Here is a 56,871-nt window from a genome sequence, read left to right as displayed (position 1 = left end):
ATAATCGATCTCGCCGGCCGACAGGCGCTGGCGCGATTCCCAAACGATGGTGCCGGAGCCGGTGCGCTTGCCCTTGTGCCAGCCATTGAGCATCGGCCCGACCGACAGCGCGATCGCCGGGATGTTGACGGTGGCCGCCGCCATCAGCAGCGCCGGCGTCGTCTTGTCGCAACCGATGGTGAGCACGACGCCATCGAGCGGATAGCCGTAGAGCACTTCGACAAGGCTGAGATAGGCAAGGTTGCGGTCAAGTGCCGCGGTCGGGCGCTTGCCGGTCTCCTGGATCGGATGGCAGGGGAATTCGAAAGGAATGCCGCCCATCGAGACGATGCCTTCGCGCACACGCTTGGCGAGTTCGATATGGTGACGGTTGCAAGGCGACAGATCCGAGCCGGTCTGTGCGATGCCGATCAGCGGCTTGCCGGACATCAGTTCGGCGCGCGTCAGGCCGTAATTGAGATAGCGCTCGAGATAGAGCGCCGTCATGCCCGGATTGTCGGGATTGTCGAACCACTCCTGCGAGCGAAATTTTTTCTTGTGGGTGGGGGCGCCTGCCATCATGGTCTCCGTATTTGTAAGACAAATCGATATGGCAACGCGCGGGAGCAGGCAAGAGGGCGTGCGGTCGCAACCGGACTTTGGTGCGATAGACACGCACCAAGCCGTGCGTTACGGGTTCGGACAGTCTTGTCCGGGAGGTTTTCATGGCTTTGGTGATCGAAGGCGAGGAGCGCATTGCCGCACCGCTGCAAAAAGTGTGGGAAGCGCTGAACGATCCCGAGGTGTTGAAGGCGACCATTCCCGGCTGCCAGAGCCTGGAGATGAAGTCGCCCACCGAGATGGCGGCAACCGTGGTGGTGAAGATCGGACCGATCAAGGCGACGTTCAACGGCGAAGTGACGCTGAAGAACCTGAAGCCGCCGCACTCCTACACCATCCAGGGCGAAGGCAAGGGCGGCATTGCCGGCTTCGCCAAGGGTGGCGCCGACGTGACGCTGACGGCAGATGGACCTGACGCCACGATATTGAACTACGCGGCCAAGGCCGATGTCGGCGGCAAGATCGCACAGCTTGGCAGCCGTCTGATCGAATCGACCTCGAAGAAACTGGCTGGACAGTTTTTTTCCAGCTTTGGCGAGAAGGTCGGCGCGGCCTAGGCTGCAGCACGGCGGCGCCTGCTATTCAAACACAATACTCGGCACCGCCGCTGCCGCCGCGCCACGCTCTTCATTGACCCGGTCCCAGACCTTCGAGGCAATATCGCGGTAGATTTTCGCCTCGGCGCCGTCGGGCTTCGAGACGACAACCGGCGTGCCGGCATCCGAGCTTTCGCGAATGCCCATCTCGAGCGGCACTTCGCCAAGGAAGGTGACGCCGAGACGCTCGGCCTCGCGGCGCGCGCCGCCATGGCCAAAGATGTCGTAGCGCTTGCCGGTGTCCGGGGCGATGAAATAGCTCATGTTCTCGACGATGCCGAGCAACGGCACGTCGACCTTCTTGAACATGTTGAGGCCTTTTCGCGCGTCGATCAGGGCCAGATCCTGTGGCGTCGAGACGATGACAGCACCAGCCAGCGGCACCTGCTGGGCCATGGTCAGTTGCGCGTCGCCGGTACCGGGCGGCATGTCGACGACGAGCACGTCGAGCCGACCCCATTCGACTTCACGCAGCATCTGCGTCAGCGCCGACATCACCATCGGGCCACGCCAGATCATCGGGGTTTCCTCGTCGACGAGGAAACCCATCGACATCACCTTCAGCCCGTAATTCTCCATAGGTTTCAGGATCTTGCCGTCGACGGTCTGCGGCCGGCCGTGGATGTTGAGCAGCCTGGGCATGGAAGGGCCGTAGATATCGGCGTCGAGCACGCCGACGCGCAAGCCGTTGGCGGCGAGGCCGAGCGCGATGTTGACGGCGGTGGTCGACTTGCCGACGCCGCCCTTGCCGGAGGCAACGGCAATGATCGCCTCGATACCTGGCACGCCACGCTTGCCCGAGCTGTGCGAGGCAGGCGCGTGGGGGGCGGCGCGCGGCGCGGCGGCAGCGGGCACAGCCGGTGGAGCGGGCCTGGGTGCGGGGCGCGACGGAACCGGCGCCTCCATGCCGCCGCCCTTCTTTTCGGCCGTCAGCGCGACGACGGCGCCGGCGACACCGGGGATCGCCTTGACGACACGCTCGGCGGCAGCGCGCAGCGGCTCCATTTCCTGGGCGCGGGCGGCGGGAACGGTAATCGAGAAGAAGACCTTCCCGTCGGCGATGAAAATTTCCGAAACCATGCCGAGGTCGACGATGTTGCCGGTGAAATCCGGCCCGTTGACCGTCTTCAGACGCTCGGTGACGATTTCCTTGGTGACGGACATAGCAGTTTTTCCTTACGCAGCTTGCGCCTGAGATGCAGCTTGCACCTGAGATAATGCAGTTTCCGGACAGAACCAAGCCGTGGAGCAATGGCTGTCTTGGCGTGCCTGAAAAAGCGGCGGGTCCTGTCGGATTTCATCCGCGCCAAACGTCTTCCAGATAATCGAGCGCCGATGCGGCCAACAATCAGGTCAAGCGACAGTCGTCAAACGATCGCGGCGACCTATTTCGGTGACCAGCACGGGCCGACAACCAGGAAAGGAGACCATCATGCTCGCAAACAGCAACGCAACGGCAAATCTGGCGGTAAGCGACCTGGCAAAGGCCAAGGCTTTCTACGAGGGAACGCTTGGCCTGCAACAGGTGCACGATGAGGGCGGCGAACTGATCGTCTACAAAAGTGGCGATACCACCCTCAACGTCTATCATTCCCAATTTGCCGGAACCAACAAGGCGACAGCGGTGACCTGGATGGTTGGCGACGAGATCGGCGATATCGTCAAGGAGCTGAAGTCGAAGGGCGTCGCCTTCGAGCACTATCAGATGCCGGGCTTGACGCTGGAGGGCGATCTCCACGTCGGTTACGGAATGAAGGTCGCCTGGTTCAAGGATCCAGACGGCAACATCCTGAACCTTGTGGACAGGTAGATGTCTTCACCTCACCTCGCCAGGCCAACCGCGAGGTAGGTGAGCGCCGAAAGCAAAGCGGTGGCCGGCAAAGTGACGATCCAGGCAATGACGATATTGCCGGCAATGCCCCAGCGCACGGCCGAGACGCGACGGGCGGCGCCGACGCCGATGATGGCGCCGGTGATGGTGTGCGTGGTCGATACGGGAACGCCGAGCCAGGTAGCGGCAAACAGCGTGATCGCCCCGCCGGTTTCGGCGCAAAAACCCTGCATCGGGTTCAGCCGGGTGATCTTCGAGCCCATGGTGTGGACGATGCGCCAGCCGCCGAACAACGTACCGAGCGCCAGCGCCGTCTGACAGGTGAGCACGACCCACAGCGGCACGTAGAATTTTTCGCCGAGCATGCCTTGCGAATAGAGCAGCACGGCGATGATGCCCATGGTTTTCTGGGCGTCGTTGCCGCCGTGCCCGAGCGAATAGAGCGAGGCAGAAAAGAACTGCATGACGCGAAAGGTGCTGTCGACCGCAAACGGCGTCTGGCGCACGAAGAGCCAGGAAACGGCAAGGATCAGGACAAGAGCCAGGACAAAGCCGGTCGCCGGCGACACGACGATTGCCGCAACCGTCTTGCCAAGCCCTGTCCAGACGATGGCGCCCACGCCTGCCTTTGCCACACCGGCCCCGACCAGGCCGCCGATCAGCGCGTGCGAGCTGCTCGACGGGATGCCGGCGATCCAGGTGACGATGTTCCAGACGATGGCGCCGACGAGCGCTGCAAAGATCACCGCCGGGGTGACGATGCTGACGTCGATGATACCCTTGCCCACGGTCTCGGCAACGTGGAGGCCGAAGAACATGAAGGCGATGAAGTTGAAGAATGCCGCCCACAGCACCGCGTATTGCGGCCGCAGCACGCGGGTGGAAACGATGGTGGCGATGGAATTGGCGGCATCGTGCAGGCCATTGAGAAAGTCGAAGAACAGCGCAACGCCGACGAGGCCGACCAGTACCGGAAAGGCGATGGTTGCTTCCATCACCTAGACATTCTCAATGACGATGCCGCTGATCTCGTTGGCGACGTCCTCGAAGCGGTCCACGACCTTTTCCAGCTGGCCATAAATCTCGCTGCCGATCATATAGGCCATCGGATCGCTGCTGCCGTGCTTCCTGAAGAGATCCTTCAGCCCTTGCTCATGCAGGTCGTCGGCCCGGCTTTCGACCCGCATCACCTCTTCGGCGATGGCGTTGAGGCGCACAGTATGCGTCGCGACCTTGTTGAGCAGCGGGATCGCCTCGGCCACCAGCTTGGCGGCGGCGACGATGACGCCACCCATTTCCTGCATCAGCGGATCGAACTCCTTGCGCTCGAACAGCTTCACCGTCTTGACCGTCTTGTGCATCATGTCGATGGCATCATCCATCGACTGGATCAGGTCCTTGATGTCGCCGCGATCGAAAGGCGTGATGAAGGAGCGCCGCACCGCCAGCAGGACTTCCGCGGTGATATGGTCGGCCTCATCTTCGAGATCGATGATTTTCTGGCACCAGAGGTCGATATCCCTGCCCTGGAGAAGCTGCTCCAGCGCCTCGGCGCCGCCGACCACGGTGCGCGAATGTCGTTCAAACAGGTCGAAGAAGCGATCTTCGCGCGGCAAAAGCTTGCGGAACCAGCCCAGCATGGTCGATCTCCCAGTTTCATCCACATAGCGCCGCATTGCGCCACGGGAAACAGGTAGCCGGCTTAAAGGTGTGGATGCCGGGCAATTGTGCGTGGTGCTTGCGGTAGAGCACAATTTCCCCGACCTTGCAGCGAACGACCGGAAAGATCGCATGATCGACAAGCTGGAATTCTTCATCGCGCTCGCCAGGGAGGAGCATTTCGGCCGGGCGGCGGAGGTATGCGGTGTCACCCAACCGACGCTCTCGGCCGGCATCAAGCAGTTGGAAGGCCAGCTTGGCGTCATGCTGGTTCTGCGCGGCTCACGCTTCCAGGGGCTGACGCCGGAGGGAAAACAGGTGCTGGTGTGGGCACGCCGCATCGTCGGCGACACCAGAACCATGCGCGAGGAAATGCGCGCGGCGCGCCACGGACTTTCCGGCCGTATCCGCATCGCCGCCATCCCGACGGCGCTCGCCATGCTGCCGCGGCTGACGACGCCGTTTCGCGAAAAGCATCCCGGCGTCACCTTTTCGGTGCTATCGCGGACCTCGATCGAGGTGCTGTCGCTGCTCGGCAATTTCGACATCGATGCCGGCATCACCTATCTCGACAACGAGCCGTTGGGGCGGGTGACCAGCGTGCCGCTCTATGACGAGCGCTACCAACTGATCACCGCGATGGGGAATCCCTATTCCGACCGCGACAAAGTGACATGGGCGGAGCTCTCGAGCCTGCCGCTGTGTCTGTTGACGCCGGACATGCAGAACCGCCGCATAATCGATCAGCATCTGGCCGAAGCCGGCGTGCAGGTGCGACCGACGCTGGAATCCAATTCGATGATCGTGCTGTTTTCGCACATCCGCACCGGCAAATGGTCGTCGATCATGCCGCTCAACCTTGCGGAAACATTCGGCTTTTCCGAGCCGATCCGGGCCATTCCGATCATCGAGCCAGATGCCAGCCACACGGTCGGCCTGGTGGCGACACCGCGCGAACCGCACACACCTTTGGTCTCGGCGCTGCTGGACGAGGCAATGGCGCTGGCGGACGATTTCCACGCCAACCGTTCCGCTAGACAGAGTTAGCCAAACGGAACGATAGAAAATTTCTATCGTACAACGAAACCGCTTTATTGATTTCAGAGGTTTTCTCTGGTTTCTTAAGCACTTAGCGATAAAGCGGCACGCGCATGTCGTTGTTCCAAAACAGCTTGATGCTCTTGGCCGATATGTATGGTCGCTACGATAGGGAGGGCGCTGCATGACAATGCAGCCTGCAAGTACCGAGATTACGTCGCGCACGGCCGCGATCATCCAGGAGATGAAGGGCCTCGAAGGCCCATTGCTGCCGATCCTTCACGGCATCCAGGAAGAGTTCGGCCATGTGCCCAAGGATGCGCTGCCGGTCATCGCCGAGGCGCTGAACATTTCCAGGGCCGAGGTGCACGGCGTCGTCAGCTTTTATCATGATTACCGCAGCCACCCGGCAGGCCGCCATGTGCTGAAGCTCTGCCAGGCGGAATCCTGCCAGTCGATGGGTTCGGACGCCATCGCCGCCAAGCTGAAGCAATTGCTGGGCATCGGCTTTCATGAAACGACCCGCGATGGTTCGGTGACGCTGGAACCGGTCTATTGTCTCGGCCTGTGCGCCTGTTCGCCCGCCGCCATGCTGGATGGCGAGGTGATCGGGCGGCTCGATGACGAGAAGCTCGACGAGATCGTTGCAGAGGTGCGCTCATGATCCCGCGTATCTACATTCCCGGCGATTCCGGTGCGCTGGCGCTTGGCGCCGAAAAGGTCGCCAAGGCGATCGCCGGCGAACTCGCCGAGCGCGGCATCGAAGCCAAGATCGTGCGCAACGGGTCGCGCGGCGCCTATTTCCTCGAGCCTATGGTCGAAGTCGCGACAGCCAATGGCCGCGTCGCCTATGGGCCGGTCAAACCGTCCGACGTCAAAAGCCTGTTCGACGGCGGCTTCCTTACCGGCGGCCATCACAAGCGCTGGCTGGGCGCGCCGGACAAGATCCCCTTCCTGGCCAAGCAGACGCGGCTGACCTTCGCGCGTTGCGGCGTCACGGATCCGCTTTCGCTCGAATCCTACAAAAAACATGGCGGGTTGAACGGACTGACGAACGCGCTGGCGCTGACGCCTGCCGCCATCGTCGCCCAGGTTACCGAGTCGGGCCTGCGCGGGCGCGGCGGCGCCGGCTTCCCGACCGGCATCAAGTGGAAAACGGTGCTCGATACCGCAGGCGACCGCAAATACATCGTCTGCAACGCCGACGAGGGCGATTCAGGCACCTTCGCCGACCGCATGATCATGGAGGGCGATCCCTTCGTGCTGATCGAAGGCATGACGATCGCCGGTATAGCCACGGGCGCGACGAAGGGCTTCGTCTATGTCCGCTCGGAATATCCGCATGCGGTGGCGGTGATGAACAAGGCCGTCGAGATCGCCCGCAAGGCTGGCGTTCTTGGCGCCAGCGTGCTGGGCTCACCCTACGCTTTCGACATGGAGATCCGGGTCGGCGCCGGCGCCTATGTCTGCGGCGAGGAGACGGCGCTGCTCGATTCGCTCGAAGGCAAGCGCGGCATGGTGCGGGCAAAGCCACCGCTGCCGGCTCACAAAGGGCTGTTCGGCAAGCCGACGGTGATCAACAACGTCATCTCGCTCGCATCCGTGCCTGTCATCATGGACAAGGGTGCGGCCTACTACAAGGATTTCGGCATGGGCCGCTCGCGCGGCACGATCCCGATCCAGATCGCCGGCAATGTCAAATATGCCGGGCTGTTCGAAGCCGCTTTCGGCATGACGCTGGGCGAGATCGTCGACGAGATCGGCGGCGGCACTGCCACGGGGCGCCCGGTCAAGGCCGTGCAGGTTGGCGGGCCGCTCGGCGCCTATTTCCCGCGCGCGCTGTTCGACACGCCATTCGATTATGAAGCCTTCGCGGCCAAGGACGGGCTGATCGGCCATGCCGGCATCGTGGTGTTCGACGACACCGCCGACATGCTGAAACAGGCGCGCTTCGCCATGGAGTTCTGCGCCATCGAAAGTTGCGGCAAGTGCACGCCCTGCCGCATCGGCTCGACGCGCGGGGTCGAGACCATCGACAGAATAGTTGCGGGCATTGAACCGGAGAAAAACCTCGCTCTGGTCACCGATCTCTGCAACACGATGAAGTTCGGTTCGCTCTGCGCGCTGGGCGGCTTCACGCCCTATCCCGTGATGAGCTCGATCACCCATTTCCCCGACGACTTCAAGCCAGCGCCCGTGCGCGTGGCTGCCGAATAGGAGCTGGCAGATGAACATCAAGGCCGACTTCCCCTCCCTCGTCGAAGAGATCGACTACGGAACCCCCCAATCGAAGGCGCAGAAGCAGGTCACGCTGAACGTCGACGGGCGCAGCATCACCGTGCCGGAAGGCACCTCGATCATGCGTGCGGCCATGGAGGGCGGGGTCGAGATCCCGAAGCTTTGCGCCACCGACATGCTGGACTCCTTCGGGTCGTGCCGTGTCTGCCTTGTCGAGATCGAAGGACGTGGCGGCACGCCGGCGTCCTGCACGACGCCCGTCGGCGAAGGCATGATCGTGCGCACGCAGACCGAGCGGCTCGACGCCATTCGCCGCGGCGTCATGGAACTCTACGTCTCCGACCATCCGACCGGCTGGAACGAACAGGCCGGAACCGGCGCCAGCGAGTTCGATGCAGTGGCAAAGTCGATCGGCCTGATCGAGAACCGCTACGGCATCGAAGGTCGCAACCACGTCAAGCCGGAAGGTGGCGTGGCGCCCGGCCATGGCTCGCTGGCGGTCGACTACATCGCCCGCGATGAATCCAACCCCTATTTCACCTATGATGCCTCGCAATGCATCGTCTGCTCGCGCTGCGTGCGGGCCTGCGAAGAGGTGCAGGGCACCTTCGCGCTGACCATCGAGGGACGAGGCTTCGAATCCCGGGTTTCGGCGGGGATGCACGAGGCGTTCATCGATTCGGAATGCGTGTCCTGCGGCGCCTGCGTCCAGGCCTGTCCAACCGATGCGCTGCGTGAGAAGACGGTGCTTGCCAAGGGCCTGCCGGAGCGCTCCGCCGTCACCACCTGTGCCTATTGCGGCGTCGGCTGCTCATTCAAGGCCGAGGTGAAGGGTGACGAAGTCGTTCGCATGATGCCCTATAAGGAGGGCAAGGCGAACCACGGCCATTCCTGCGTCAAGGGCCGTTTCGCCTATGGCTATGCCACCCATAAAGACCGCATCCTGTCGCCGATGATCCGGGAAAAGGTCACCGACCCGTGGCGCGAGGTGAGTTGGGAAGAGGCGATCGCCCATACGGCCAAGGAATTCCGCCGCATCCAGTACCAGTATGGACGCACCTCGATCGGCGGCATAACCTCCTCGCGCTGCACCAATGAGGAAACTTACCTAGTCCAGAAGATGGTGCGGCAAGGTTTCCGCAACAACAATGTCGACACCTGCGCACGAGTCTGCCATTCGCCGACGGGCTACGGGCTCGGCCAGACCTATGGCACCTCCGCCGGCACGCAGGATTTCGATTCCGTCGACTTCACCGACGTCGCCGTCATCATCGGCGCCAATCCGGCTTCCGCCCACCCGGTGTTCGCCTCGCGGCTGAAGAAGCGGCTGCGCCAGGGCGCCAAGCTGATCGTGCTCGATCCGCGCCGCACCGAGATGGTCAAGTCGGCCCATATCGAAGCGGATTACCACCTGCCGCTGAAGCCCGGCACCAATGTGGCTGTGCTGACGGCGCTGGCGCATGTGATCGTCACCGAGGGCCTGTTCGACGAAGCCTTTATCCGCGAACGCTGCGACTGGACGGAGTTCCAGGATTGGGCATCGTTCGTCGCCTTGCCGGAAAACAGCCCCGAAACCGTCGGCAAATTGTCCGGCGTCGATCCCGAGCTGATCCGCGGTGCTGCGCGTCTCTACGCCACCGGCGGCAACGGCGCGATCTATTACGGCCTCGGCGTGACGGAACACAGCCAGGGTTCGACCACTGTGATGGCAATCGCCAATCTCGCCATGGCCACCGGCAATATCGGCCGGCCCGGCGTCGGCGTGAATCCGCTGCGCGGCCAGAACAATGTGCAGGGCTCGTGCGACATGGGCTCCTTCCCGCACGAACTGCCGGGATATCGCCACATCTCCGGCGAAGCCGTGCGCGATATCTATGAGACCTTGTGGGGCGTGAAGCTGGACGACGAACCCGGCCTGCGCATCCCCAACATGCTGGACGCCGCCGTTGACGGCAGTTTCAAGGGCATCTACATCCAGGGCGAAGACATTCTGCAGTCCGATCCCGACACCAAGCATGTCGCCGCCGGCCTTGCCGCGATGGAATGCGTCGTCGTGCACGACCTCTTCCTCAACGAGACGGCGAACTACGCGCATGTCTTCCTGCCGGGCTCGACCTTCCTGGAGAAGGACGGCACCTTCACCAACGCAGAGCGCCGCATCAACATGGTGCGCAAGGTTCTTGAGCCGAAGGCGCGCTACGCCGATTGGGAGGCGACGCAGGAGCTTGCCCGCGCGATCGGGCTGGACTGGAACTATCAGCATCCCTCGCAGATCATGGACGAGATCGCGATGACCACGCCGAGCTTCGCTGGCGTCTCCTTCGAGCTGCTCGACCGTGTCGGATCCGTGCAATGGCCCTGCAACGAGAAGGCGCCGCTCGGCACCCCGATCATGCATATCGACGGGTTCGTGCGCGGCAAGGGCAAGTTCATCCGGACCGAATATGTGGCGACGGACGAAAGGACGGGGCCGCGCTTCCCGCTGCTGCTCACCACCGGCCGCATCCTCAGCCAGTACAATGTCGGCGCGCAGACCAGGCGCACCGACAACAGCATGTGGCACTCGGAGGACCGGCTGGAGATCCATCCGCACGATGCCGAGAACCGCGGCTTGCGCGACGGCGACTGGGTCCGGCTGACGAGTCGCTCGGGAGAAACGACGCTGCGCGCGCTGATCACCGACCGTGTGTCGCCCGGTGTGGTCTACACGACGTTCCATCATCCGGACACGCAGGCCAACGTGATCACCACCGACTTCTCCGACTGGGCGACGAACTGTCCGGAATACAAGGTGACGGCGGTGCAGGTCGGCGCCTCCAACGGACCGTCGGAATGGCAGCGCGACTATAACGAGCAGGCCGAGCAGAGCCGCCGCATCGCGAAGCTGGAAGCGGCGGAATAGCTTTTGGGAACCTCGCTTTCGATAAAATGAAGGCGACGTTGCAATGACGGAGGAACAAAGGTGACTCGAAAGGAAGCCTACGAAATGCTCCTTCGCCTTTGTGAGAAGCAAGGCGCCGATCTGGATCGCTTCCTAAGTGATATTCAGGGACATGCTGCCAAAGAGGATTTCGAAAAGCTTCGGAGCATCGTCGGCAAGATAATGGGCAATGGGCACTACGAGGCGTTTGAAGCCATTGCGCATGATGTTCCCGAACTGACGCCTGTTTGGATGAAGCAAAGCTGATGCGTTCCCGCCGGCCTACCAGCCAGATTTCCCGTCTCGCCCATCGCGCCAGCGGCACTGCGGCGGCCAATCGCATGGTGCCGGAAGAGACGCCGGTGGCGTTCTCCTTTGCCGGCACGACGCATGCGGTGATGATGGCAAGCCCGGCCGATTTCGAGGATTTCGCGCTCGGTTTCTCGCTGACCGAAGGCATAATCGCCGCACCTGACGAGATCGAGGCGATCGAGGTCGAGGATCATGGCGCCGGCATCGACATCCAGATCCGGCTGAAAGACCGAGCCAACACCCGCTTCGAAGCGCGGCGGCGAAGGCTCGCGGGTCCGGTCGGCTGCGGGCTCTGCGGCATCGAATCGATCGAGGAAGCAATGCGCTCGGTCGACGCGGTTGGTGCTTCAAAGCTTACGCTTGATGCCGACGACATCGTCCGTTCGGTCAAGCTTCTGTCGAAAGTGCAGCCGCTGCACACCGAGACCGGCGCCGTGCACGCCGCCGGCTTCTATGTACCTGGCAAGGGCATCGTCATGGCGCGCGAAGATGTCGGCCGTCACAATGCGCTCGACAAGCTGGCCGGCGCGCTGGCCAAAGCCGGCATCGATGGCGCATCCGGTGCTGTCGTGGTGACATCCAGGGTTTCGGTTGAAATGGTGCAGAAGACGGCTTCTATCGGCTCGGCCTTCATCATCGCCGTCTCGGCCCCGACCGCACTTGCCATCCGCACGGCGCAAGAGGCTGGCATGACGCTGGTGGCGCTGGTTCGCGGCGACGATTTTGATATTTTCACCCACCCCGACCGGGTGGTTTGCGGAGTTGCCAAGCATGTCGCATGACGAAGAACACATTATGAGCACCGCCGAGAAGCTGGTGCGCATGGCAAACCAGATCGCCGATTTCTTCCATTCCAAGCCGCGCGAGGAAGGCATTGCCGGCGTCGCCGAGCACATCAACAAGTTCTGGGAGCCGAGGATGCGGCGGCAGTTCTTCGAAATGCTGGACGACGGCACCGGGAACTTCAACGAGTTGGTGGTGGCCGCCTCCGCCAGGATCAGGCGGCCGATCACGCCGGCTGCGGCCGACCTCAAACTCGGACTCGAGCCCTCCCCTGCCGATGTCGCCGCCTCGCAGGAATAGTCGCCAAGCCGCGCCGGCTATATTCTCCATCGCTAAAGTTTAGCTGCCGCAATCTGCGCTGTTCTGCTATGGTTTGACGACCAGAAATCGTCAGGCCGGGGTGGAAATCTCGTGAGGCCGATCGAGACGCGATACGCCCGTAGCGGCGATGTGCGGATCGCCTATCAGGTGGTCGGGCAGGGATCGTTCGATCTCGTCTTCGTGCCGGGTTTCATTTCCAACCTCGACCTGCACTGGGAAGACGAGGGCTATACCAGGCTCTTGAAGCGGCTTTCGGCATTCTCGCGGCTGATCCTGTTCGACAAGCGCGGCACCGGTCTTTCCGACCGCGTCGACGCGCATAACCTGCCCAGTCTCGAAACGCGGATGGACGATGTGCGCGCGGTTATGGACGCCGCCGGCAGCGGCCGTGCAGCCCTGCTCGGCTCCTCCGAAGGCGCGCCGATGGCGATGCTGTTCGCCGCCACCTATCCGGAGCGGACGCGAGCTCTGGCGCTCTATGGCGGCTATGCGCATTTCCACAAATGGGTGATGTCGCCCGAACGCCTCGACGCTTTCATCGAGATGGCGGAGACAGCCTGGGGCACCGGCGCCACGCTGCCCCATTTCGCGCCGAGCCGGATCGACGACGCGCATTTCGCCCAGTGGTGGGCACGTTTCGAACGATTGTCCGCGAGCCCGACGGCGGCGGCGGCGCAGGCGCGCATGAACGCCGACGTCGACATCCGCCATATCCTGAGCGTGATCAGCGCGCCGACGCTTGTGATACATCGCCGCAACGATGCGCGGGTCGACCCCGATGCCAGCCGCTTCCTTGCGCAAAAGATTCCCGGTGCCCGGCTCGTCGAGATTCCAGGACGCGATCATCCGATCTGGACCGGCGATGTCGATGGGGTGGCCGACCTGATAGAGGAATTCCTGACCGGCGAGCGCGCCGTGGGCGAAGTGGACCGCGTGCTGGCTGCACTTCTGGTGACACGCATCTACGACACGGCACGGCTCGGCGACCGCATGTGGAGCGAACGCAGCCAACGCTTCCAGGAAACCTGGCGGCTGCTGGTCGGGCGCCATGGTGGGCGCTCTGTGGGCCTGCATGGCGAGTTGATGATTTCGCGCTTCGACGGCCCGGCACGCGCCATTCGCTGCGCGGCAGCGCTGCGCGAGGCGGCGCAGGAAATCGGCGTGGCAAGCGCGCAAGGTGCGCATGTCGGCGAGATCGAAGTGCGCGGTCCGCCGGTCGGGATGACGGCGCGGGTGGCGATGCAACTGGCCGCCCATGCCGGCCGCGGCGACATTATCGCGTCGCGTCTGATCGCCGACCTGGCGGCTGGGTCGGGCCTGCATTTCACCGACGCCGGGCGCATCAGCGTCGACGAGTTGGAGGAGCCGCTGGCGCTGGTCCATGCGACGTCCGAACAACATCTGGAACCCGCCTGCCGGCCCAAACCCAAGGCTGCCGAGCCGGCCGCATTGACGGCGCGCGAAAGCCAGGTGGTGAGCCTCGTCGCCGACGGCAAGAGCAATGCCGCGATCGCCGCCGAATTGAGGCTGAGCGAACATACGGTCAAGCGCCATGTCGCCAACATACTGCTCAAGCTGGACCTGCCGTCGCGGGCGGCGGCGGCCGCGTTCTCGGTCAGGCACCCTGGCCCGCACGGGCCATGAGAGCCATGGCGCTTTCGGGGGAAGCGGCCAAGGGCGGGTAAGCGGTATCAGTGTTCTCCATGCAGGCCAGGCGGATGTCGCCGGAAAAGGTGCTGCGAACGGAGGAGGAAATGCTGAAGTCGAACCGGACACTCAAATTGCTTGTGATCGCTGCAAGCGTGGGCGCGTTGTTCGCCATCGCTCCGGCAGAGGCCGAGGACGCGTCCGCGGCGGCCGCCTACAAGGACATCGAGGCAACGCTCGGCTCGGTGCCGGACATGTTCAGGACGCTGCCGGATGTTGCCGTCGCCGGTGCCTGGGCCGAGATCAAGGGCGTGCAGCTCAACCCGAAGACGGCGCTTGACGGCAAGACCAAGGAACTTTTGGGCCTCGCCGTCGCGTCGCAGATCCCGTGCCAGTATTGCATCTATTTCCACACCGAGGCGGCCAAGCTCAACGGCGCCAGTGACGAGGAGATCAAGGAGGCGGTGGCGATGGCCGCCATCGTGCGCCACTGGTCGACGATGCTCAACGGCAGCCAGGTCGATCTGACGACCTTCAAGAAGCAGGCCGACGACGTGTTCGCAGCCGTCAAGGCGAAGTCGCAGTAAGAATCCCTGCCCGGCGACGAGCGCCGGGCAGCACTTCGACCATCAACCGCCCGGAAGACGGGCCAATGGAGGATGAAATGCTGACCAAGACCCAAACAGTGGATGGCGCGGCGATCAAGAAGGCCATCGAGACCCGTGACGGCAAGATGCTGTCGAGCTTCTATGCCGATGACGCGCTGGTGCGGGTAATCGACCGCAACAACCCGCCGAGCAAGCCGCGCGAGATCCGCGGACGCGCCGCGATCACCACATTCTGGGACGACATCTGCAGCCGGGCGATGACCCACAAGGTCGACACCACCATCGCCGACGGCGACAGCCTCGCCTTCACCCAGGCCTGCGCCTATCCGGACGGAACCAAGGTGTTCTGCGCGGCGATGCTGGAGCTGAAGAACGGGCGGATCGCAAGGCAGACCGTCGTGCAGGCCTGGGACGAGTAGGCAACAGCCGGTGGGTCAACCGCGGCCTGGGCCGCAAACCTGGAGGAGAAGACGATGTTCAGCGCCAGATGGCAGATCGACGCCAAGTTCGGACACAAGCAGACCGTGCTCGACCTGTTGAAGAAATGGGAACGCGAGATCGGCTCGCAGGTCGGCCTCGCCGAGCTGGAGTTCCAGATCATGACCGGTTCTATCGGCGCGCGGGAGGCGACCGTCGAGTCCCATCACCAGGTCGAAAGCCTGGCCCAGTTGGAGGCGTTCTTCGCCAAGATCGGCAAGATCGACGCGCACGCGAAATGGGGCAAGGAGATCGAGCCCTATGTCGTGTCGGGCACCAGCCTATGGAATATTTATCGCGTTGTGGAGTAGCGACTCTTCTCCCCGTAAAACGGGGAGAAGAGAAAATAGCCACGCCCGGCCCTTCGCAGGCGCAGGGCGTTCGAAGCTCGAAAAGCCAAGCAATTGGCTTTTCGTCCGCTACGCGGACCACTTCTCAACCATGCGCCACCATCACATGGCGCACGGCGGTATAATCCTCGAGCGCATAGAGCGACATGTCCTTGCCGTAGCCGGACTGCTTCAGCCCGCCATGCGGCATCTCGTTGGTCAGCATGAAGTGGGTGTTGATCCAGGTGCAGCCATATTGCAGGCGGGCGGCCGTCGCCATGGCGCGCGAGACATCCTTGGTCCATACTGAGGATGCGAGGCCGTAGTCGCTGTCATTGGCCCAGTTCACCGCCTCGTCGACCTCCGAAAAACGGGTGATGGAGACGACCGGTCCGAACACTTCGCGGCGCACGATCTCGTCCTCCTGCAGCGCGCCGGCAACGACGGTCGGCTGATAGTAGAAGCCTGAGCCCTCGCCCGGCTTGCCGCCGGTGGTGATCTCGATGTGCTTCAGTTCCGAGGCGCGCTCGACGAAGCTGGAGACGCGGTCGCGCTGGCGGCGGGAGATGAGCGGGCCGATCTCGTTTTCGGTGTCGTCAGGACGGTTGTACTTGATGGTCGAGACGGCCGAGGAGAGATCGGCGACGAGTTTGTCGTAAATCTTCTTGCCGGCGTAGATACGGCAGGCGGCGGTGCAGTCCTGGCCGGCATTGTAATAGCCGAAGGCGCGCAGCCCGTTGACCACGGCGCCAAGATCGGCGTCGTCGAAGACGATCACCGGCGCCTTGCCGCCGAGTTCGAGATGCGTGCGCTTGACCGACTTGGCAGCTGCCTGCAGCACCTTCTTGCCGGTGGCGACATCGCCGGTGATCGAGATCATGTTGACCTTGGGATGGTTGATCAGCGTGTTGCCGACGCTGTCGCCGCGGCCGAGCACGACATTGACCACGCCTTCGGGCAAGATGTCCGCAAGGATTTTCGCCAGCTTCAGCGCCGTCAGCGGTGTCTGCTCGGACGGTTTGAAGACGACGGTGTTGCCGCCGGCGATTGCCGGTGCCAGCTTCCAGGCCATCATCATCAGCGGGTAGTTCCACGGCGCGATGGAAGCGACGATGCCGATGGCGTCGCGGCGGACCATCGAAGTATGGCCGGGAATGTATTCGCCGGCGACGACGCCGGGCATCGAACGGACGGCACCGGCGAAGAAGCGGTAGCAGTCGACGATCGCCGGGATTTCGTCATTGAGCACGGCGTTGATCGGCTTGCCGCAATTGAGCGCCTCGAGCGTGGCGAATTCCTTGGCATCGGCCTCGATGCGGTCGGCGATCTTCAGCAAATAGCCCGAGCGCTGTGCCGGCGTGGTGCGCGACCACGTGACGAACGCTTGTTCGGCGGCGGTGACCGCCGCCTCAATCTGTGCCTGGCTGGCCTCGGGCAGGTTGAGGATGGTCGCCCCGGTCTTTGGATTGAGGATCGGCTCCTCGGTTTCGGTGCCCTTCTCGAATTTCGAGCCGATCAGCATATGGGTGTCCATAAGGTTTCTCCCTTAACAGGAGCGAATGGGGAGTAGCGAGTAGGGTTTGACCGTCGAAATTCCCTATTCGCTACTCCCTACTCGCTGTTTTTCATTTCCCGCTTCCGGCGATCTGGTCGCCGTCACGGGTGAGGAAATAGGCGGCAAGGATCGGCAGCAGCGTCACCAGCATGACGACCATGGCGACGACATTGGTGACCGGGCGCTGGCGCGGGCGGATCAGCTCTTCCAGCATCCAGATCGGCAGCGTCTGCTGCTGTCCGGCGGTGAAGGTGGTGACGATGACCTCGTCGAAGGACAGCGCGAAGGCCAGCATGCCGCCGGCAAGCAGTGCCGTGGCGATGTTGGGCAGCACGATATGACGGAAGGTCTGGAAACCGTCGGCGCCGAGATCCATCGATGCCTCGATCATCGATCCCGATGTGCGGCGGAAACGGGCGACGGCGTTGTTGTAGACGACAACGACGCAGAAGGTGGCGTGGCCAAGCACGATCGTCCAGAACGAGAACGGGATATCGGCCAGCGAAAAGGCCGAGCGCAGCGCGATGCCGGTGATGATGCCGGGCAGCGCGATCGGCAGGATGACCAGCAGCGAGATGGTTTCGCGGCCGAAGAATTTTGTCCGCGACACCGCCGCCGAACAGAGCGTCCCGAGGACCAAAGCAATCGCTGTCGAGATCGAGGCAACCCTGACCGATAGCGACAGCGCCTGCCAGACATCCGGCCGGTTCCAGGTGACGGCGAACCATTGCGTCGTCAGCCCTGGCGGCGGCCAGACGAAGCTCTTCTCCTCGGTGGTGAAGGCGTAGACGAAGATCAGCAGGATCGGCAGATGCAGGAACAGCAGGCCGCAGGCGGCGGCGATCTTCAGGCCGAGCGGCGCCGACTGGGAACCATCAGAGCGCATCGAAGGCCCCCATGCGCTTGGCGCCCCAGAGATAGAAGCCCATGATGACGATCGGCACCACGGTGAAGGCGGCGGCGAGCGGGATGTTGCCGGCGGTGCCTTGCTGCGAATAGACGGCTTGGCCGATGAACAGCCGCGAGGTGCCGATGATCTGCGGAATGATATAGTCGCCGAGCGTCAGCGAGAAGGTGAAGATCGAACCGGCGACGATGCCCGGCAGCGCCAGCGGGAACAGCACGTTGCGGAAGGTCTGGCCGGGCGAAGCGCCCAAATCGGACGAGGCCTCGACGAGATTGCCGGGCACGCGCTCGAGCGCCGCCTGTACCGGCAGGATCATGAACGGCAGCCAGACGTAGACGAAGACGATGAAGGTGCCGGTGAACGATACCGACAGCGAATTGCCGCCGACGATCGGCAGCGACAGCCAGGCGTCGAGCACCCACAACAAATGCAGCTTGGCGAGCAGCCAGGTGAGGATGCCTTCCTTGGCGAGGATCAGCTTCCAGGCGTAGATCTTGACCAGATAGCTCGACCACAGCGGCAGCATGATGCCGAGATAGAACAAGGCCTTCCAGCGGCCGCGCGCATAACGCGCGGCGTAGTAGGCGATGGGGAAAGCGATGACGGCCGAGGCCAGCGTGACCAGGGCCGCCATCGTCACCGTGCGCAGGATGATATCGAGATTGGCGGCCTGGAACAGGTCACCATAGGTCTTGAGCGTGAACTCACGGTTGATGAGACCGGAAAACTCGTCGATGGAGAAAAAGCTCTGCGCCAGGAGCGCAAACAGCGAGCCGATATAGACGATGCCAAGCCATAGAACCGGCGGCAGCAGCATGAGCAACAGAAGGACCTTCGGCTTGCGCCAGAAAAGATCCGACAGGGCGCCGCGCAGACCGCCGCTACCCGGCAGGATGGCGGGGGTGGGATTGGAGTCGAGCGCGGCGATTGTCATGGCGACATCGCAGTGGTTGGATCAACGACGGTGAGGCCGCGTTCCTTCACACCCCCCTCTGTCCTGCCGGACATCTCCCCCGCAAGGGGGGAGATTGGCTGTCGCCGCTGGCTTCGCCAATCTCCGACGTTACAGAACTGGCGGGACAGACAAACTGCTGATCTCCCCCCTTGCGGGGGAGATGTCCGGCAGGACAGAGGGGGGTGCTGCGCACAAACCTCCATCATGCCGGCTCGTCCATCAGATGCAGGTGCTCGCGGTTGAAAGTCAGCACGACCGCCTCGCCTTCCCCGGGCAAGGCCGCGCCGGCGGGCACGATGGCGTGCAGCCGCAGCCCGTCGGCGTCGAGCGCCAGTTTTGTCGTGGCGCCGAGATAGTTGGTCGAGACGAGGCGGGCGGACACGCCTTCACCACTTGTGCCCCCGCTGGCCGCGCGGCCGACGCGAATGGATTCAGGGCGCAGGCTGCCCCAGCGATGCTGGCCGGAATAACGCTGGACGAAATCCGGCGGCAGCACATTGGAGGAGCCGACGAAATCAGCGACGAAACGGGTCTTCGGTCGCTGGTAGATATCCTCCGGCGTGCCGACCTGCATGATCTTGCCATCGTTGAAGACGGCGACGCGGTCGGCCATCGACAGTGCTTCGCCCTGGTCGTGGGTGACGAAGACGAAGGTGATGCAGAGCGCCTTCTGCAGCGACTTCAGCTCCTCCTGCATGTTCTCGCGCAATTTGAGGTCGAGCGCGCCGAGCGGCTCGTCGAGCAGCAGCACCTTTGGCTGGTTGACCAGCGCACGGGCGAGCGCGACGCGCTGGCGCTGGCCGCCGGAAAGCTGGCCGGGGCGGCGGGCGCCATAGCCGGGCAGCCGCACCAGTGACAGCGCCTCTTCCGCCGCCTTGTGCCGCTGAGCCTTGCCGACGCCCTTGACCATCAGCCCGTAGGCGACGTTGTCGAGCACGTTCAGATGCGGGAACAGCGCATAGTCCTGAAACACGGTGTTGACGTTGCGGCGATAGGGCGGAACGCCCTCGGCGCGTTCGCCGAAGATCGAGATCGAGCCCGATGTCGGCTGCTCGAAGCCGGCGATGAGGCGCAGGCAAGTGGTCTTGCCGGAACCGGACGGCCCGAGCATGGCGAAGAATTCCCCCGGCGCGATGTCGAGATCGACCGCGTCGACGGCGCGCACGCTGCCGAAATGGCGCGAGGCTTTCTGGAAGGAGACGGCGGAGGTCATGGGCTGTCAGTCCGTTGCCGGTTTGGTGTGTTGATGTCGCGCGAGGTCCCACCTCCCCCTTGTGGGGAGGTCGCGACAAAGCCGCGGGTGGGGGTGATCTGGCGCAAGCGGCCGAGCACACCCCACCCCGACGCTATGCGTCGACCCTCCCTACAAGGGGAGGGTAAGAAAAATCACCGTCCGCCGATGACGCCGATATAGTCCGACACCCAGCGGTAGTAGGGCACGCACTGATCGTTCTGAGTGGTGCATTTCGACACCGGCGTCTTCCAGAACTTGATCTTCTCGAAATTCTCGTAGCCGTTGGTCTTGCAGCCTTCGTCGGTCAAAAGCTCGTTGCCCTTGCAGGCGGCGGGCACGACGGGCAGCGAACCGAACCAGGCCGAGACATCGCCCTGCACCTTGGGCGACAGCGAATGTTCCATCCACATATAGGCGCAGTTTGGATTGGCCGAATCGGCTTCCATCATCGTGGTGTCGGCCCAACCGGTGGCGCCCTCCTCCGGGATGGTGGACGCGACCGGCTTCTTGGCGGCGACCAGCGTGTTGACCTGATACGGCCACGAGCCGGAAGCGACGACGCCTTCGTTCTGGAAATCGTCGACCTGAATGGCGGCGTCGTGCCAATAGCGGCCGACCAGCGTGCGCTGGACGCGCAGCAGGTCGAGTGCCGCCTTGTACTGGTCCTCGTTCAGTTCGTAGGGGTCCTTGATGCCGAGTTCCGGCTTGTGGAACATCAGATAGTTGGCGGCATCCGCGATGTGGATCGGCCCGTCATAGGCTTGGACGCGGCCCTTGTTGGACTTGCCGTCAGGCAGCTTCATTTCCTCGAAGACGATGTTCCAGCTCTTGGGAGCCTCCTTGAACACGTCGGTGTTGTACATGAGGACGTTCGGACCCCACTGGTAGGGAACGCCGTAGTGGGCGCCGCCAACTGTGAACCACGGCGCGTCCTTGAGGCGCTCGTCGACGGTCTTCCAGCTCGGGATGAGATCGGTGTTGATCGGCTGCACGCGCTTGCCGGCAACGAGGCGCAGCGAGGCATCGCCCGAAGCGGTGACGAGGTCGAAGCCGCCCTCATTCATCAGCGAGACCATCTCGTCGGAGGTGTTTGCGGTCTTGACGTTGACCTTGCAGCCGGTCTCCTTCTCGAAGGAGGTCACCCAGTCATAGCCCTTGTCGGTTTCGCCGCGCTCGATATAGCCCGGCCAGGCAACGATGTTGACCTGGCCTTCGCCCTTGCCAAGTTCCTTGACCTGGGCGAAGGCCTGACCGGAAAAGGTCAGCGCGACCGTCAGAGCAGTGCACGATTTCAGGAATGAATTCATTGTCGATCTCCCATTTAGGCGCCTGACCCTGAAAGCCGGTTTCGGTCTTCGCTAGGGGTCACGCGCGGACTGAAAACTGTCAGTTCGTCCGTTGGGCTTGATGCCGCTCTGATGGCGGCTTGGTCCCTGAACCGAAAGTGCTTTGAAAATTCCGGTTTCGCAAATTCATTTATCAGAAGGGCGATATCGGTTCTTCCGATAGGTGGGCAGCCGATCTCTCAGGGACGCTGGCGGACCGTCCGTTGCGACTGGGCAAGGCCGATGAAATCGCGTGCCGCCTGCGGCAGACCGGAGCCGCGCCGCCAGACCATGCCGACCTGGACCACCGGCAAGGAGCCGGAAATATCGCGCGATTCGATGCGGTCGCCTTCCAGCGACCAGGGCCGGTAGACGAGGTCGGGCAGCAGCGCCACACCGGCGCCGGTGGCGACCAGACTGCGCACGGCCTCCACGGAACGGGTGCGGAAGGCGACATGCGGCTTGGCGCCGATCGCCGTCAGCAGCTTGCCGGTATTCTCCTCGATCTCGTCGACGGTCAGCATGATCAGTGTTTCGGAGGCAATGTCGCCAATGCTGATGATGTCGGCGCCGACAAGCGGATGACCGAGTGGCAGCCACAGCCGATAGGCCGAGACTTCGAGGATTTCCGACTGCAACGCGGTGCGGTCGCGCAGATTGGAGGTGACCATGACGGCAATGTCGAGCTTGCCGCCGATCAGGAGGTGTTCGAGATAATCGCCATTGTCCTCGATGGCCGAGACCTCGACGCCGGGATAGGCGCGGCGGTAGCGGGCGAGCAGATCCGACAGCACATAGCCGGCGACCAGCGAGGTGACGCCGAGTTGCAGCCGGCCGGCCGCCACCGCCTGCTCGCCGGAGAAAGAGCGGCGCGCGTCGGAAACGTCCGCGAGGATTTTCGTCGCGTGGCGCAGGAACTGGTGGCCCTTGTGGGTGATGTTGAGGCCACGCGGATGGCGTTCGAACAGTTCGACGCCGAGATCGCTTTCGAGCTCCTTGATCGCTTCGGTGACCGACGATTGGGAGATGGAAAGGTTCTGCGCGGCACCCGAGACCGTGCCTTGCTCGGCCACGGCGATGAAGAACTGCAGCTGGCGGATGGTGAAAGCCATGGCCCGGACTAAACACGGCGGAGGCGATGCTGGGAAGTGGCGACCGGCGAACACTTGACGGCCTCTCAAATCGTAACTAACTAAGTTACATGAAACGCAACAGCCGACTGTCCTCGATCTTGCACATTCTCGTCCACATGGCTGAGAAGCCCGAGCAGGCGCTGACCTCCGAGCAGCTTGCGACCTTCATCCACACCAATCCGGTCGTGGTCCGCCGTACCATCGCCGGACTGCGCGATGCCGGCATCGTCACCTCGTCACGCGGCCATGGCGGCGGCTGGCTGCTCGGGCGTGCGCCTGAAAACATATCGCTGGCCGAGATCAGCGTCGCCCTTGGCGAGACGCTGCTGCCGTTCAGCACCGAGCCGGAAAGCCCCGGCTGCCTCGTCGAGCAGGCGGTGATCGCCGTGCTCGACGATTTTCGCATCGCCGCCGAAAAGCTGCTGGCGGAGAAACTGAGCCGCATCACGTTGGCCGACCTGACCGCCGATTTCCGCCGCCGTTTTGACCTCATTGGAGTCTCCAGCCATGCAGTATGATCTTGCCGTCATCGGCGGCAGCTTTGCCGGCCTGTCCGCCGCCATCCAGGTGGCGCGGGCCGGACGCAAGGTGCTGGTGATCGACGCCGGCCAGCCACGCAACCGCTTTGCCGAGCATTCGCACGGCTTCCTCGGCCAGGACGGGCGCGCGCCGGGCGCGATCCTAGATGACGCAAGGCGGCAGCTGCTGGCCTATCCGACAGCCAGGGTTTTCAGCGGGCGTGCCGACAAGGCTGTTGCTGCCGGCAGCAACGGTTTCGAGATCACCACCGAGAATGATGAGACATTCGGCGCCGCACGGCTGGTGCTGGCCACCGGGGTGCGCGATATCCTGCCGGAGGTTGCCGGTCTTGCCGAGCTCTGGGGCAGAAAAGTGCTGCACTGCCCCTATTGCCACGGCTACGAAGTTTCCGGCGGGCCGCTCGGCGTGCTCGCAACCGGTCCGATGTCCATGCATCAGGCACAGCTGATCAGCGATTGGGGCGATGTCACGCTGTTCGGCAACGGCCTGTTCGAGCCTGACACAGAGCAGATGCGCGCGCTGGAGAGCCGAAAGGTGCGGTTTGAGCCCACCAGCGTTGCCGAGCTGCGGGAAGACGGCTCCGGCGGGTTGATCGTCCACCTTGACGATAGCCGAAAGGCCGGCGTCAGGGCGATGTTCACCGCGCCGCGCAACACCATGGCCAGCCCGCTGGCCGAACAGCTCGGCTGCGGTTTCACCGAAGGCCTTCTCGGTCCGGCAATCACCGTCGATGACAGGCAGCAGACGACCGTGCCCGGCGTCTACGCCGCCGGCGACGCGGCACGTTCGATGCACAACATCGCCTTTGCGGTATCGGCTGGCACCTTTGCGGGCGTCTGCGCCCACCAGTCGCTGGTGTTTGGCTAAAACCCGGCTTCCTCGTCGGCGATGCTGAGCCGCGCGCCGGCCTGCGCAAGGGCGGCGGCCAGGTCGTGCGGCGGCGAGCGGTCGGTGGCGAGTTCGGAAAAGCTGTCGAAGCCGCAGACCTGGACCAGACCAAGACGGCCGAATTTCGAGTGATCGGTGATGACCAGGGACCGCTGGCCGCGCGACAGCACCATGCGGGCGAACTCGGCCTCATCCAGATCAAAATCCATGACGCCCATCACCGCGTCGACGCCGCCGGTGGAAATGATGGCGTGGCTGACCGAAAAACGACTGACAAAATCGATTGCCGAGGCGCCGAAAGCAGCGCCGGAATCGCTGCGCAGCTCGCCGCCCGCCATATAGACCTTATTGCCGTTGATGGTGGCCAGCGTGCGGGCAATGTCCGAGGAATTGGTGACGACCGTCAGGCGTCGGTGGCCGAGCAGTTCACGCGCAAGGAACGAGGTCGTCGTTCCGGTGTCGAGCATGATCGATTCGCCGTCGCGGATGGTGGCGGCGACCATGCGGGCAATCACGCGCTTGGCGTCGGCGTTCTCACGCATGCGCCGCTCGAACGGCGCTTCGCCGATCATCGACGGCAGGCCGATGGCACCATGCATCTTGAGGACAGAGCCATCACCAGTCAGTGGCTTGACGTCGCGGCGCACTGTCTCGAGCGACACGCCCAGCCGGTCGGCCAGACTGGCGATGGTGACGGTGCCCTCTTCCTGCAGGAGACGCAGGATCTCGCCGTGTCGTTTGGACTGGGCCATCTGGTTTCCCGAACTGATGCTCCTGACCGATTCTAAGGTAATTCAAGTGCTTTTAAAGGAACTGCCTTATGCTTTCGGGCAAAATACCCAAAAAAAGTCACACCTTTTTATTGACAAGCGGGCAACCCGGGCGTGAAATCAAAGACATCAACAGGCTTCAGATCTGCGACTGGGGGCAGAGACGCAACTCAGTGGTCAGGCCGTTTGGAACGTGCCTGTACAAGGAATTTTCAGATCCGCGGGGGCGGATGCCGGGCTCAAAAACCTGGCCAAGGGGCTCGTCGGTGCGGTGCGGGATACCGATCCTGGCGTCCCGCACCGGCGAGAGTATTTACGTTTCTCCCCGCCGTCGTTGCGCTGTTCACGGCGCCTTGTCGAAGCCCAGCAAACCAGGGATGATTCCGTGACCGCCGAAGATCGCATCCGCGCCCTGCCCTGCTGGACCGGCGGCATCGAGATCGCACCGCTGCCCGGCGGTCTGAGCAACGCGAATTATGTGGTTACGGACGCGGCCGGACGACATGTCGTGCGCTTCGGCAAGGACTATCCGTTCCACCATGTCTTTCGCGAGCGCGAGGTGATGACGGCGCGGGCGGCGCATGCCGCCGGTTTCGCGCCAGCCGTCCGCCACGCCGAGCCGGGCATCCTGGTCACAGAGTTTCTCGGCGCCAAGACCTATCTCGCCGAGGACGTACGCGCCAATCTCGGCCGCGTCGCGGCTCTGATGCGCGCCTTCCACCGGGAAATGCCCAATCACGTCTCCGGCGCCGGCTTCATGTTCTGGGTGTTCCATGTCATTCGCGACTATGCGCGCACGCTTGAAGAAGGCGGCAGCCGCAAGCGCAGCGACTTGCCGCATCTGCTGACGCTGGCCGACGAACTGGAGCGCGCGCAGAAGCTGCTGCCGATCGTCTTTGGCCACAATGATCTGCTGCCGGCCAACATTCTCGATGACGGCAACAGGCTGTGGCTGATCGACTTCGAATATGCCGGTTTCAACACGGCGATGTTCGACCTCGCAGGCGCCGCCTCCAACGCCGGCATGAGCGACGAGGAATCCTTCGCCTTCCTGACAGCCTACTTCATGAAGGAGCCGGACGATGCGATCCGCCGTTCGCACGCGGCCATGCAATGCGCCTCGCTGCTGCGCGAGGCGATGTGGAGCATGGTCTCCGAGCTCTATCTGGACGCGCCGGGCATCGACTACGTCGCCTACACCGAGGAAAATCTCGTCCGGCTCGACGCGGCACTGGAAAACTACCGGACAAAATACGGGATACAGAAATCATGACATTGCCGAGCCAGGCCGCCATCGTCGTCATCGGCGGTGGCATCATCGGCTGTTCGACGGCCTATCATCTGGCGCGCGACCACAAGGCTGACGTGGTGCTGCTGGAGCAGGGCAAGCTGACCTCGGGTTCGACCTGGCACGCCGCCGGCCTTGTCGGGCAATTGCGCTCGTCGGCGTCTATCACCCGCGTGCTGAAATACTCCGTCGACCTCTACAAGGGACTGGAGGCCGAGACCGGTCTCGCCACCGGCTGGAAGATGACCGGCTGCCTCAGGCTCGCCACCAATGCCGACCGCTGGACGGAGTACAAAAGGCTGGCGACGACAGCAAAAAGCTTCGGCATGGACATGCAATTGCTGTCGCCGGACGAGGTGAAAAGAATGTGGCCGCTGCTGGAGACCGGCGATCTCGTCGGCGCCTCCTGGCTGCCGACCGACGGCCAGGCGAGCCCCTCCGACATCACGCAGTCGCTGGCCAAGGGCGCGCGCATGCATGGCGCCAAACTGCTCGAGGATGTTCGCGTCACCGGCTTCGAGATGAAGGACGGCCGCATCACGGCGGTGAAGACCAGCAAGGGCGACATCGCCTGCGACAAGGTGGTCAACTGTGCGGGCCAATGGGCGCGGCAAGTGGGGGCCATGGCCGGCATCAACGTGCCGCTTCAGCCGGTGAAGCACCAGTACATCATCACCGAGAAGATCGACGGTCTGGCGACCGACGCGCCGACCATCCGCGACCCTGACCGACGCACCTATTTCAAGGAGGAAGTCGGCGGGCTGGTGATGGGCGGCTATGAGCCGAACCCGCAGGCCTGGGCGACTGGTCTCCCCGGCGGCGACGTACCCAATGATTGGGAGTTCAGGCTGTTCGACGACGACTACGACCATTTCGAGCAGCACATGAGCCAAGCGATCGCGCGCGTGCCGGCGCTGGAAACCGTCGGCGTCAAGCAGATGATCAACGGGCCGGAGAGTTTTACGCCGGACGGCAATTTCATTCTCGGCACAGCGCCCGAATGTGCCAACATGTTCGTCGGCGCCGGCTTCAACGCCTTCGGCATTGCCTCGGGCGGCGGCGCCGGCTGGGTGCTGGCCCAATGGGTGGTCGACGGCGAAGCGCCGCTCGACCTGTGGGTGGTCGACGTCAGGCGCTTTTCCAAACTGTACCGCGACCGGCAGTGGGTCCGCGACCGCACGCTGGAGGCCTATGGGAAGCATTACACGGTCGGCTTCCCGCATGAGGAGTATGCCAGCGGGAGACCACGCATCGTCTCGCCGCTTTATGACCGGCTGAAACAGCAGCGCGCCGTATTCGGCTCGAAGCTCGGATGGGAGCGGCCGAACTGGTTCGCACCGCAAGGCGTCGAGCCGGAGGACATCTATTCGATGGGCCGGCAGAACTGGTTCGCGGCGGTCGGCGACGAACACCGGCATGTGCGTGAAAAGGTCGGCATTTTCGATCAATCGTCTTTCGCCAAATACGAGCTGACCGGGCCTGATGCGCTGAAGGCGCTGGACTGGATCTGCGCCAACGACGTCAGCAAGCCGGTCGGCCGGCTGACTTACACACAGCTTCTCAACACGCGCGGCGGTATCGAGGCTGATCTCACTGTGGCGAGGCTGGCCGAGGAGAAATTCTACATCGTCACCGGCACAGGTTTCCGCACGCATGATTTCTCATGGATCAGCGATCATATCGGCGAAGGGCTCGACGCCAGGCTTGTCGACGTCACCGAGGATTTCGGCACGCTGTCGCTGATGGGTCCTCGGGCGCGCGATGTGCTCTCGGCGGCGACCGGAGCCGACGTGTCGAATGCCGGCTTCCCGTTCGGCCATGTGCATGAGATTGCCATCGCCGGCCACACGGTTCGGGCGCTGCGCGTCACCTATGTCGGCGAACTCGGCTGGGAACTGCATGTGCCGATCGCGGCCACCGGCGAAGTCTTCGACGCGCTGCTGGCGGCAGGCGAGAAGCACGGCATCCGCCCGGTCGGCTACCGGGCACTGGAATCGCTGCGGCTGGAAAAGGGCTATCGCGCCTGGGGCTCGGACATCACGCCCAACGACACGCCGCAGGAAGCCGGGCTCGGCTGGGCGGTCAAGCTGCGCAAGAACACCGATTTCGTTGGACGGCGCGCGCTGGAGAAGACCAGCGGCGCGGCACTGAAGAAACGCTTTGCCGGCTTCACGGTCGACGACCCCGAGATCGTGCTGCTCGGCCGCGAAACCATCCTGCGCAATGGCGAACCGGTCGGTTATCTCAGCAGCGGCGGTTACGGCTACACCCTGGGCAGGAACATCGGCTACGGCTATGTGCGCAACGCCGACGGGGTGAGCGACGACTTTCTGGTCTCGGGCGACTATGAACTGGTGGTTGCGATGGAGAGTACACCGGCCAAGATCCATCTCGAGCCGATGTACGACCCGGCAGGCGCCAGGGTCAAAGCGTAGGTCAGGTCACGCGCAGTGCGAGACCGCGGCTGGGCACGGTGTCGGCTTCGCCCGGCATGGAGACGTAAGGGCGCGTTTCCTCGACGCGGGTGACGAGGCCTTGCGCCTCGATCTCGCCGACACGCGTGGCAAAGCCGGCATCCCACAGCGTGTTCTTGACCGTCAGCACGATCACGCCGCCCGGGCGGCAGATGCGGATTAGCTCGTCCAGCCCCTCGACGCCGACATGACCCGAGGTGAAGACGCCAGCCGAGATGATCCCGGCATAGGCATCATCGGCAAAGGGCAGATGACCGCCGAGCGCCAGGCAATGGAGCGCGGAATAGACGCCCTTGCGGGCCGCCTGATCCAGCATGCCTTGTGAAATATCGAGTGCCTCGACTTGCGGGTAACCAGCAATATCAAGCCATTCGCCGATGAGCCCGGTGCCGGCCCCGGCATCGAGCAGCGGTGCTGAACCGCGCGGCAGATGGCGGGCCAGCAAGGCAAGGCAGATCGTCGGATGGCGATAGCCGGCGGCCGACATGTCGGCGTCATAGGTTTCCGACCAGCGATCATAGAGTGCGGCCACCTCTTCGGGCCGCTTTGCCGCGTAGGCCGCGCCGAGCGCGCCCTGATGTTTGCTGTCCGCCACTTTTATCCGGTCCGCCAACTTTTGATCTCGCAGTGATGATAGCCAAAGCACGAAAATTGTGGAACCGTCGCTGCGACAAATAACAGCGTGGGGGCGCAGGCATGGTGACAGACGAGGCGCGTGCGGCACTGGACGCCATTCCCATGCGGGCCGGCTACAGCGGGCCGCTGGAACGGCTGGGCGGCCTCACCAATCTCGTCTTCAAGGCCGGCGACTTCTGCCTGCGCATTCCCGGCAAGGGCACCGAGGAATACATCAACCGGGCCAACGAAGCGGTGGCTGCACGCGAAGCGGCAAAGGCAGGGGTCAGTCCCGAGGTGCTGCATGTCGACCCCGGTACCGGGGTGATGGTGACACGCTACATCGCCGGCGCCGAAACGATGTCGCCGGAGAAGTTCCGGACACGTCCGGGCAGTCCGGCCCGCGCCGGCGAGGCCTTTCGCAAGCTGCACGATTCAGGCGCGGTGTTTCCCTTCCGCTTCGAATTGTTCGCGATGATCGACGATTACCTCAAGGTGCTGTCCACCAAGGAGGTCGCCCTGCCCGCCGGTTATCATGACGTGGTGCGCGACGCCGAGAGCGTGCGCTCGGCGCTGGCCGCCCATCCGCTGCCGATCGTCGCCTGCCACTGCGACCCGCTGTGCGAGAACTTTCTCGATACTGGCGACAGGATGTGGATCGTCGACTGGGAATATTCGGGCATGAACGATCCGCTCTGGGACCTTGGCGACCTCAGCGTGGAGGGCAAGTTCGACGCCGCCCAGGACGAAGAGATGATACGCGCCTATTTCGGCGGCGAGGCGAGGCCGGCGGAGCGCGGCCGCATCGTCATCTACAAGGCAATGTGCGATCTGTTGTGGACGCTATGGGGACTGATCCAGCTCGCCAATAACAACCCGGTTGAAGATTTCCGTGCCTATGCCGACGGGCGGTTCGCGCGCTGCAAGGCGCTGATGGAGACGCCGGAGTTTTCGCGGCATCTGGCAGCAATACACCGGGGCTGAGCCTGGACTAATTCACGCCTTTCGGCACGTTTTCGGGCGGCACCGTGGTCTCGACCACTTTCTGGCGATGGAAGATGAACAGGCCGGCGAGAACAATGATGGCCGAGCCGATCAGGATGCGCGGACCGGGAACGTCGCCGAAGAACACCAGGCCGAACACCACCGCCCACAGCAGCAGCGTGTAGTGCAGCGGCGCCAATGTCGAAGCCGGCGCCAACTTGAGCGCCCTGGTGATCATCAGGTGGGCGCCGCAGGAGACGATGCCCAGCAGCAGCATGGCGCCGAGATCGAGTGCCGACGGCGTCTGCCAGGCGCCGATGGTCAGCACACCGCCGACCAGCAGCGTGCCGATGGTCTGCCATGTCACCAGATTGGTGTCGCTGGTGCCACGCAGGCGGCGGTTGAGGATGATGGCGAAGGCGAAGGAGATGCTGCCTACCAGCGCAAAGCCCGATGACAGCGAGAACGCCGCCGAGGACGGTTTCAGCATGATCAAAACGCCGCAGAAGCCGAGCAGGATCGCCATCCAGCGGCGCCAGCCGACCTTCTCGCCAAGCAGGAGGTGCGAGAGCGCCGCCACATAGATCGGCCCGGCCATGTAGAAGCTCATGACATCGGCAAGCGGCAGATAGATCACGGCGGCATAGAAGAGCGCGGTGTCGAGCGTGGTCATCACCACCCGCAGCAGCTGCAGCTCCAGGCGCTCCATGCGAAACAGCTTGGCCGGGCCCTGATTGGCGATCATCGGGCCGAGCACGAAGAAGGCGCCGATGGAGCGGATCAGCACCACCTGGCCGACGGAGAAGCTGGCGACCAGCCACTTGCCCATGGCGTCGTTCAGCGCAAACAGGAAGTCGCCGGCCAGCATCAGCAGAATGCCGGCCAGAAGCACATTCCTGATCGTCGAATTCTGCGCCACGGGCTGCGTCATGCCGATCCCGATTCCTCCCTAGTAAGCCGCGTCGTAGACGGAAGCGGCGGCTTTGACGAGGAGAATTCGGGCAATGGGTAAGACCAGTGCCAGGAATCGGCTGTATCTAGGCGGATATGTGCCGCCGGTTCACCATTCCCGGCCTTCCGTCGATGGACAGTCTGGTTTCCTGCTTCGTTCGCTCCGCCACCACCTTGCCCCTAGCGATGACGCACAGGCGCTCGGCGCGCAGCCGCAGGGCTTCGACCGGATTGCCGGCATCGAGGACGACAAGGCTGGCGCGCTTGCCGACCGCCAGGCCGAGATGATCGAGGCCCATGATCGCGGCATTGACGTTGGTGACCATGTCGAAGCAGCGCGCCATCTCGGCCGGGCTCGACATCTGAGCAACGTGCAGACCCATGAAGGCGACATCGAGCATGTCGGCGGTACCAAGCGAATACCAGGGATCGAGCACGCAATCCTGACCCCAGCCGACGCGAATGCCGAGCGCCAGCATTTCCTTGACCCGAGTCAGGCCGCGTCGCTTCGGGAAGGTGTCGTGGCGGCCCTGCAGCATGATGTTGATCAGCGGATTGGGAATGACCGAGACGCCGGCCTCGGCGATCAGCGGCAGCAGCTTCGAGACGTAGTAATTGTCCATCGAATGCATCGATGTGAGATGCGAGCCGGCCACCCTGTTTTGCAGACCAAGGCGCTGCGTCTCATAGGCAAGCTGTTCGATGTGACGCGACAGCGGGTCGTCGGTCTCGTCGCAATGCAGGTCGACCATCAGGCCGCGTTTGGCCGCGATCTCGCACAGCTCCGTTACCGAACGCGTGCCGTCGGCCATGGTGCGCTCGAAATGGGGGATGCCGCCGACAATGTCGACGCCCATGTCCAATGCGCGGATGGTGTTCTCACGTGCCGTCGGCGAGCGGTAGAACCCGTCCTGCGGAAAAGCGACCAGCTGCAGGTCGATATAGGAGGCGACCGTCTTCTTGACTTCGAGCAGCGCCTCGACCGCCAGCAGCCTGTCATCGCAGACATCGACATGGGTGCGGATGGCGAGCAGGCCCATCGACACCGCCCAGTCGCAATAGGCAAGCGCGCGGTCGCGTACCGCCTCATGCGTCAAAAGCGGCTTCAACTCGCCCCATAGCGAAATGCCTTCGAGCAGCGTACCCGACGCGTTGATGCGCGGAATGCCGTAGGAGAGCGTCGCGTCCATGTGGAAATGCGGATCGACGAAGGGCGGCGAGACCAGATTGTCACGGGCGTCGATCTCGGTCCGCGCAGAACCCTGCAGAGTGCGCTCGATCGCCGCGATCGTCTCGCCGCTGATGCCGATGTCGGCAACGCTGCCATCAGGCAGCGTGCCGCCGCGAACGATAAGGTCGAAATCCATCTGTCGTCATCCCGTCAAAAGAATCATCTGATATAGCCGAGGCTGAAAATCGCATCCCGTCGATGCCGCTTGCAACAGCGGTTTGTCCGCGGCGGCCGCGGATGGTTCCATCCGCCCGCAACTCCCTCTATAAGCCGCCTTCGTTGTCCCGTTTTCAAGGATCCGCCGTTTGTTTCGTTTCTTCCGCTCGACGGAAAACCAGCGCCTCGTTGCGAGGTTGATCCGGGAATCCTTTTACCAGCACAGGTTTGGCTACGGCGCCGCGATCTTGTCGATGCTTGTGGTGGCCGCCACGACCGGCGCCAGCGCCTGGATTCTCAAAGAGATCACCGACGAATTCGTGGTCTTCAAGCGGATTGACCGCGTCAACCTGATTGCGGCGGGGGTTGCCACGATCTTCATCCTCAAGGGTCTCGCCAACTTCATCCAGGCTTATTTCATGAGCCGGGTCGGCAACGCCATTATCGCCGATCGCCAGCGCAAGATCTACGACCGCATCCTGGCGCAAGGCATCGAATTCTACCATTCGACCTCGTCGTCCGACCTGATCACACGCATGACCAACAATGCGCAGGCTGCGCGCAACGTGCTCGACCTCGTTGTCACGTCCTATGTGCGCGACCTATTGTCGCTGGTTGTCCTGGTAGGAGTCATGGTCTGGCAGCAGCCAGCCTTGTCCATAATCTGCTTTGTCGTCGGCCCCTTGGCTATCTACGGGGTCAACCGCATCCTCAAACGTGTTCGCAAGTTCGCCGCGATGGAGTTTCGCTCGGTCGGCCAGATCGTGCAGGTGATGCAGGAAACGGCAATCGGCGTGCGCGTCGTCAAATCCTTCAACCTCGAAGGCGCAATGCGCAACCGCATGTACAAGGCCGTGTCGGACGTCGAGAACCGGGCCAACAACATCGCGACGCTGGAGGCTGCGACAAGCCCGGTGATGGAGACGCTGGCCGGACTGGCAATTGCCGGGGCCATCTTCGTCAGCGGCTTCCTGGTCTTGCAAGGCGGCCAGATGCCGGGAAACATCATGGCCTTCATCGGGGCGCTCCTGTTTGCCTATGAGCCGGCAAAGCGCCTCGCGCGCGTGCGCATATCGCTGGAAAGCGGTATTGTCGGCGTGCGCATGATGTTCGAGCTCGCCGACCAGCCGCTGACTCTGGTGGAGAAGCCCGACGCGAAGCCGCTTCTGGCCGGACCGGGCGAGATCCGGTTCGACGCCGTCGACTTCGCTTATCAGAACGGGCCGCCGGTGCTGGACAGATTCGATCTGACGCTTGCGCCCGGCAAGATGACGGCGCTGGTCGGGCCTTCCGGCGGCGGCAAGTCGACGATTCTAAACCTGATCATGCGCATGTACGACCCGAAGAGCGGCAAGGTGCTGTTCGATGGTCAGGATATTTCCCATGCGACGCTCACATCGCTACGGGAAAAGATCGCCTATGTCAGCCAGGACACGTTCCTGTTTGCCGGCACCATCATGCACAACATCCGGCTTGGACGCGAGGGTGCGACCGACGAAGAGGTGATCGCCGCCGCCAAGGCGGCCAACGCCCATGACTTCATCAGCGCGCAGGCGAAAGGCTACGAGACGGATGTCGGCGAGAATGGCGGCCTGCTATCGGGCGGCCAACGCCAACGGATCTCGATCGCACGCGCCATGCTGCGCAATGCCGAGATCCTGCTTCTGGACGAAGCGACCAGCGCGCTCGACGCCGAATCGGAAGCACTGTTCCGCGACGCGCTGCAGCAATTGACGGAAGGCCGCACGACGATCGTTATCGCGCACCGTCTGTCGACCGTGCACCAGGCTGACACGATCGTGGTGCTCGAAGCCGGCAAGGTGGTGGAAAGCGGCCCGCACAAGACCTTGCTCAAGCAGGGCGGGCTCTACCAGAAGCTTTATGAGTATCAGTTGATGCCGTGATGGTGTTCCGGATGTTGGAGCCAGGCCCCCTCATCCGGCCCTTCGGGCCACCTTCTCCCCGAGGGGAGAAGAGATCGTCAGCGCCGGCGCCAGCCTCTTCTCCCCAGCGGGGAGAAGGTGGCCGCGTAGCGGCCGGATGAGGGGGCCTGGGCGCGAACCTTATTCCGGCACGAACCTGACAGCCCCCTTGGCCGCGCTGGTCGCCATGGCGGCATAGGCGCGCAAGGCGGTCGTCACCTTGCGCTTGCGCTTTTCCTCTGGCTTCCAGGCCAGGGCGCCCTTGGCCTCCATCGCCGCCCGGCGCGCAGCGAGTTCCGCCTCATCGACAGCCAGACGGATGCTGCGGTTCGGGATGTCGATCTCGATCGTATCGCCCTCCTGCACCAGCCCGATCAGCCCGCCTTCTGCGGCTTCCGGCGACGCATGGCCGATCGACAGGCCCGAGGTGCCGCCGGAGAAGCGGCCGTCGGTGACCAGAGCGCAGGCCTTGCCGAGGCCTTTCGACTTCAGATAGCTGGTCGGATAGAGCATTTCCTGCATGCCGGGGCCGCCGCGCGGCCCCTCATAGCGGATGACGACGACATCGCCGGCCTTGATCTCGTTCGACAAGATCGCCTTGACGCTGGAATCCTGGCTTTCGAAGACGCGGGCCGGGCCGGTGAACTTCAGGATCGATTCATCGACGCCCGCCGTCTTCACGATGCAGCCGTCGAGCGCCAGATTGCCTTTCAGCACGGCGAGGCCGCCATCCTTGGAAAAGGGATGTTCGGTCGAGCGGATGACGCCTTTCTCGCGGTCTAAATCGAGCTCGTCCCAGCGGCGGTCCTGGCTGAAAGCGACCTGTGTCGGCACGCCACCAGGGGCGGCGAGGAAGAAATCGCGCACACTCTGGCTGGTCGTGCGGGAAATATCCCAATGGTCGAGCGCTTCGCCCAGCGTTCGCGTATGGACCGTCGGCAGGTCGCGGTTGAGCAGGCCGGCATTGTCGAGCTGGCCGAGGATGGCCATGATGCCGCCGGCGCGGTGGACGTCTTCCATGTGGACGTCGGACTTGGCCGGAGCAACCTTGCACAGCACCGGCACCTTGCGCGACAGCGCGTCGATGTCGTCCTGATCGAAATCGATCTCGCCCTCATGCGCGGCAGCCAGGATGTGCAGCACGGTGTTGGTCGAGCCGCCCATGGCGATGTCGAGCGTCATGGCGTTCTCGAACGCACCTTTGGAGGCGATGTTGCGTGGCAGCGCGGTTTCGTCGTCCTGCTCGTAATAGCGCTGGGCGAGATCGACGATCAGGTGGCCCGCCTCGACGAACAGCCGCTTGCGGTCGGCATGCGTCGCCAATGTCGAGCCGTTGCCAGGCAGCGACAGGCCAAGCGCCTCGGTCAGGCAATTCATCGAATTGGCGGTGAACATGCCCGAGCAGGAGCCGCAGGTCGGGCAGGCCGAGCGCTCGATGACCTTGACGTCCTCGTCGGAAATTCTGTCGTCGGCGGCCGCCACCATGGCATCGACGAGGTCGAGAGCCTGCGTCTTGCCGGCGAGCACCACCTTGCCGGCTTCCATCGGACCGCCGGAAACGAAGACGGTAGGGATGTTGAGGCGCAACGATGCCATCAGCATGCCGGGCGTGATCTTGTCGCAATTGGAGATGCAGACCATGGCGTCGGCACAGTGAGCGTTGACCATGTACTCGACCGAGTCGGCGATCAGCTCGCGCGACGGCAGCGAATAGAGCATGCCGTCATGGCCCATGGCGATGCCGTCGTCGACGGCGATGGTGTTGAATTCCTTGGCAACGCCGCCGGCCTTCTCGATCTCGCGCGCGACCAACTGGCCGAGATCCTTCAGATGGACATGGCCCGGCACGAATTGGGTGAAGGAGTTGACCACCGCGATGATCGGCTTGCCGAAATCCGAGTCCTTCATGCCGGTGGCGCGCCAGAGGCCGCGAGCGCCGGCCATGTTGCGGCCATGGGTGGTGGTGCGGGAGCGATAGGCAGGCATGTTTTTTCCTTGGTGGCTGGCCGCAGCCCAAGAATGGCGCGGCAGAGCTGAATTCGGACCGCTGGCGTTATAGACGCGCAAATATGGTCTGGCCACAATTTTGCAATGCGCCAGAATGCAAGGCGCAACTTGGTTGACGAGGGTCATTCATCTGTATATAGCCAAATGGGTATATACCTTATTGGCTATGGATGACAGATGAACCAGCTGGACGCTACCTTTGCCGCGCTCGCCGATCCAACACGGCGCGCCATCCTTGCGCGGCTCATCCAGGGCGAAGCTTCGGTCATGGAGCTCGCCGAACCCTTCGCGATGAGCCAACCGTCTATTTCCAAGCATCTCAAGGTGCTGGAAAACGCTGGGCTGATCTCTCGTGGCCGCGACGCGCAGCGCCGGCCATGCCGGCTGGAAGCCGAGCCGCTGGCCGAGGCCAATGACTGGCTGGAGCGTTATCGCAAAATCTGGGAAGGCAATTTCCAGCGCCTCGACGCCGTGTTGGGCGCCATGCAAGCCGAAAAGGCTCCCGGCGAGGCAGACCAATAGCCGGAAAAAATCGAGACCTGTGTCGGATCGCCGGCCGGCCGGCCGTCCTTGGACAACATAAGGAGGATCATCGTGAGCACCACAATTCTGCCCGGCTCAACCGTCGCCACCTTGACAGTGACCACGCCCAGCGACCGTGAGATCCAGATCACCCGCCTCTTCGCGGCGCCACGGCCGATGGTCTTCGACTGCTGGACGGTGCCGGAGCTGCTGAAGGGCTGGCTGCACGGCCCGGGCGGCTGGCGTCTGACGGTTTGCGAGATCGACCTCAGAGTCGGCGGCGCGACGCGTTATGTCTGGCAGCACCGCGACGGTCGCAGTATGGGTATGAGCGGCGCCTATCGCGAAATCGTACGGCCGAGCCGGATCGTCGCAACCGAACTGTTCGACGAGGACTGGACCGGTGGCGAAACGATCGGAACGGTGACCTTTACCGATCAGACCGGCAAAACCCTTTTAACGCAGACGGTGCTCTACGCTTCGCAAACAGCCCGTGACGGCGCTCTCGGCACCGGCATGACCAGCGGCATGGCCAACAGCTACGCCCAGCTCGACGCCTATCTTTTTTCACTCCAGGACGCCGCCAAGGGCGCCGCCTGACCCTTCCCCAAAGAAATGCCAAGGAGACAGACAATGCAAAAGATCACCACCTTCCTGTGGTTCGACAGCCAGGCCGAAGAGGCCATGAACCACTACGTATCGATCTTCAAGAATTCCAAGGTGTTGAGCGTCACGCGCTGGCCACAGGGCCACGCCCAGGAAGGCAAGGTGTTGGTGGCCTCATTCGAACTCGACGGCGTGCAGTTCCAGGCGCTCAATGGCGGCCCCCAATACAAATTCACAGAGGCCATGTCGCTGTCGATCGACTGCAAGACGCAGGCTGAAGTCGACCATTTCTGGAGCAAACTCACCGAAGGCGGTGGCGAACCCGGCCGTTGCAGCTGGCTGAAGGACAGATTCGGCGTTTCCTGGCAGGTCGTGCCGGAGCAATTGCCCAGGCTGCTCGGGGATGCGGACCGGGCCAAGGCCGGCCGGGTGATGTCGGCGATGATGCAGATGGGCAAGATCGACATCGCCAAGATCGAAGAAGCGGCCAAAGGCTGAGCGAAACCTTCAACGCCGGCGCTGCCCTCATCCGCCCTTCGGGCACCTTCTCCCCGCGAACGGGGAGAAGGAAAAAGCGCGACTTACGCCGCCTTGTCGCGGACCTGATAATCCTTGATCGTGGCAAACTTGATCGCCTTCCAGCGTTCCGCTTCGTAGTTCAGCGAAAAGGCGTGCTGGGCCAGGAACACCGGATCGTTGTCGAGGTCGCGGGCGATGTCGCCGCGATGCGCCTCGATGAAGCGCAGGACCTCGGCCTTGTCGTCGGCCGAGATCCAGCGGCAGACCGAAAACCGCGACATCTCGAATTCGACCGGCAGCGTGTATTCGAAGTTCAGCCGCTCCTTCAACACGTCGAGCTGCAGGGCGCCGACGACGCCGACGATGGCCGGCGAGCCGTCCTCCGGCGAAAACAGCTGCACGACGCCCTCCTCGGCCATCTGGTGCAGCGCTTCCTTGAGTTTTTTCGCCTTCATCGCGTCGCCGAGGCGCACACGACGCAGGATTTCCGGGGCAAAATTCGGAACGCCGCGGAACAGTATCTCCTCGCCCTCAGTCAGCGTGTCGCCAATACGCAGCGTGCCGTGGTTGGGAATGCCGACGACATCGCCGGCGAACGCCTCGTCGGCGGTGACGCGGGTGCGGGCAAAGAAGAATTGCGGCGCCGACAGCGACATTGGCTTTCCCGTGCGCACCAGCTTGGCCTTCATGCCGCGCTCGAGCTTGCCGGAGCAGACGCGGACGAAGGCAATGCGGTCGCGGTGGTTGGGATCCATGTTGGCCTGGATCTTGAAGACGAAGGACGTCATCTTCTCCTCGGTCGCCTCGACCTTGCGGATGTCGGCCTCCTGCGCGCGCGGCGGCGGTCCAAAAGCGCCAAGCGCCTCGATCAGGTCGCGCACGCCATAATTGCGCAGCGCCGAGCCGAAATAGACCGGCGTCAGATGGCCCTCTCGGAAGGCCTCGATGTCGAGCGGCCGACAGGCTCCGCGCGCGAGCTCCAGTTCCTCGATGAAGGCCTCGCGCTCGTTTTCCGGCAGCAGGCCGGCAACGCGGTTGGAATCGGGACCATTAACCGGCGTGCGCTCCTTCTCATCGTCACCTTTGCGGACGGCGTTCAGCGCCAGATGATAGGTGCCGGAGAACGTCTTGCCTCGGCCGATCGGCCAGGTGATCGGCGCGGTGTCGAGCGCCAGCTTCTGCTCGATCTCATCGAGGATCTCGAATGGGTCGCGGCTTTCGCGATCCATCTTGTTGACGAAGGTGATGATCGGGATATCGCGCAGCCGGCAGACTTCGAACAGCTTCAGCGTGCGCGGCTCGATGCCCTTGGCGGCGTCGATGACCATGACGGCCGAGTCGACCGCCGACAGCGTGCGATAGGTGTCGTCGGCGAAATCCTCGTGGCCGGGCGTGTCGAGCAGGTTGAAGACATTGTCCTCATACTCGAAGGTCATCACCGAGGTGACGACCGAGATGCCGCGCTCGCGCTCGATCTTCATCCAGTCGGAGCGGGTCTGGATCTTGTCCTTCTTCGCTTTGACCTCGCCGGCAAGCTGGATAGCGCCGCCGAACAGCAGCAGCTTTTCGGTGAGCGTGGTCTTGCCGGCGTCCGGGTGCGCGATGATCGCGAAGGTGCGGCGGCGCGCCACTTCTTCTTCTATTGCTTCGGGCATTCTCTGGGATTTCCGTGTGACAGGCCGGGCTTCTAGCAGCGCAGTGCCGGGCTGTCGACCGGTCCGACGGCGCGGGTGCCTCCTCGCCATCAGAGCATGGAGCTCAGACATGCTGTGGTTCGGGTGAGCATTGCCACATATTTCGCGTTGGCAAGCGATTGCCGGGATGGCACTGGATGAACACCCCACGGAATGACGAGGCAAAGGAACGAACATGACAGCGGCGAAACAAGTGATCGTCATCGGCGCCGGCATCATCGGCGCGTCCATCGCCTGGCATCTGAGCCGAGCGGGTGCGCAAGTGACAGTGATTGCCGACAGTGCTGCCGGCGGGGTGGCGACGCCGAATTCTTTCGCCTGGATCAACGCCAGCTGGGGCAATCCGGAGCCGTATTTCCGGCTGCGCACCCGCGCGATGGCCGAATGGTCGCGGCTGGCGCGGGACCTGCCCGACCTGCCGCTGAGCTGGTGCGGCGGCCTGTGCTGGGATTTGCCGGCGGCCGACATGAAAACCTACGCCACGGAACATTCCGCCTGGGGCTATGGCATCAGCCAAGTCGACCGCGCCGGTGCCGCGCGAATCGAGCCCAATCTCACCGAGCTTCCGGATTTTGCTCTGCATGTGGCTGAGGAAGGTGTCGCAGAGCCCGTGGCCGCCGCCCATGCCCTATTGGCAGACGCGAAGCGACATGGCGCGAAGACCATCTCCAGCACGGTGACGGCCCTGGTCCAGACCGGCGGCAGGATCACCGGTGTCGACACATCGCACGGATTGATTGCATCAGACGAGGTGGTGATCGCCGCTGGCGTCGGCGCGCCGGAGATTGCCGCGACGGCCGGGATCAGCCTGCCGATCGAAACACCGCCCGGCCTGATCGTCCATTCCCAGCCCACCAAAAAGCTGCTCAACGGCCTCGTGCTGGCCGAGCGGCTGCATATGCGCCAGACGGCCGAAGGCCGCATCATCGCAGGCTCGGATTTCGGCGGCGCCGATCCGGGTATGAATGCCGAAGCCACCGCCCACGCGCTGTTTGCGGCCATGAAAGCCATGTTGCGCGGCAGCGACGGGTTGGAATTCGACTTCCACACGATCGGCTACCGGCCGACGCCGATCGACGGCTTTCCGATCATCGGCCGCGCCGAAGGCATGGACGGTGTCTATGTCGCGGTCATGCATTCGGGCATCACACTGGCGCCGGCCGTCGGCCTGTTCGCCACAAGGGAAATTCTCGACGGCGAGCGCGACCCCTTACTTGCCCCTTATGGATTGTCGCGCTTCGCTCAATAGGCGGGCGGACGGCGAAAGCCGCCGGTCAGGGGTTCGATTGCCCTGGCCATGCCGAGCAGCTGTGACTCCGACCAGCGTTGGCTGACCAGTTGCAGGCCGATCGGCAGGCCGGCGCTGTCCTGTCCGCATGGGATGGAAAGGGCCGGATGGCCGCTGTAATTGAACACCGCGCCATAGGCCGGCAGCATCCAATAGCTCTGCTCCTTGCCGTCGACCTTGATCGGCTTGCCGGGCTCGCAATGCGGGAAGGCCGTGGTCATGGCGACCGGGCAGAGCAACACGTCATAATTTTCGAAAAACCGGTCCCAGGCGAGAATGGACCTGTCACGGCGGGCGAGCGCTTCGAACCAGCGTGACACCGGTGTCGGGTTCTCCGGCGGCTCCGGCTGCGCGGCCTCCATCATCATGCCGATCAGGGCGCCGCCCTGCTCCAGATCGTCGTGCAGATCGAGTCTCGGCATTTTCGCTTCTTCGACGACGGCGCCGGCACCTTGCAACTGCCTTGCAAGACTTTCGACCGCGGCACTGATGTCGCCGGCCACCGGAAATCCGGGAAAGGACGGCGCGAAGGCAATGCGCAATGTCTTGAGGTCGAGCTTCGGCATGTCGTCGACCGGTACCGGCGCAAGATCGGTGTCGCTTCCATCCGGGCCGGCGATGATTTGATAGATCAGCGCCAAATCTTCCACGCTGCGCGCCAACGGCCCGAGGCAGGACATCAGCCGCACGCCGCGCGCGGCACCGCCAGGATCGGGGAAGGCGCCGGCCAGCGAGACGCGGTGCTCCGTCGGCTTCAGGCCATAGGCACCGCAAAAGGCGGCCGGCAGCCGGATCGAATCCTGCATGTCGGTGCCGACGTCAAACGGCGTCATCCCCGAGCAAAGTGCGGCCGCCGCGCCGCCGCTGGAGCCGCCGGCGGTGCGCTGGAGATTCCATGGATTGTTGGTACGGCCGAACAGCAGGTTGTTCGATTGCCAGTCCGAAAGCATGGTCGCGACATTGGTCTTGGCCATCAGCACGCCGCCAGCCGCTTTCAGTCTGATGACGACCGGGCTGTCCTGTTTGGCGACATAGTCGGCAAAGGGCGGGAAGCCGACCGTGGTCTTCATGCCTGACGTTTCGTGCGTGTCCTTCAGTGTGAACGGTACGCCGTGCAGAGGTCCGAGAGCGTCGCCGCGCGCCTGGGCGGCGTCCGCCCTCTTGGCACGCTCGCGGGCGCCTTCCCTGTCTAGCGAGATGACAGCGTTGACGGCATGGTTGTGCGCATCGATCTGCGCCAGGTGGCCGTCGAGTGCCTCGACGGCGGAGATTTTGCGCTTGGCGATGGCTGCGGCGAGATCGACGGTTGAGGAGAAGACGATGTCCATGAGGAATGCTCCGGCTGGTCGCTCGCCTGATCAAGATGGCGGATAGCGGCATGACTTCAAGTGAGTGGAGCATTCGACCATTGGCCGCGTTTGATCGAAATTGTGCCGATAGTCTGTTGAGGTCGGCGCTCTACGGCGCCCCCCTCTGTCCTGCCGGACATCTCCCCCACAGGTGGGGAGATTGGATGTCACGACAGCTTTCGCCAATCTCGGACGTTGCAAGGAATAGCGCGGCAGTCGCAGGTGCCAATCTCCCCCCGTGTGGGGGAGATGTCCGGCAGGACAGAGGGGGGCGCTGTCCCGCGGCGTTGCCGCACTGTTGCAACTAGACGGCCAGTGCCAGCCTGGCCGATGCGGGTGCGAAAGGACGAATGACCATGCCATCGCCAGTGATCGTCACAAAACTCGACGGCGGGATCGCCTGCCAGTCGCCGCCCTCGCGGTCGAACGGTTCGGAAACGATGCAGCGGCCGCCGCCCTTGCGCAGGACAGACGTGTAGAGCGTCGGTGCGTGAGCGTCGGTGGCATAGCGCACCGCATGCAGCGCCTGCCCGTCGGAGAAGGCGGCGGTGAGCTTCAGCGCCGGTTCGAGGCCGGCGCGGCGCGAAGCTTCGAGCACGCGGCTGGTGGCGCGGGAAACAGCGCCTTGCGGATCGCCGGTCAATCCCTCATCGATCATCAGCAGGAAAAACAATTCGGAATCGGTGGTGCCCTCGCGCTGGTCGAAGACCGCGTCGGACAGCGAGTTCTCCAGCGCGCGGCGGATCTTCTCGAAGCCACCGATCTGGCCGTTGTGCATGAACGACCAGGCTCTGGAGATGAACGGATGGCAGTTCATACGGCTGGTGGCGCCGCCGGTCGACGCCCGCACATGGGCAAGGAACAGGCCGGATTTGATCTGCCAGCACAGACTTTTCAGATTGGGATCGGACCAAGCCGGCAGGATATCGCGATAGAGGCCCGGCTCCGGGCGGTCGCCATACCAGGCAAGGCCGAAACCGTCGCCATTGGTCGGCGACTTCGCTTCCTGGGCGCAATGGCTCTGGGCAATCAGCGAGTGACAGGGCGCGGTGAGGATGTCTTCGAGAAAGACCGCTTCACCGAGATAGGCCGCCCACCGGCACATCGCTTCTGTCGTCCCTAGGCGCGATCCATAAGAGCCGCAGGCTCCTTGATCGCGTGTGTGCCTCTGTTGTGCGTCCGCTCGTAAAGCTCGCGAACGATTCGGCTGGCGGTAGTTTCAAACAGAAATGGCAAGAAAGCATGAACGAGCGCGGCGCCCGCCGCCATCAGCAGCCGCGACGAAAACCAGGCGGCAAAACCCATGTGACTGAGATAGGTTTCGCCGACCTTGGCCGGATGAGAGGTGAAAATCCTTGCGACCGACATGCTGGTTCCCCTTCAGCGCTCGAGTTCCTGATATGAGTATCCTGACACGCTTCGCCGGTTCATTGGTCTCAAATTATCCTTGTATTTTGCCTACTCATGGGACAAACATCCCATATGGCGCAGGAAATCGACGAAATCGATCGAAGATTGCTGACTGAATTGCAACGAGACGGCACGCTGTCGGTCGACCAGCTGTCGGAACGGGTGGCGCTGTCGCGCAATGCCTGCTGGCGCCGGGTGAAGCGGCTGGAGGAGGATGGCGTCATCACCGGCCGTGTGGCGCTGGTCGATGCCGAAAAGCTCGGGCTTGGCCTTTCCGTCTTCATCCTGATCCGCACGTCCAACCACGACCCGGAGTGGCTGCAGAAATTCCGGGCGGCGGTAACCGGCTTCCCCGAGATCACCGGCGTCTACCGCATGTCCGGCGACCTCGATTATGTCTTGCGCGCCCGGGTCGCCGACGTGAAGGCGTACGACCGGCTCTACCAGCGACTGATCGCCAAGGTAGCGCTGTCCGATGTCTCCGCTTCCTTCGTGATGGAGGAGATCAAGGAGACCACCGTCGTTCCGATGGCCAGGTCATAGTGATGCCTGAAAGAAAGACGTTGATAGCATTGCGGTCGAGTTGACCGAATCGCCGTTCGCGCCGATAGGATCGATTTTATGCGCGCAGCCCTCCAAACTCCCTCCGTCATCGGTCCCACCGTCGGCTTCGTCAGGTTGCCGCATGCTGAGGGACTTCCGCTTCCTGCCTATGAAAGCACCGGCGCGGCCGGCATGGATCTGCGCGCCGCGGTGCCCGACGACCGGCCGCTGCTGATCCTGCCTGGCAAACGCGCTTTGGTGCCGACCGGGCTGATCCTGGAGATTCCGGAAGGCATGGAAGGCCAGGTCCGGCCGCGCTCCGGACTTGCTTTCAAACATGGCCTGACCGTCCTCAACACGCCCGGCACCATCGACAGCGACTATCGCGGCGAGGTGAAGGTGCTGCTGATCAATCTCGGCGACGAAGATTTCGCGGTGACGCGCGGCATGCGCATCGCCCAGATAGTCTTCGCTGCCGTGACGCAGGCAGCCGTGGAAGAGCGCACACTTGCCGGCGGAACGGCGCGTGGCTCCGGTGGGTTCGGATCGACCGGCACCGCCTGATGCGAATTCCTAAACTTGTCATCTTCGACTGCGACGGGATCCTGGTCGATACAGAGAACTTGGCCAATCGGCGCCTCGCGGAATGGCTGAGTGCTGCCGGTTATCCGACGAGCTTCGAATATTGCCGCAAGCATTTCTCCGGCCGCAGCATGGCTTCGGTGCAGAAAGAGATCGAAGGGGAAACCAGCGTCAGACTCGGCACCGATTTTGTCGATCGCTGGAATGCCGGCCTGCCTGATCTGTTTGCCCATGGCGTCGAGGCAATCCCTTACGTCCGCGAGTTTGTCGAAGCCGTGCGTTCAGCCGGCATCGCCTATTGCGTCGCCACTTCGGCCAGGGTGTCGAAGATGCACATCACGCTCGGCCAGACCGGGCTGTTGCCGTTGTTCGAGCACGCGATGTTTTCCTCGACCATGGTCGCGCGCGGCAAACCGTTCCCCGACCTGTTCCTGCATGCGGCCAAGACCATGGGCTTTGCGCCCGCCGACTGCATCGTCATCGAAGACAGCGTCGCCGGCACGCAGGCCGGCATTGCCGCCGGCATGCGGGTGTTTTCCTATCATGGCGACCCCTATTCCGACCGCGACGGCCTGATCCAGGCCGGCGGCATCCTGTTCGACGACATGCGCGAACTGGCCGGGCTGGTGCCGATCCACTGACCTGATCTCCAGCCCACGGCTGTACGCCTCGATTGTCCGTGCTAGCTTGGCGCCGCCAACTCGAGGCCACGCATGAAACCCACCCTGCTTCGCTTCGTCCTCGCCCTGATGCTGCTGCCGTTCCTGTGGACCGCGGCCGGCGCGCAGGCCGTCGGCTTCCCGGAACTCGGAAGCACGCTGCCGGGCCGCAAGGATGTCACCTATCTCGACCTGGCGAGGATGGTCATCCCGGATCTCGCCGCGGACAAGGACGGCTTCTACAAGGGTGGGCTACCGATCGAGATGCGTCATATCGAGGGGCCGGACAGCGGCGGCTCGCCGCCCGAGACGTCGGGCTTTTCCAATGCCGCGGCGCTAGCCATCAAGGCCGGCGGCAAGGACCGGCTGACCATGCTGTTCGATCTTGGGGATTCCCCCGACAGCGCCGAGGGCTATGCGGTGCTGGCGCTCTACGACATTGCGGTCAAACCAAAACTGCTCGACGCCGTCAATGTCGCGCTCGACCGTGGCACCTATTTCCGCGAACCAGGCAAGCTTTCCGTCAGTGCCAACGATGACGTCCTCATCACCATGAGCGCGCATTTCAATTCGAGCCAGAACTATGTGATCACGCCGCTGATCATGATCCGCGATGATAAATTCGAACTGATCGACATGATCTATACGTTCGATGAGAACTTGTGCGCCTATAGCCGCAAGCAGGACGTGGCTTTCCAGGCCATCGCCGACGGTCAGCCTTATGCCGCCATCAGGGTGACCGTGACGAATGCCACGGCGCTGAATGGCGAAAGCTGCGACGACGCCCCGCCCAGGGTCTCATGCGATTTCCGTCACCTATCGGTGGGATAAGAAGACATCGCGCTACGCCAAGGATTCCGACGCGCTGGACAAATTGGCAGGAGAGAACGCCAAACGCTTCTGACCCAACCGCATTCGTTTGCCCGGCCAAATGAGGCAGGATAAAATCCACTTAGCTACACCGCAAAGGGGGAACTACCATGGACAAGGGCAAGATCTTTCGCGACCTGCATGCCTCGACCTTCGTCATGCCCAATCCCTGGGATATCGGCACGACGAAGCTGCTGGCTTCTTTCGGCTTCACCGCGCTGGCGACGACCAGCGCCGGCTTTGCCTTTTCGCGCGGCCTGCCGGATGGCACCGTGACCTTCGACCAGATGATCCACCATTGCCGCGAGGTGACGGCGGCGACCAGCCTGCCGGTCTCGGCCGATCTCGAGAAGGGCAAGGGCGACAGCCCGACCAGTGCCTCGGAAACCGTCTTCGCGGCGGAAGCGGCCGGCCTTGCCGGCTGCTCGATCGAGGACCACACCGGTGACCCGGACAAGCCGATCTATGATTTCTCGCACGCCGTCGAGCGCGTCGCGGCGGCCGTGGAGGCGGCTCGCGCGCTGAAGCGCGATTTCGTCTTCACCGCGCGCGCCGAGAATTTCCTGTGGGGCAAGTCCGATCTCGACGACACCATCAAGCGGCTGCAGGCTTTCGAGAAAGCCGGCGCCGATGTGCTCTATGCGCCGGGCATCGGCGACGTCGAGATGGTGCGTGCGATCTGCTCGGCGGTCGGCAAGCCGATCAACATCATGGCGAGGCCCGGCTTTACCATCGCCGATCTCGCCATGGCCGGCGTCAAGCGCATCTCGCTCGGGCCGTGGCTGACCAATTTCGCCTATGGCATGCTGGAGACGGCGGCGCGCGAAATCCAGCAGGACGGCACATTCGGCTTCACCCGCGCCGCTATGCCGTTCGGCAAATTGCAGGCGCTGTTCGGCAAACCTTCAGCTTAGATGAGGCCCATCGCATGACGCTGACCGTCGTCGATATGCATACCGGCGGCGAGCCGCTCCGGATCGTCACCGGCGGCTATCCGGACATCCCGAGAGGCACGATCCTGGAAAAGCGCGCCTATGTGCGCGACCATCTCGATCATCTCAGGAAAATCCTGATGTTCGAGCCGCGCGGCCATTACGACATGTATGGTGCCTTGCTGGTCGAACCGGACCTGCCCGGCGCCGACCTGGCCGTGCTGTTCATGCACAATGAGGGCTATTCGACCATGTGCGGCCACGCCATCGTCGCGCTCGGCCGCTACGCCGTCGATGAAGGGCTGGTGACGAAACGCGAGCCGGTGACGATCGTCAATATCGAGGCGCCATGCGGGCTGGTCGTCGCCTCGGTCGAGGTCAGGGACGGCAAGGCCGGCGCGGTGTCGTTCGAAAGCGTGCCGGCGTTCCTGTTCGCCGGCGGGCAGACGACAGAGCTTGCGGGCCATGGCACGATCGGCTTCGACGTCGCCTATGGCGGCGCTTTCTACGCGCTTGCCGATTGTCATCAATTCGGGCTCGAATTCGGCCGCGACCGGGTACGCGATTTCGTTGATGCGGCAACGGCGCTGACGAACCGGCTCAAGGCCGAATTCCCACTGTCGCATCCCGGCCACGCCGACCTCGCCTTCCTCTACGGCACCATCCTGACCGACGGAAAGGATGCCTTTTCCAGCGAGGTGACGAAAAACATCTGCGTCTTTGCCGAGGCCGAGGTCGATCGTTCGCCGACCGGTTCCGGCGTCACCGCAAGGCTGGCGGTTATGCATGCCAAGGGCGAAATCGCGATCGGGCAGACGCGGACATTCGAAAGCATTGCCGGCTCGCGTTTTTCCGGCGCCGTGGTGCGGACGGCGACGGCTGGCCCGCACGATGCGATCATCGCCCGCGTCGGCGGCCGCGCCTATTATTCCGGGCGGGCCGAATTCATCGTCGAGGCCGATGACGAACTCGGACGCGGATTTCTCCTGCGTTAAGTGCGCCTATATCCGGATCGAGCCACTTCCCGCACCGAAATCGCCTTGTGCAGATGCACCATCATGGCGGCAGCGAACAGCGGCGTCACCAGGTTGAGCAACGGCACGGCGAGGAAGGCAGCGATGACCAGTCCGGCGAGAAACACCGTGCCGGCATAGTGCCTGCGCAGGGCCCTGGCCTCTTCTTCCCCGCGAAAGCGCATGGCGGCGAATTCGAAGAACTCGCGTCCGAGCAGATAGCCGTTGACGATGAAGAAAGCGGCGATGTTGACGCCCGGCACCAGCAGAAGCAGCAGGGCGACAATGTTGCCGAGAATGACGATACCGAGGAATCGCATCGACAGCACCAGCGAGCGCAGCGCCGGCATAGCGCGGCCGGGCGGATCGCTGGGATAGTCGTTGCGCTCGACCACTTCGGCGATATCGTCAAGAAACAGGCCGGCGACAACAGCCGTCACCGGCGCGATGAGCAACGCCATGCCGAAGGCGAGCGCAATGGCGGCTATGATGCCGCCCAGCCAGCCGGCCCAGGACGGCATGCCGGGCAACAGCGTGTGGAGCCACGGCAGGGCCAGCCACTCGACAAGGCTGGTCAGGCCGAACCACAAGGCCACCAGCGCCAGCACGGTCAAGCCCAGCGTCTTGACGAACACGGCACGAAACGGAGGCGAGAGCAGCTCAAGGGCCGCGGTGCGGGCTGCGTCGAAAATCACCGTGCTTCAACCCCGGGTCAACGGACACCGCCGAAAAGGCGGACGCTTCCGAGATAGGCAGCTTAGGTCGCGCGCACAAGCGGGCTGGTTCTTTGCTTTGACGCAATTCCCAAGGGAAAGCGCTATGCGCTTTTCCCGGGAAAACCGCTTCACACTTTTCCTGGAATTGCTCTACCGCGCAAACGCCGGCTTTCGAACCGGTATGGTCATGGCAGCGACGCCGGCAACGACAAAACCCATGCCTAGCCATGCCGTCGAACCAAGGCTTTCGCCAAGGAAGACGGCGCCGATACCGACGCCGATCGGCACGCGCAGGTAGGCTTGCGAGGTGGTGCCGACCGAGCCCAGCGTGTGGATCAGGCGGAAATAGATGACGAAGGCCAGCGCCGTCGAAAACACCGACAGGCCGAGCAAGGCCAGGATCGACGCGGTCGACGGCGACAGTTGCCACGGCTGGTCGAACACAAGGCTGAGCGGCACGAGAATGACTGCGCCGCAGAGCATCGAACCGGCGGCCGGCAGCATCGGGTCGAGGCCCTTGAAGCCACGGCCGAAAATCGCCGCGCCGGCATAGCAGATCGTCGCCGCGACGATTGCCAACTGTGCCCACAGCTCACGACCGAGACCACCCAGCGCCTCGGTGCCGATGATGAGGCAGATACCGGCAATGCCGGCGCCGATGCCAATCAGCTTGCGCAAGGTGACGGGCTCGTGGCGGGTGATGAGCGCGGTCAAAAGGAAGGTGAAGATCGGTGAGGTCGCGTTCAGGATGGTGGCGAGGCCGGCGTCGACCGAGCGTTCCGCCGCGGCGATCAGGGTGAACGGTATGACGCTGTTGAGGCAGGCCTGGAACGCAAAGCGGCGCCAGCTTGCCGCATCGCCCGGCATGGCGAGCCCGCGCCAGCGGATGATGGCGAACAGGATGCCACCCGCGATCAGGGTGCGGGCGGCAATCAAGGTGACCGGCGGGATCGTCTCGACCCCGATCTTGATGAATGTGTAGGAGGCGCCCCAGAGCACCGCCAGCACGGCGAGCAGTGCCAGATCGGTGGTCATGTCGTTCCCTGTCGGCGCGTTCTTTGTCGGCATGGGCTGGCTCGCCTTAAAACGTGATCGTCTGAGCCAGGCTTTTAAGTGGTGTCGCGATGAAATGCTTCGGCCACGGTCGAATTGTCATAGCGCCTCGTTGCGGATGCGCTTTTGGCCTGTTCTGGCCTGATCCACCAAAGTTGTGGGTCGCGCTCTAGGCAAACCGGTTTCAAATCGCTAGACCCGCGCCCGGCCGACGTGGCAAGAAGCCGGCTCGGGTTTTTGGCGGAGACATTGATGCCGGATTATGACGTGCTTTGCATCGGCAATGCCATTGTCGACATCATTGCCCAGTGCGACGAGGAGTTCCTCGAGACCAACGGCATCATCAAGGGCGCGATGAATCTCATCGACACAAGGCGCGCCGAATTGCTCTACAGCCGAATGGGCCCGGCGATCGAAGCGTCCGGCGGCAGTGCCGGCAACACGGCGGCTGGCGTCGCCAGCTTCGGCGGTCGCGCCGCCTTCTTCGGCAAGGTCTCCAGCGATGCGCTGGGCGAAATCTACGCCCACGACATCCATGCGCAGGGCGTCGCCTTCGACACCAGGCCGCTCAAGGGCGAGCCGCCGACGGCGCGCTCGATGATCTTCGTCACCCCCGACGGCGAACGCTCGATGAACACCTATCTCGGCGCCTGCGTCGAGCTTGGCCCCGAGGATGTCGAGGCCGACAAGGCGTCTGGCGCCAAGGTCACCTATTTCGAAGGCTATCTGTGGGATCCACCTCGCGCCAAGGAAGCAATCCGGCAGACAGCCAAGCTGGCGCACGCGGCAGGCCGCGAAGTGTCAATGACACTGTCGGATTCATTCTGCGTCGACCGCTACCGCGACGAGTTCCTCGACCTGATGCGCTCTGGCACGGTCGACATCGTCTTTGCCAACAGCCACGAGATCAAGTCGCTCTACCAGACATCGTCGTTCGACGAGGCGCTGGCACAGATCCGCAAGGATTGCCGGATCGCCGCCGTGACGCGTTCGGAAAAGGGCTCGGTGATCGTGCGCGGCGACGAGACCGTGGTCATCAAGGCGACCGCGATCAAGGAACTGGTCGACACGACGGGCGCCGGCGATCTCTATGCCGCAGGCTTCCTGCATGGCTACACGCAAGGCCGCGACCTGCAGACCTGCGGCGACCTTGGCTCACTGGCGGCCGGACTGGTGATCCAGCAGATCGGCCCCAGGCCGCGGCAGAACTTGCGCCGCGAGGCTGAGCAGGCAGGGTTGCTGTAGCGACCGTCAAGCGGCCGATCTCCCCCCGTGTGGGGGAGATGGCCGGCAGGCCAGAGGGGGGCGCTGTCCCACCAGCATCTCCAAGGCTTAACACTGCCGCCAACCCAAAATGGACGGCATGAATTTCATGGCGCGCCGTCGACCGAAGAGCGTGGACGCAAACATCGCTCCGTAGCGATCCTTCGCGCCCCCCTCTGCCCTGCCGGGCATCTCCCCCACGAGGGGGGAGATCGGCAGCTTGGCCGTCCGTGCCCTCACCGTCGCGTAGCTGTCACATATCGCACCTACAGCAATCGAGGCGCCCTGCGACTGACATTTCGGGGCGCTCGCAGTCAGTTGGGGGTGTCAAGAAATGCAAGACAGCAAGCTGTCGGGCCGCTGCATCTGTTGCCGCCGCGATTTCCGCTTTCCGCTCTAGAAGTTCAACAATCCGCCGCTGGGAGGAGCGAGCGGCCCGGAAGACAGATGCATGAACAGATCTGAGATCCAGGACCTCAAGCAGGACGATTTCGCAGAGATGGTCGCGGAGGACGTCGAACGCGCGCTTGCCCACTATGACGAGGCCATCAACAATCCCACCATGGTCTCGGTCGGCAAGATCGCCGGCAGCATAGCGTCCGCCGTGACCTTGCTGTCGCCGAAGCACCAGCGCGCCATCGACACCATTCATGCCGACCTGCCCGGCCTGGCCTCGAAATTCGTGCGCGCGCTGGCAGCGGAAGCCGCGCGCCGCAGCGAAGCCGGTATCACTGGCGCCACAAATCCGCCGATCACCTTGTTGGCCGATGTCGAGCCCCCTTCGCGCCCAAAGTCCGACGACCTCGAATCGATGCTGATCGAGGACTGGGCCGGCCGCGTCGCCGGATCGACCTATCTGGAAGAAAACCTGCGCATCGCCCGCTCGACCCTGCATCGTTGGCAAAGGCGGGGCGAGGTCATCGCCTTGCGCAAGGGCGGCCGCAAGCATGTCTTCCCGCTGGCGCAGTTCGTCGACGGCAGGCCGGTCGCGGGCATCCCTGGGGTGCTGTCCCAGATCAGCAATCCAAGGCTGGCCTGGCTGTGGCTGACGCGCCCCTCGGCCGACCTCGAAGGCCAAATCCCAATCGACCTGCTTCGCCAGGATCAGGTCGAGGAGGTCGTCGAGGCCGCACGCGTCTTCGCACCGGCTTGATAGCTTTGCTACACCCAGGTCGCGCCCAGAGCATTTCACCGTTTCGCGGAAACGGCGAGCCTCCCTAACTCCTTGTTTTGACGCAATTCCGGACGAAAAACCGCGTCACACTTTTCCTGGAATTGTTCTAAGCAGTCTTGCGAATCGGCTGGCGAGATCCGGACTGTTCTTGCGAAGTCAGTTCCCTGGCAGTGACCAATCGGTTGCGGCCATTTCTTTTGCCGATATACATCAGCCGGTCGGCGAGCGCGACCAAGGCATCCGAATCGGCGGCGTCCACAGGATACATGGCGATACCGACGGTGCAGCCGATCTGGATGGCGCTATCCGGCGCCGGGATTTTGATCTGCAGCCTTTCCAGGATGCGTTCGGCGACCCGCACCGCCTTTTGTCGCGCGAGGTCCGGCTCTCCCGAAAACAGGAAGGCGAACTCATCGCCACCGAGCCGCGCCACGAAATCGTCACTGCGCAAGATGGAGCGAAGGTTCTTCGACACGCGCTGCAGCAGTGCGTCGCCGGCCTCGTGGCCGAGCGTGTCGTTGACTTGCTTGAACCGGTCGAGGTCGATGAACAGAAGTCCGGCCGCCTCGCCGGTGGCGCCGCAGCGGGCGACCACCGATTTGAGTTCGTTGTGGAAGGCACGCCGGTTGGGCAGGTCCGTCAACAGATCGTGGTTGGCCGAATGGTCGCTCTGCAGCTTCGCCAGCTCGATCTCGCGCTTTTGCGCGGACAGTTCCTCGTTGGCGGTCTTCAGATCCAGCAGCAGCTGCGAATTGAGGTCCTCGACAACCTTGCGGTCGCTGATGTCGACGACGAAGCCCTCCAGGAATTCGAGTTCGCCGGTATCGTCCCAGACACCGCCGCCGATCTCGCGGACCCAGAGCGGTTCGCCGACCTGCGGCACGATGCGGTAGTCGACGTTCCAGTTGCAGCGCGCCTCGAGCGCGGCGTCGACGGCGGCATAGACGGCGGCGAGATCATCCGGATGGATGGCCGAAACATAGTCGCGCACTGCGTTGTGAATGAAATCGCTCGGCCGATAACCGCTGACGGTGAGTATGCCGTCGCTGATATAGAGCATGGTGTAGGACGCATCGTTGCGGCAGCGGTAGAGATAGCCGTCCATCCGGCCGGTAATGCTGAGCAGCGCATCCAGGCGCTCGTCGTGATAGGCTCCCTGGCCGACCACGGATGCTGGAACTCCGTCAAGCTTCATGCCGCACCCCCATTTGGCGGTCTGAGCGCACCGTAGATGCCGTAACGGCAAGTCGGCAGGAGATTCCCTATATCAGCTGAATATTATCAATCTCTTATAGGTTGAGGCCCGGCGGCGTCTGGGCGCGACCTCGTTCGAAAGCCGGATCGTTGGCTGTTCGCCCGTTTTGGCGGACAGTTTTTCATGCCCCCGCCGTATAAGCCGCGATCGCCGCCATGTTGACGATATCGCTGTCCTTGGCGTTCAGAGACACGATCTGCACAGGCTTGTTCAGCCCGACCAGCAGCGGGCCGATCACCGTCGAGCCGCCGAGTTCCTGCAGCATCTTGGTCGAGATCGAGGCCGAGTGGAACGCCGGCATGATCAGCACATTGGCCGGGCCGGTAAGCCGGATGAACGGATATTGCGCCATGGCGCGGGCGTTGAGGGCGACGTCGGCGGCCATTTCGCCGTCATATTCGAAATCGACGCGGCGCTTGTCGAGGATGCGCACCGCTTCCTGGACGCGTTCGGAGCGCTCGCCCTGCGGATGGCCGAAGGTCGAGTAGGCGAGCATGGCGAGCCTTGGCTCGTAGCCCATGCGGCGTGCAAAGCCTGCGGCCTCCTCGGCGATGTCGGCGATCTGCTCGGCGTTCGGCATGTCGTGCACGGCGGTGTCGGCGACGAGGACCGTTTTACCCCGCGCGAGCACGATCGAGACGCCGATGACGCGGTGGCCGGGCTTGGCGTCGATGACGCGACGGATGTCGTCGAGCGCGGTCGAATAGTTGCGGGTGACGCCGGTGACGATGCCGTCGGCATCGCCAAGCGCTACCATGCAGGCGGCGAAGTGGTTGCGGTCGTTGTTGATCAGCCGCTGGCAGTCGCGGAACAGGAAGCCTTTGCGCTGCATGCGCTCGTAGAGATAGTCGGTGTAGATGCCGTTGCGGCGCGACAGCCGGGCGTTGATGATCTCGATGCCTTGCTTGTTGAGGTCGATGCCGGCATGCTTGGCGTTTTCCTTGATGACGTCGTCGCGACCAAGCAGGATGGCGGTGCCGAGCCGCTGGTTCACATAGGAGACCGCGGCGCGCATGACCTGCTCCTCCTCGCCCTCGGCAAAGACGATGCGCTTGGGCTGGCGGCGCACGCGGTCGTAAATGCGCTGCAAGGTCGAGGCGATCGGGTCGCGGCGCGCGGACAGTTCCTGCGCGTAGCGGTCGAGGTCGAGGATCGGCTTGCGGGCGACGCCCGAATCCATCGCCGCTTTGGCCACGGCAATCGGAATGGCCGAGATCAGGCGCGGGTCGAACGGCACCGGAATGATGTAGTTGGGTCCGAATTTCGGCCGATTGCCCTGATAGGCGGCTGCGACGTCGTCGGGCACGTCCTGGCGCGCAAGTGCTGCAAGCGCCTGGGCGGCGGCGATCTTCATGTCGTCATTGATGGTGGTGGCCCTGACATCCAGCGCACCGCGGAAGATGTAGGGGAAGCCAAGCACGTTGTTGACTTGGTTAGGATAGTCAGAACGCCCGGTTGCCATGATGGCGTCGGTGCGGATCTCGGCCACTTCCTCCGGCGTGATCTCCGGGTCGGGATTGGCCATGGCGAAAATGATCGGGTTCTTGGCCATGGACCGCAACATTGCGGTGGTCAGCGCACCCTTGGCAGAAAGGCCGAGGAAGACATCGGCGCCGTCGAGCGCCTCGGCGAGGCTGCGCGCTTCGGTCTTGACCGCATGCGCCGATTTCCACTGGTTCATGCCTTCGGTGCGGCCCTGGAAAACCACGCCCTTGGTGTCGCAAAGGATGATGTTTTCGGGGGCAAAGCCCATTGCCTTCATCAGCTCGATGCAGGCAATGCCGGCGGCACCGGCGCCATTGCAGACCATCTTCGTGGTCTTCATGTCGCGGCCGGTTATCTCCAGCGCGTTGATCAGGCCGGCGGACGAGATGATGGCGGTGCCGTGCTGGTCGTCGTGGAAGACCGGGATGTCCATCAATTCGCGCAGCCGCTGCTCGATGATGAAGCACTCCGGCGCCTTGATGTCCTCAAGATTGATGCCGCCGAAGGACGGGCCGAGGAAGCGTACGCAGTTGATGAACTCCTCGGCGTCCTCGGTATCGACCTCGAGATCGATGGAATCGACATCGGCGAAGCGCTTGAACAGCACTGCCTTGCCTTCCATCACCGGCTTGGAGGCCAACGCGCCGAGATTGCCGAGGCCGAGGATCGCGGTGCCGTTGGAGATGACGGCGACCATGTTGCCGCGCGTCGTGTAGTCGAAGGCGCGGCTGGGGTCCTCGGCGATGGCCAGAACCGGAACCGCGACACCAGGCGAATAGGCGAGACTCAGATCGCGTTGCGTTGCCATCGGCTTGGTGGCGACGACTTCCAGCTTGCCGGGGCGGCCCATGGCGTGGAATTCGAGCGCTTCCTGCGCGCTGACGGACGGACCGTTGTTCTCGGTTTTCCTGGCCATGATGTTCTTGATTTCCTCACCGGTGCAGCACCTCGTTGAGGCGGGTGCTTTGTTTCGATTCGAATTAAGACCACGCGCCGCCGCGTGTAAACCGCCAGCACTCGGGAATCGCGGTTGGTGTTAGCGATTGCGGGCATTCGGCCGCCTCGGTCGTCCCCTGTTTTTCGAAGGCCCGGCATTAAACCGCGCGATCACATCTGCTAGCGTGCAGCGCATGAACATGCACAGCCCGAACGAGCCAGACGCCCCCGAGGCGATGACACCGGTGCCGACCGCGCACGCCGGCGCCACGCCGATGATAGAGCAGTTCATCGAGATCAAGGCGGCGAACCCGGATTCGCTGCTGTTCTATCGCATGGGCGATTTCTACGAGCTGTTCTTCGACGATGCCGAGAAGGCGAGCCGGGCGCTGGGCATCGTGCTGACCAAGCGCGGCAAGTACCAGGGGCTCGACATTCCGATGTGCGGCGTGCCGGTGCATGCGGCCGACGACTATCTGCAGAAGCTGATCGGCCAGGGTTTTCGCGTTGCCGTCTGCGAGCAGATCGAGGATCCGGCCGAGGCGAAGAAACGCGGCGGCAAATCGGTGGTGCGCCGCGACGTGGTGCGGCTGGTGACACCGGGCACCATCACCGAGGACAAATTGCTGGCGCCCTCGGAATCGAGTTTCCTGATGGCGCTGGGACGGGTGAAGGGTGGCGCCGATCATAGCTTTGCCTTGGCCTGGA

The 56,871-nt window shown here is 63.3% G+C and carries 55 protein-coding genes (2 of these 55 running past the window's edge); 32 read left to right on the top strand and 23 right to left on the bottom strand.

Going from position 1 to position 56,871, the window contains the following annotated elements; translation table 11 throughout:
• Positions 1-558, bottom strand: the beginning of a protein-coding gene (locus EOA13_RS04660) for an IlvD/Edd family dehydratase (RefSeq protein ID WP_023811496.1). Its footprint begins 1,248 nt before the window's first position; only the first 558 of its 1,806 coding nucleotides appear in the window; it begins with the start codon at positions 556-558; the stop codon falls past the left edge of the window.
• Positions 559-704: 146 nt separating this feature from the next.
• Between EOA13_RS04660 and EOA13_RS04655 the strand changes: the two genes are divergently transcribed.
• Positions 705-1,157 (top strand): carbon monoxide dehydrogenase subunit G, encoded by a 453-nt coding sequence (locus tag EOA13_RS04655; protein ID WP_013528005.1) that lies wholly within the window; start codon positions 705-707, stop codon positions 1,155-1,157.
• Between the two features lie 21 nt (positions 1,158-1,178).
• Here the strand turns inward: EOA13_RS04655 and EOA13_RS04650 are convergent, their stop codons facing one another.
• Positions 1,179-2,360 (bottom strand): Mrp/NBP35 family ATP-binding protein, encoded by a 1,182-nt coding sequence (locus EOA13_RS04650; RefSeq protein WP_127290061.1) that lies wholly within the window; start codon positions 2,358-2,360, stop codon positions 1,179-1,181.
• Between the two features lie 268 nt (positions 2,361-2,628).
• Between EOA13_RS04650 and EOA13_RS04645 the strand changes: the two genes are divergently transcribed.
• Positions 2,629-3,006, top strand: a complete 378-nt coding sequence (locus EOA13_RS04645) for a VOC family protein (protein ID WP_127290059.1) — start codon at positions 2,629-2,631, stop codon at positions 3,004-3,006.
• Positions 3,007-3,017: 11 nt separating this feature from the next.
• On the opposite strand, the gene EOA13_RS04640 is transcribed toward EOA13_RS04645, so the two are convergent.
• Complete coding sequence (locus EOA13_RS04640; RefSeq protein WP_127290119.1) at positions 3,018-4,022, bottom strand: inorganic phosphate transporter; 1,005 nt, start codon at positions 4,020-4,022, stop codon at positions 3,018-3,020.
• A gap of 3 nt (positions 4,023-4,025) precedes the next feature.
• On the bottom strand, positions 4,026-4,667 hold the full coding sequence (locus EOA13_RS04635) for a DUF47 domain-containing protein (protein WP_013528009.1): 642 nt from the start codon (positions 4,665-4,667) through the stop codon (positions 4,026-4,028).
• Between the two features lie 151 nt (positions 4,668-4,818).
• Here EOA13_RS04635 and EOA13_RS04630 point away from each other — a divergent pair, with 151 nt between their 5' ends.
• The 11 genes from EOA13_RS04630 (at position 4,819) to EOA13_RS04580 (ending at position 15,341) form a co-directional block, all read left to right on the top strand.
• Positions 4,819-5,733: a LysR family transcriptional regulator gene (locus EOA13_RS04630; protein ID WP_027039670.1), complete on the top strand. Its 915-nt coding sequence runs from the start codon at positions 4,819-4,821 to the stop codon at positions 5,731-5,733.
• 175 nt (positions 5,734-5,908) lie between these two features.
• Entirely contained in the window at positions 5,909-6,388 is a 480-nt protein-coding gene (locus EOA13_RS04625; RefSeq protein WP_023811689.1) for a formate dehydrogenase subunit gamma, read from the top strand.
• Positions 6,385-7,941, top strand: coding sequence for an NADH-quinone oxidoreductase subunit NuoF (locus EOA13_RS04620; protein ID WP_127290057.1), 1,557 nt, complete (start codon positions 6,385-6,387; stop codon positions 7,939-7,941). Before EOA13_RS04625 ends, EOA13_RS04620 begins: the two co-directional genes overlap by 4 nt.
• A 10-nt stretch (positions 7,942-7,951) precedes the next feature.
• Entirely contained in the window at positions 7,952-10,864 is a 2,913-nt protein-coding gene (gene fdhF / locus EOA13_RS04615) for a formate dehydrogenase subunit alpha (RefSeq protein ID WP_127290055.1), read from the top strand.
• An 84-nt stretch (positions 10,865-10,948) separates the two neighbouring features.
• Complete coding sequence (locus EOA13_RS04610; protein WP_127290053.1) at positions 10,949-11,149, top strand: hypothetical protein; 201 nt, start codon at positions 10,949-10,951, stop codon at positions 11,147-11,149.
• Positions 11,146-11,976, top strand: a complete 831-nt coding sequence (gene fdhD / locus EOA13_RS04605; RefSeq protein ID WP_127290118.1) for a formate dehydrogenase accessory sulfurtransferase FdhD — start codon at positions 11,146-11,148, stop codon at positions 11,974-11,976. The genes EOA13_RS04610 and fdhD overlap by 4 nt, the downstream gene beginning before the upstream one ends.
• Positions 11,966-12,277 carry a formate dehydrogenase subunit delta gene (locus EOA13_RS04600; protein WP_023811684.1) on the top strand — a complete coding sequence of 104 codons (312 nt, stop codon included), beginning with the start codon at positions 11,966-11,968 and terminating at the stop codon, positions 12,275-12,277. Before fdhD ends, EOA13_RS04600 begins: the two co-directional genes overlap by 11 nt.
• 111 nt (positions 12,278-12,388) lie before the next feature.
• Positions 12,389-13,942 (top strand): alpha/beta fold hydrolase, encoded by a 1,554-nt coding sequence (locus EOA13_RS04595; protein WP_127290051.1) that lies wholly within the window; start codon positions 12,389-12,391, stop codon positions 13,940-13,942.
• A gap of 110 nt (positions 13,943-14,052) precedes the next feature.
• Entirely contained in the window at positions 14,053-14,532 is a 480-nt protein-coding gene (locus EOA13_RS04590; RefSeq protein ID WP_127290049.1) for a carboxymuconolactone decarboxylase family protein, read from the top strand.
• 77 nt (positions 14,533-14,609) lie between these two features.
• Positions 14,610-14,972, top strand: coding sequence for a nuclear transport factor 2 family protein (locus EOA13_RS04585; protein WP_127290047.1), 363 nt, complete (start codon positions 14,610-14,612; stop codon positions 14,970-14,972).
• A gap of 54 nt (positions 14,973-15,026) precedes the next feature.
• Positions 15,027-15,341 (top strand): hypothetical protein, encoded by a 315-nt coding sequence (locus tag EOA13_RS04580; RefSeq protein ID WP_127290045.1) that lies wholly within the window; start codon positions 15,027-15,029, stop codon positions 15,339-15,341.
• Positions 15,342-15,465: 124 nt separating this feature from the next.
• On the opposite strand, the gene EOA13_RS04575 is transcribed toward EOA13_RS04580, so the two are convergent.
• The 6 genes from EOA13_RS04575 to EOA13_RS04550 all read right to left on the bottom strand — a co-directional run bounded on the left by EOA13_RS04575 (position 15,466) and on the right by EOA13_RS04550 (position 22,447).
• Positions 15,466-16,893, bottom strand: coding sequence for a gamma-aminobutyraldehyde dehydrogenase (locus EOA13_RS04575; protein ID WP_127290043.1), 1,428 nt, complete (start codon positions 16,891-16,893; stop codon positions 15,466-15,468).
• 91 nt (positions 16,894-16,984) lie between these two features.
• On the bottom strand, positions 16,985-17,800 hold the full coding sequence (locus tag EOA13_RS04570; RefSeq protein ID WP_127290041.1) for an ABC transporter permease: 816 nt from the start codon (positions 17,798-17,800) through the stop codon (positions 16,985-16,987).
• Positions 17,790-18,755 carry an ABC transporter permease gene (locus EOA13_RS04565; RefSeq protein ID WP_127290039.1) on the bottom strand — a complete coding sequence of 322 codons (966 nt, stop codon included), beginning with the start codon at positions 18,753-18,755 and terminating at the stop codon, positions 17,790-17,792. The genes EOA13_RS04570 and EOA13_RS04565 overlap by 11 nt, the downstream gene beginning before the upstream one ends.
• A 223-nt stretch (positions 18,756-18,978) precedes the next feature.
• Entirely contained in the window at positions 18,979-19,989 is a 1,011-nt protein-coding gene (locus EOA13_RS04560; protein WP_127290037.1) for an ABC transporter ATP-binding protein, read from the bottom strand.
• 173 nt (positions 19,990-20,162) lie between these two features.
• The gene (locus tag EOA13_RS04555) at positions 20,163-21,317 is read right to left on the bottom strand and encodes an ABC transporter substrate-binding protein (protein ID WP_127290035.1); all 1,155 of its coding nucleotides are present in this window, start codon (positions 21,315-21,317) and stop codon (positions 20,163-20,165) included.
• Between the two features lie 218 nt (positions 21,318-21,535).
• A complete protein-coding gene (locus EOA13_RS04550; RefSeq protein WP_013528025.1) occupies positions 21,536-22,447 on the bottom strand; it encodes a LysR substrate-binding domain-containing protein in 912 nt (303 codons plus the stop codon).
• A gap of 89 nt (positions 22,448-22,536) precedes the next feature.
• Between EOA13_RS04550 and EOA13_RS04545 the strand changes: the two genes are divergently transcribed.
• Positions 22,537-22,986, top strand: coding sequence for an Rrf2 family transcriptional regulator (locus EOA13_RS04545; protein WP_127290033.1), 450 nt, complete (start codon positions 22,537-22,539; stop codon positions 22,984-22,986).
• Positions 22,976-23,875 (top strand): NAD(P)/FAD-dependent oxidoreductase, encoded by a 900-nt coding sequence (locus EOA13_RS04540; RefSeq protein WP_127290031.1) that lies wholly within the window; start codon positions 22,976-22,978, stop codon positions 23,873-23,875. Before EOA13_RS04545 ends, EOA13_RS04540 begins: the two co-directional genes overlap by 11 nt.
• On the opposite strand, the gene EOA13_RS04535 is transcribed toward EOA13_RS04540, so the two are convergent.
• Complete coding sequence (locus tag EOA13_RS04535) at positions 23,872-24,648, bottom strand: DeoR/GlpR family DNA-binding transcription regulator (RefSeq protein WP_127290028.1); 777 nt, start codon at positions 24,646-24,648, stop codon at positions 23,872-23,874. The two genes, EOA13_RS04540 and EOA13_RS04535, sit on opposite strands and share 4 nt — an antisense overlap.
• Positions 24,649-25,051: 403 nt before the next feature.
• On the opposite strand from EOA13_RS04535, the gene EOA13_RS04530 reads away from it, so the two are divergent.
• Both EOA13_RS04530 and EOA13_RS04525 read left to right on the top strand, forming a co-directional pair.
• Complete coding sequence (locus EOA13_RS04530; protein ID WP_023811669.1) at positions 25,052-25,939, top strand: phosphotransferase family protein; 888 nt, start codon at positions 25,052-25,054, stop codon at positions 25,937-25,939.
• Positions 25,936-28,389, top strand: coding sequence for an FAD-dependent oxidoreductase (locus EOA13_RS04525; protein ID WP_127290026.1), 2,454 nt, complete (start codon positions 25,936-25,938; stop codon positions 28,387-28,389). Before EOA13_RS04530 ends, EOA13_RS04525 begins: the two co-directional genes overlap by 4 nt.
• Position 28,390: 1 nt before the next feature.
• Here EOA13_RS04525 and EOA13_RS04520 read toward each other — a convergent pair whose 3' ends face one another.
• Complete coding sequence (locus tag EOA13_RS04520; RefSeq protein WP_164779970.1) at positions 28,391-29,023, bottom strand: class I SAM-dependent methyltransferase; 633 nt, start codon at positions 29,021-29,023, stop codon at positions 28,391-28,393.
• A gap of 101 nt (positions 29,024-29,124) precedes the next feature.
• Here EOA13_RS04520 and EOA13_RS04515 point away from each other — a divergent pair, with 101 nt between their 5' ends.
• Positions 29,125-30,027 (top strand): phosphotransferase family protein, encoded by a 903-nt coding sequence (locus EOA13_RS04515; protein WP_127290022.1) that lies wholly within the window; start codon positions 29,125-29,127, stop codon positions 30,025-30,027.
• Between the two features lie 7 nt (positions 30,028-30,034).
• Here the strand turns inward: EOA13_RS04515 and EOA13_RS04510 are convergent, their stop codons facing one another.
• Both EOA13_RS04510 and EOA13_RS04505 read right to left on the bottom strand, forming a co-directional pair.
• Positions 30,035-30,958 carry a DMT family transporter gene (locus EOA13_RS04510; protein ID WP_127290020.1) on the bottom strand — a complete coding sequence of 308 codons (924 nt, stop codon included), beginning with the start codon at positions 30,956-30,958 and terminating at the stop codon, positions 30,035-30,037.
• A 106-nt stretch (positions 30,959-31,064) separates the two neighbouring features.
• Entirely contained in the window at positions 31,065-32,345 is a 1,281-nt protein-coding gene (locus EOA13_RS04505; protein WP_127290018.1) for an amidohydrolase family protein, read from the bottom strand.
• Between the two features lie 169 nt (positions 32,346-32,514).
• On the opposite strand from EOA13_RS04505, the gene EOA13_RS04500 reads away from it, so the two are divergent.
• Positions 32,515-34,269: an ABC transporter ATP-binding protein gene (locus EOA13_RS04500; RefSeq protein ID WP_127290016.1), complete on the top strand. Its 1,755-nt coding sequence runs from the start codon at positions 32,515-32,517 to the stop codon at positions 34,267-34,269.
• A gap of 159 nt (positions 34,270-34,428) precedes the next feature.
• Here EOA13_RS04500 and ilvD read toward each other — a convergent pair whose 3' ends face one another.
• Positions 34,429-36,273, bottom strand: coding sequence for a dihydroxy-acid dehydratase (ilvD, locus tag EOA13_RS04495; protein ID WP_127290014.1), 1,845 nt, complete (start codon positions 36,271-36,273; stop codon positions 34,429-34,431).
• 198 nt (positions 36,274-36,471) lie between these two features.
• Here ilvD and EOA13_RS04490 point away from each other — a divergent pair, with 198 nt between their 5' ends.
• From EOA13_RS04490 to EOA13_RS04480, 3 genes are all read left to right on the top strand, one after another.
• Complete coding sequence (locus tag EOA13_RS04490) at positions 36,472-36,816, top strand: metalloregulator ArsR/SmtB family transcription factor (RefSeq protein ID WP_127290012.1); 345 nt, start codon at positions 36,472-36,474, stop codon at positions 36,814-36,816.
• 72 nt (positions 36,817-36,888) lie between these two features.
• Entirely contained in the window at positions 36,889-37,416 is a 528-nt protein-coding gene (locus tag EOA13_RS04485) for an SRPBCC family protein (protein WP_245490298.1), read from the top strand.
• A 33-nt stretch (positions 37,417-37,449) separates the two neighbouring features.
• Positions 37,450-37,920, top strand: a complete 471-nt coding sequence (locus EOA13_RS04480) for a VOC family protein (protein WP_127290008.1) — start codon at positions 37,450-37,452, stop codon at positions 37,918-37,920.
• Between the two features lie 83 nt (positions 37,921-38,003).
• Here the strand turns inward: EOA13_RS04480 and EOA13_RS04475 are convergent, their stop codons facing one another.
• Positions 38,004-39,596, bottom strand: coding sequence for a peptide chain release factor 3 (locus EOA13_RS04475; RefSeq protein WP_127290006.1), 1,593 nt, complete (start codon positions 39,594-39,596; stop codon positions 38,004-38,006).
• Between the two features lie 214 nt (positions 39,597-39,810).
• Between EOA13_RS04475 and EOA13_RS04470 the strand changes: the two genes are divergently transcribed.
• The gene (locus EOA13_RS04470; protein ID WP_127290004.1) at positions 39,811-40,884 is read left to right on the top strand and encodes an FAD-binding oxidoreductase; all 1,074 of its coding nucleotides are present in this window, start codon (positions 39,811-39,813) and stop codon (positions 40,882-40,884) included.
• On the opposite strand, the gene EOA13_RS04465 is transcribed toward EOA13_RS04470, so the two are convergent.
• The 3 genes from EOA13_RS04465 to EOA13_RS04450 all read right to left on the bottom strand — a co-directional run bounded on the left by EOA13_RS04465 (position 40,878) and on the right by EOA13_RS04450 (position 43,640).
• Positions 40,878-42,251, bottom strand: a complete 1,374-nt coding sequence (locus EOA13_RS04465) for an amidase (protein ID WP_127290002.1) — start codon at positions 42,249-42,251, stop codon at positions 40,878-40,880. The genes EOA13_RS04470 and EOA13_RS04465 overlap by 7 nt on opposite strands.
• Before the next feature lie 325 nt (positions 42,252-42,576).
• A complete protein-coding gene (locus EOA13_RS04455) occupies positions 42,577-43,377 on the bottom strand; it encodes a class II glutamine amidotransferase (RefSeq protein WP_127290000.1) in 801 nt (266 codons plus the stop codon).
• Positions 43,378-43,391: 14 nt separating this feature from the next.
• Entirely contained in the window at positions 43,392-43,640 is a 249-nt protein-coding gene (locus EOA13_RS04450) for a DUF6356 family protein (protein WP_127289998.1), read from the bottom strand.
• Positions 43,641-43,754: 114 nt separating this feature from the next.
• Between EOA13_RS04450 and EOA13_RS04445 the strand changes: the two genes are divergently transcribed.
• The 6 genes from EOA13_RS04445 (at position 43,755) to EOA13_RS04420 (ending at position 48,263) form a co-directional block, all read left to right on the top strand.
• Positions 43,755-44,225, top strand: a complete 471-nt coding sequence (locus tag EOA13_RS04445) for an Lrp/AsnC family transcriptional regulator (RefSeq protein ID WP_127289996.1) — start codon at positions 43,755-43,757, stop codon at positions 44,223-44,225.
• 78 nt (positions 44,226-44,303) lie between these two features.
• The gene (dut, locus tag EOA13_RS04440) at positions 44,304-44,789 is read left to right on the top strand and encodes a dUTP diphosphatase (RefSeq protein ID WP_127289994.1); all 486 of its coding nucleotides are present in this window, start codon (positions 44,304-44,306) and stop codon (positions 44,787-44,789) included.
• Positions 44,789-45,448 carry an HAD family phosphatase gene (locus EOA13_RS04435; RefSeq protein WP_164779969.1) on the top strand — a complete coding sequence of 220 codons (660 nt, stop codon included), beginning with the start codon at positions 44,789-44,791 and terminating at the stop codon, positions 45,446-45,448. The genes dut and EOA13_RS04435 overlap by 1 nt, the downstream gene beginning before the upstream one ends.
• A gap of 72 nt (positions 45,449-45,520) precedes the next feature.
• Positions 45,521-46,297, top strand: coding sequence for a hypothetical protein (locus tag EOA13_RS04430; RefSeq protein WP_245490297.1), 777 nt, complete (start codon positions 45,521-45,523; stop codon positions 46,295-46,297).
• Between the two features lie 149 nt (positions 46,298-46,446).
• Positions 46,447-47,250, top strand: a complete 804-nt coding sequence (locus tag EOA13_RS04425; RefSeq protein WP_127289990.1) for an oxaloacetate decarboxylase — start codon at positions 46,447-46,449, stop codon at positions 47,248-47,250.
• A 14-nt stretch (positions 47,251-47,264) separates the two neighbouring features.
• The gene (locus EOA13_RS04420) at positions 47,265-48,263 is read left to right on the top strand and encodes a proline racemase family protein (RefSeq protein WP_127289988.1); all 999 of its coding nucleotides are present in this window, start codon (positions 47,265-47,267) and stop codon (positions 48,261-48,263) included.
• Here the strand turns inward: EOA13_RS04420 and EOA13_RS04415 are convergent.
• Together EOA13_RS04415 and EOA13_RS04410 are read right to left on the bottom strand one after the other, a co-directional pair.
• The gene (locus EOA13_RS04415; protein WP_127289986.1) at positions 48,260-48,976 is read right to left on the bottom strand and encodes a sulfate transporter family protein; all 717 of its coding nucleotides are present in this window, start codon (positions 48,974-48,976) and stop codon (positions 48,260-48,262) included. The genes EOA13_RS04420 and EOA13_RS04415 overlap by 4 nt on opposite strands.
• A gap of 171 nt (positions 48,977-49,147) precedes the next feature.
• Positions 49,148-50,065, bottom strand: a complete 918-nt coding sequence (locus EOA13_RS04410; RefSeq protein WP_127289984.1) for an EamA family transporter — start codon at positions 50,063-50,065, stop codon at positions 49,148-49,150.
• Positions 50,066-50,302: 237 nt separating this feature from the next.
• On the opposite strand from EOA13_RS04410, the gene EOA13_RS04405 reads away from it, so the two are divergent.
• Positions 50,303-51,295: an adenosine kinase gene (locus EOA13_RS04405; protein WP_127289982.1), complete on the top strand. Its 993-nt coding sequence runs from the start codon at positions 50,303-50,305 to the stop codon at positions 51,293-51,295.
• A 469-nt stretch (positions 51,296-51,764) separates the two neighbouring features.
• Positions 51,765-52,466 (top strand): antitoxin Xre/MbcA/ParS toxin-binding domain-containing protein, encoded by a 702-nt coding sequence (locus tag EOA13_RS04400; protein ID WP_127289980.1) that lies wholly within the window; start codon positions 51,765-51,767, stop codon positions 52,464-52,466.
• Between the two features lie 127 nt (positions 52,467-52,593).
• On the opposite strand, the gene EOA13_RS04395 is transcribed toward EOA13_RS04400, so the two are convergent.
• Positions 52,594-53,682 (bottom strand): sensor domain-containing diguanylate cyclase, encoded by a 1,089-nt coding sequence (locus EOA13_RS04395; protein ID WP_127289978.1) that lies wholly within the window; start codon positions 53,680-53,682, stop codon positions 52,594-52,596.
• Between the two features lie 181 nt (positions 53,683-53,863).
• A complete protein-coding gene (locus tag EOA13_RS04390; protein ID WP_127289976.1) occupies positions 53,864-56,143 on the bottom strand; it encodes an NADP-dependent malic enzyme in 2,280 nt (759 codons plus the stop codon).
• A gap of 214 nt (positions 56,144-56,357) precedes the next feature.
• On the opposite strand from EOA13_RS04390, the gene mutS reads away from it, so the two are divergent.
• On the top strand, positions 56,358-56,871 hold the 5' portion of the coding sequence (mutS, locus tag EOA13_RS04385) for a DNA mismatch repair protein MutS (RefSeq protein WP_127289974.1). It continues 2,216 nt past the right edge of the window; only the first 514 of its 2,730 coding nucleotides appear in the window; it begins with the start codon at positions 56,358-56,360; its stop codon lies off the right edge, out of view.

This window comes from Mesorhizobium sp. M7A.F.Ca.US.011.01.1.1 (assembly GCF_003998295.1).
Lineage (GTDB): Bacteria > Pseudomonadota > Alphaproteobacteria > Rhizobiales > Rhizobiaceae > Mesorhizobium.
This window is presented reverse-complemented; position numbering and strand designations above follow the sequence as displayed.

Coding starts and splice junctions, on each gene's coding strand:
- fdhF (WP_127290055.1), top strand. CDS start 7,952: ATGAACATCAAGGCCGACTTCCCCTCCCTCGTCGAAGAGATCGACTAC.
- EOA13_RS04470 (WP_127290004.1), top strand. CDS start 39,811: ATGACAGCGGCGAAACAAGTGATCGTCATCGGCGCCGGCATCATCGGC.
- EOA13_RS04450 (WP_127289998.1), bottom strand. CDS start 43,640: ATGTCGGTCGCAAGGATTTTCACCTCTCATCCGGCCAAGGTCGGCGAA.
- EOA13_RS04490 (WP_127290012.1), top strand. CDS start 36,472: ATGAACCAGCTGGACGCTACCTTTGCCGCGCTCGCCGATCCAACACGG.
- EOA13_RS04405 (WP_127289982.1), top strand. CDS start 50,303: ATGCCGGATTATGACGTGCTTTGCATCGGCAATGCCATTGTCGACATC.
- EOA13_RS04420 (WP_127289988.1), top strand. CDS start 47,265: ATGACGCTGACCGTCGTCGATATGCATACCGGCGGCGAGCCGCTCCGG.
- EOA13_RS04600 (WP_023811684.1), top strand. CDS start 11,966: ATGTCGCATGACGAAGAACACATTATGAGCACCGCCGAGAAGCTGGTG.
- EOA13_RS04645 (WP_127290059.1), top strand. CDS start 2,629: ATGCTCGCAAACAGCAACGCAACGGCAAATCTGGCGGTAAGCGACCTG.
- EOA13_RS04435 (WP_164779969.1), top strand. CDS start 44,789: ATGCGAATTCCTAAACTTGTCATCTTCGACTGCGACGGGATCCTGGTC.
- EOA13_RS04395 (WP_127289978.1), bottom strand. CDS start 53,682: ATGAAGCTTGACGGAGTTCCAGCATCCGTGGTCGGCCAGGGAGCCTAT.
- EOA13_RS04515 (WP_127290022.1), top strand. CDS start 29,125: ATGGTGACAGACGAGGCGCGTGCGGCACTGGACGCCATTCCCATGCGG.
- EOA13_RS04630 (WP_027039670.1), top strand. CDS start 4,819: ATGATCGACAAGCTGGAATTCTTCATCGCGCTCGCCAGGGAGGAGCAT.
- EOA13_RS04410 (WP_127289984.1), bottom strand. CDS start 50,065: ATGCCGACAAAGAACGCGCCGACAGGGAACGACATGACCACCGATCTG.
- EOA13_RS04400 (WP_127289980.1), top strand. CDS start 51,765: ATGAACAGATCTGAGATCCAGGACCTCAAGCAGGACGATTTCGCAGAG.
- ilvD (WP_127290014.1), bottom strand. CDS start 36,273: ATGCCTGCCTATCGCTCCCGCACCACCACCCATGGCCGCAACATGGCC.
- EOA13_RS04585 (WP_127290047.1), top strand. CDS start 14,610: ATGCTGACCAAGACCCAAACAGTGGATGGCGCGGCGATCAAGAAGGCC.
- EOA13_RS04550 (WP_013528025.1), bottom strand. CDS start 22,447: ATGGCTTTCACCATCCGCCAGCTGCAGTTCTTCATCGCCGTGGCCGAG.
- EOA13_RS04570 (WP_127290041.1), bottom strand. CDS start 17,800: ATGCGCTCTGATGGTTCCCAGTCGGCGCCGCTCGGCCTGAAGATCGCC.
- EOA13_RS04525 (WP_127290026.1), top strand. CDS start 25,936: ATGACATTGCCGAGCCAGGCCGCCATCGTCGTCATCGGCGGTGGCATC.
- EOA13_RS04505 (WP_127290018.1), bottom strand. CDS start 32,345: ATGGATTTCGACCTTATCGTTCGCGGCGGCACGCTGCCTGATGGCAGC.
- EOA13_RS04555 (WP_127290035.1), bottom strand. CDS start 21,317: ATGAATTCATTCCTGAAATCGTGCACTGCTCTGACGGTCGCGCTGACC.
- EOA13_RS04480 (WP_127290008.1), top strand. CDS start 37,450: ATGCAAAAGATCACCACCTTCCTGTGGTTCGACAGCCAGGCCGAAGAG.
- EOA13_RS04390 (WP_127289976.1), bottom strand. CDS start 56,143: ATGGCCAGGAAAACCGAGAACAACGGTCCGTCCGTCAGCGCGCAGGAA.
- dut (WP_127289994.1), top strand. CDS start 44,304: ATGCGCGCAGCCCTCCAAACTCCCTCCGTCATCGGTCCCACCGTCGGC.
- EOA13_RS04655 (WP_013528005.1), top strand. CDS start 705: ATGGCTTTGGTGATCGAAGGCGAGGAGCGCATTGCCGCACCGCTGCAA.
- EOA13_RS04540 (WP_127290031.1), top strand. CDS start 22,976: ATGCAGTATGATCTTGCCGTCATCGGCGGCAGCTTTGCCGGCCTGTCC.
- EOA13_RS04625 (WP_023811689.1), top strand. CDS start 5,909: ATGACAATGCAGCCTGCAAGTACCGAGATTACGTCGCGCACGGCCGCG.
- EOA13_RS04545 (WP_127290033.1), top strand. CDS start 22,537: ATGAAACGCAACAGCCGACTGTCCTCGATCTTGCACATTCTCGTCCAC.
- EOA13_RS04610 (WP_127290053.1), top strand. CDS start 10,949: ATGCTCCTTCGCCTTTGTGAGAAGCAAGGCGCCGATCTGGATCGCTTC.
- EOA13_RS04575 (WP_127290043.1), bottom strand. CDS start 16,893: ATGGACACCCATATGCTGATCGGCTCGAAATTCGAGAAGGGCACCGAA.
- EOA13_RS04535 (WP_127290028.1), bottom strand. CDS start 24,648: ATGGCCCAGTCCAAACGACACGGCGAGATCCTGCGTCTCCTGCAGGAA.
- EOA13_RS04455 (WP_127290000.1), bottom strand. CDS start 43,377: ATGTGCCGGTGGGCGGCCTATCTCGGTGAAGCGGTCTTTCTCGAAGAC.
- EOA13_RS04560 (WP_127290037.1), bottom strand. CDS start 19,989: ATGACCTCCGCCGTCTCCTTCCAGAAAGCCTCGCGCCATTTCGGCAGC.
- EOA13_RS04430 (WP_245490297.1), top strand. CDS start 45,521: ATGAAACCCACCCTGCTTCGCTTCGTCCTCGCCCTGATGCTGCTGCCG.
- EOA13_RS04445 (WP_127289996.1), top strand. CDS start 43,755: ATGGCGCAGGAAATCGACGAAATCGATCGAAGATTGCTGACTGAATTG.
- EOA13_RS04590 (WP_127290049.1), top strand. CDS start 14,053: ATGCTGAAGTCGAACCGGACACTCAAATTGCTTGTGATCGCTGCAAGC.
- EOA13_RS04635 (WP_013528009.1), bottom strand. CDS start 4,667: ATGCTGGGCTGGTTCCGCAAGCTTTTGCCGCGCGAAGATCGCTTCTTC.
- EOA13_RS04565 (WP_127290039.1), bottom strand. CDS start 18,755: ATGACAATCGCCGCGCTCGACTCCAATCCCACCCCCGCCATCCTGCCG.
- EOA13_RS04425 (WP_127289990.1), top strand. CDS start 46,447: ATGGACAAGGGCAAGATCTTTCGCGACCTGCATGCCTCGACCTTCGTC.
- EOA13_RS04640 (WP_127290119.1), bottom strand. CDS start 4,022: ATGGAAGCAACCATCGCCTTTCCGGTACTGGTCGGCCTCGTCGGCGTT.
- EOA13_RS04650 (WP_127290061.1), bottom strand. CDS start 2,360: ATGTCCGTCACCAAGGAAATCGTCACCGAGCGTCTGAAGACGGTCAAC.
- EOA13_RS04620 (WP_127290057.1), top strand. CDS start 6,385: ATGATCCCGCGTATCTACATTCCCGGCGATTCCGGTGCGCTGGCGCTT.
- EOA13_RS04510 (WP_127290020.1), bottom strand. CDS start 30,958: ATGACGCAGCCCGTGGCGCAGAATTCGACGATCAGGAATGTGCTTCTG.
- EOA13_RS04465 (WP_127290002.1), bottom strand. CDS start 42,251: ATGGACATCGTCTTCTCCTCAACCGTCGATCTCGCCGCAGCCATCGCC.
- EOA13_RS04580 (WP_127290045.1), top strand. CDS start 15,027: ATGTTCAGCGCCAGATGGCAGATCGACGCCAAGTTCGGACACAAGCAG.
- EOA13_RS04475 (WP_127290006.1), bottom strand. CDS start 39,596: ATGCCCGAAGCAATAGAAGAAGAAGTGGCGCGCCGCCGCACCTTCGCG.